This window comes from Duganella sp. GW822-FHT06D06 (genome assembly GCF_058799615.1).
On record NZ_JBXALQ010000013.1, the window covers coordinates 112675 to 170345 of the forward strand.

Here is a 57671-nt window from a genome sequence, read left to right on the forward strand (position 1 = left end):
GCAGCGAGCTGATGGTGCACATCGATGTCGACAGCCCGCGCGTCAGCCGCACCGAGGGCGAGCAAGTATTCATGCCGCATGGCGGCAACAGCGAGTTCCTGGAGCAGGCCAGCTCGATGCTGCTGGCCATCCACCAGGGACTGCAACAGACGCCGGCCTTGCTGGCCGCGCTGCTGCAACACGAGCTGCTGGAAAGCTTCGTGCTCGACGTCGAACTGAACGACGGCTCGCAGAACCGCCTGGTCGGCTTCTACACCATCAACGAGGACCGGCTGTCGGCGCTGGGCGCGGAGGCCGTGGCCGCGCTGCACCAGGCCGGCCACCTGCACAGCATCTACATGGTGCTGGCCTCGCTGTCCAACTTCCGCATGCTGATCGACCGCAAGAACGCCGCCCATGCCTGAAGCCCTGCGCGAGATCAGCGGCCTGGGCGTCAACGACCTGGGCGACGACATCCTCAACGCCACCGAACCGCTGGTGCTGCGCGGCCTGGCCGCCAGCTGGCCGATGGTGCGCGCCACGCTGGCCGACGAGCGCGGCGGCGACGCCTACCTGCGCCGCCACTACCGCGACGCCACCGTGGGCGCCATGCTGGGGCCGCCGGAAGCGGGCGGCCGCTTCTTCTACAACGCCGACATGAGCGGCTTCAACTTCTACCCGGTGCACGCCAAGCTGACCGCCGTGCTGGACGAGATCGAGGCCAAGCGCCACCATGCCACGCCGGCCACCGTCTACGTCGGCTCGACCACGGTGGAGACCTGTTTGCCCGGCTTCCGCGAACAGAACGACATCGGCCTCGGCGGCCGCGACGCGCTGGCCAGCATCTGGATCGGCAACCGCACCCGCATCGCCGCCCACTACGACGTGCCGGACAACCTGGCCGTGGTGGCGGCCGGCCATCGCCGCTTCACGCTGTTCCCGCCGGCGCAGCTGAAAAATCTGTACATCGGCCCGCTGGACTTCACGCCGGCCGGCCAGGCCGTCAGCCTGGTGGACTTGCTGAATCCGGACTTCGACAAGTATCCGAAATTCGCCGAGGCGCTGGCGCATGCGCAGACCGCCGAGCTGGGACCGGGCGACGCCATCTTCATTCCCAGCATGTGGTGGCACCACATCGAGGCGCTGGACCCGTTCAACGTGCTGGTCAACTACTGGTGGCGCCAGTCGCCCGACTACATGGACACGCCGACCAGCGCGCTGATGCTGGCCTTCCTCACCATGCGCGACCTGCCGGCGGCGCAGCGCAAGGCCTGGCAGGAGATCTTCCGCCACTACATCTTCGAAGCCGACGACAGCACGGCCGCCCATATTCCCGAGCACGCCCGCCATGTGCTGGCGCCGCTCAACGACGAGGCCGCGCGCGTGCTGCGCGCCCAGACACTTAAAAAAATGAACCGCTAAGGAGACCACGATGAACCCTACCACCCGAGATCCCAACAAGCGCCGGCCGGTGCAGCGCGTCGTCATCGTCGGCGGCGGCACCGCCGGCTGGATGGCGGCGGCCGGCATCGCCAAGGTGCTGGGCAAGCGGCTCGACATCAAGCTGATCGAGTCCGACGAAATCGGCACGGTGGGCGTCGGCGAGGCCACGATTCCGACGCTAATGAATTTCCACAATCTGCTGGAAATCAACGAGCAGGAATTCATGGCCGAGACCCAGGCCACCTTCAAGCTGGGCATCAGCTTCGAAGGCTGGCGCAACGTCAAGCAAGACTACATCCACTCCTTCGGCATGACCGGCACCGACCACTGGACCGCCGGCTTCCAGCACTTCTGGCACAAGGGCGTCGAGCGCGGCCTGGCCGGCGACTACGGCGACTACTGCCTGGAGCTGAAGGCCTCGCTGGAGAACCGCTTCGCCCACCTGCCGGACAACGGCATGAACTACGCCTACCACCTGGACGCCAGCCGCTACGCCAAATACCTGCGGCGTCTGAGCGAACCGCGCGGCGTGCAGCGCATCGAAGGCAAGATCGTGCGCTACACCAAGCATGAGGACAACGGCGACGTGCGCTCGGTGGTACTGGAGTCGGGCCAGGAAATCGAAGGCGATCTGTTCATCGACTGCACCGGCTTCCGCGGCCTGCTGATCGGCGACGCCATGCAGGAGCCGATGGAAGACTGGTCGCAATGGCTGTTCTGCGACCGCGCCATCGCCGTGCAGACCGAGTCGGTGGGCGACGCCGTGCCGCTGACGCGCTCGATGGCGCACCAAGCCGGCTGGCAGTGGCGCATCCCGCTGCAACACCGGGTCGGCAACGGCATCGTGTATTCGAGCCGCCACCTGGACGAGGATCTGGCGATGCGGCAGCTGATGGCCAACGTCGAAGGCAAGGCGCTGATCGCGCCGCGCGTGATCAAGTTCAAGCCTTGCCAGCGCAAGCACACGTGGAAGGGCAATGTGGTGGCGATCGGCCTGGCCAGCGGCTTCCTGGAGCCGATCGAATCGACCAGCATCCACCTGATCCAGCGCGCCGTGGTGCGGCTGATGCAGACCTTCCCCACCGACGGCATCAGCCAGGCCGACATCGACGAATACAACCACCAGTGCAACAGCGAGATCGAGCACATCCGCGATTTCATCATCCTGCACTACCACGTCAACCACCGCACCGATTCGCCGTTCTGGATCGAAGCGCGCGAGATGAGCATCCCCGCCGCGCTGCAGCACCGCATCGACCTGTTCCGCGAAACGGGGCGCGTGTTCCGCGTGCCGAACGAGCTGTTCGCGGAGAACTCGTGGATCCAGGTGATGCTGGGCCAGGGCATCATGCCGCGCTCGCACCACCAGACCGCCGACCTGATGGGCGACGCCGAACTCCAGCACTTCCTCGGCGGCATCAAGTCGCGAGTGGACCGCATCGTGGTGCAGCTGCCGACCCACCAGGCCTATGTGGAACGCTACTGCGGCCGCGCGGAATCGGCCAGGGCCGCCTGATCGTCAGGCCGCCACTATCGACGCCACCTTCGGGTGGCGTTTTTTTTTGGTTCTTCACGGATTTCCGGGAGTATGTTTCGCGGCACGGCGCTTTCTGCGACGAGCGGTTTTTCCTGAGCCGGTCTTGCGTTGGGCGCCTTGGCCTTGGCCCTGCGTCGGCGCCGGTGCTCCGGGCGGGCAAATGCCGGTTGGACTTGGCACGGATAGGCGCGCTGCTACCGGGCAGGCGCAGCTACACGGCTTTCCAGGCATTGCGATTGCCGCTGCCGTGCAGATTGGCAAAGCATGATGGCGAGACCGCGTGCCCTTCGTATTTGATTTCCGCTCCGATCACCGTGGCGAAATAAGGCTGGCCGCCGAAGCTGGCCCGCAGCCTTGTGCCCTCTGGAAGAAAGACCTGCTTCCATTGGTATCCCGCCTCGGACGCCACGGCGGGCTGCTGCGGGGCTGGCGGCTTGGGACTGATGTAGTTGCGGATTGCCGCGATGATGTGGGGCTCATGGGCCAAGGAATTCGACCAGAAATTGCCGGTGAATTCGCCCAGTTCGACGAGCACGTCGTCGGGTACGCGAATCGGGAATTGAAGGCCATAGCTAGGCATGGTGGGGGCTCCCAAAAATCGGTTTTTACTAAGCGCTGCTAACCACTACTGACCAGTACTACAGCGCGCTATCACTTACTAAAAATGCTGGGCCGAATGCTAAACGCCGCTAATTTTTCGGCCTGTATTCGTTAGACGCGGTTAGCAGGTTTTAGTTCAGTAAATAGCGCGGACTCGCACGAATTATTAGAGGTTAGCGCGGGGTAGTCGTGGTTATCGCGTTTTAGTAAAAGCCGAAAAAATAGACCCCGTCCTGAGCATGCCGGCAGCGCCGGCAGGAAGAGGTTCCCCCCCCGGTCATCTGCGGTGAGCCTTTTTTCGCCTGTCCACGCTCAACAACACTCCGCTGAATATTTATCATTTCCACATTTTTTAGGTAGTAATATTACAAACCCATCCAGTCCGCAGATGATTGGAGGCAAAAACCTATAAAACACGGAGACCAGCATGAAACTGCACTGTAGTTTAGTTTCACATCTGAAATTTATCACGGCCACGGGCGTGTTCGCCCTGCTGGCCGCCTGCGGTGGCAGCGACAGCGCCAGCACCGCCGCCCCGAGCGCCAAACTGATGGGCGGCAAGATGCTGGCGGGCGTGGTGGCGGCGCCGCCGGCCCCGGCCAACATCCGCATGCACTTCCACCGCGCCGCCGGCGACGCCAGCCAGTGGGGGGTGTACTCGTGGGACGGCCCGGTCAACCCAAGCCCCGGCTGGATCAGCGGCCGCTTCATGATGACCCAGAGCGACGACTTCGGCGGCTACGTCGACATCCCCGTCAACACCGCCAAGTCGGCGATCTGGTTCCTGGTCACCGACGGCAGCGGCAACAAGAACTGCGGCAACGACCAGTCGGCCAACTTCAGCCCCGACATCGCCAGCAACGGCCAGGAAGTCTGGATGCTGGAAGGCGATTGCAGCGTCTACAGCGCGCCGCCGGCCATCAGCTATGGCAACCTCAACAACGCCAGTGCCCACTGGCTGTCGGCCTCGACCTTGGCGTGGCCGGGCGCGGCCGCCGGCGGCAACTACCGGCTGTACTATGCGGCCAACGGCGGCCTGGGCTCCAGCAGCGCGGGCGTCACCGGCGCCGACGGCAGCATCGCGCTGAGCACCGGCGCCTTGCCGGCGGCCTTGCAGCAAAAGTATCCGCACCTGGCCGGCGCCACCGCGCTGACCATGGCGGACGCCGACGCGGCCGGCATCGCGGCCAAGGCCAGCGGCCAGTTCGCCGTCGCCCAGCTGGACGCCAACGGCAAGCTGGTGCAAGTGACCTCGCTGCAGATGAGCGGCATGCTCGACAGCGTGTTCGCGCCGGCCGCCGCCAGCGCCACCCTGGGCCTGAGCTACGACCGCAACGGCGTGCCGACCTTCCGCGTGTGGGCGCCGACCGCCAAGTCGGTCAGCCTCAGGCTGTACCCGGACGCCACCAGCGCCAGCACGCAGACCCGCGCCATGAGCCGCGACGCCGCCAGCGGCGTATGGAGCTACAGCGCGCCGGACGCCAGCTGGGTCAACCGCTACTACTACACCTACCAGGTGCAGGTGCTGTCGCGCTGGGCCGGCAACACGCTGGTCGACAACAGCGTGACCGATCCGTATTCCTTCAGCCTGAACGCCAATAGCCAGCGCAGCTTCGTCGCCAACCTGGACAGCGCCGCGCTCAAGCCGGACGGCTGGGACCACCACCAGGTGCCGCGCCTCGACAGCCCGACCGACATCGCCCTGTACGAGCTGCACATCCGCGACTTCAGCGCCAGCGACGCCAGCGTGCCGGCCGCGCACCGCGGCAAATACCTGGCCTTCGCCGACCAGGATTCGGACGGCATGCGCCACCTGCGCCTGATGCAGAAATCCGGCCTGACCCACATCCATCTGCTGCCGTCGTTCGACTACGCCAGCGTCAACGAAGCCGGCTGCAGCACGCCGGCCATCCCCAACGCGGCCGCCGATTCGACCGCGCAGCAGGCGGCGGTGGAAGCCACGCGCGGCGGCGACTGCTTCAACTGGGGCTACGATCCGGTGCACTACACCGCGCCGGAAGGCAGCTACTCCAGCAACGCCAACGACGGCGCGGTGCGCGTGCGCGAGTTCCGCGCCATGGTGCAGGGCCTGCACCAGCAAGGCCTGCGGGTGACGATGGACGTGGTCTACAACCACACCAGCGCTTCGCAGCAGGGCCCGCTGTCGGTGCTGGACAAGATCGTGCCGGCCTACTACTACCGCCTCAACGCCGGCGGCGGCATCACCAACGACAGTTGCTGCGCCGACACCGCGTCCGAGAACGCCATGATGGCCAAGCTGATGATCGATTCGGTCAGCACCTGGGCGCGCGACTACCGGGTCGACAGCTTCCGCTTCGACATCATGGGCTTCACGCCGCTGGCGGTGATGCGGCAGCTGCAAACGGCCGTCAACCGCGCGGCCGGGCGCGACATCTACCTGTACGGCGAAGCCTGGAACTTCGGCACGGTCGGCAACGACGCCCGCTTCGTGCAGGCGCGCCAGGCCAATATGTTCGGCAGCGGGATCGGCTCGTTCAACGACCGCATCCGCGACAGCGTGCGCGGCGGCGGCTGCTGCGACAGCGGCGCCAGCCTGATCAGCCAGCAAGGTTTCATCAACGGCGTCTACTACGATCCGAACGCGCAGTCGACGCAGACCAAGGACGACTTGCTGCGCCTGGGCGATCTGGTCAAGGTGGGCCTGTCCGGCACGCTGCGCGACTACAGCTTCGTCGACCGCAGCGGCACGCTGCGCAAGAATTCGCAGATCGATTACTTCGGCCAGCAGGCCGGCTTTGCCGCCAATCCGGCCGAGACCATCAACTACGTCGAGGCGCACGACAACCAGACCCTGTACGACCTGAACGCCTACAAGCTGCCGTTCGCCACCAGCATGGCCGACCGCGTCAAGGTGCAGACCCTGGGCGCGGCCATCAATATTCTGGCGCAGGGCGTGCCCTTGCTGCACGCCGGCCAGGAAATGCTGCGCTCGAAGTCGATGGACCGCGACAGCTACGACGCCGGCGACTGGTTCAACAAGCTCGACTACAGCTACCAGTCGAACAACTTCGGCGTCGGCCTGCCGATGGCGGGCGTCAACCAGGACAACTGGCCGCTGATGTCGCCGCTGCTGGCCAACCCGCTGCTCAAGGCCGGCAACCTCGCCATCGTCGGCGCGCGCGACGCCGTCAACGACTTGCTGGCGATCCGCCAGGACAGCAGCCTGTTCCGGCTGCGCACGGCGCAGGACGTGTCGGAGCGGCTGCGCTTCCATAACACCGGGCCGCAGCAGGTGCCGGGGCTGATCGTCATGAGCATCGACGGCCAGCATCCGCGCCGCTACGACGGCGCCCGCTATAAGCTGGTGGTGGTGCTGTTCAACGTCGACAAGGTGGGCAAGACCATCGCCGTGCCGGAGCTGGCGGGCCGCAAGCTGAGCGTGCACCGCATCCAGCTGGACGCCGGCGGCGGCCGCAACGCGCGGGTGGGCAACTACGTCAGCGCCGGCGGCAAGTTCAGCGTCGCCGCGCGCACGGCCGTGGTGTTCGTCGAGGAGGCCAGCAGCAACTAAGCCGCGCGGCGCGTGGGTTTTGGTGAGTTTCCCGAGCAACAGAAATGTTAGAATGGAAACCTTAACTTTTCCCACGCGCCGCGCTTCGCCCCATGTCCGACACCGACGACGATTACAGCGGCACCCCATCCACCACCGGCACGCTCGCCGTCGGCGGCAGCACCCTCGGCAGGTTTGAACGCCAGTGGGACCTGGATTGGTTCAAGGTCCACCTGGATGCCGGCACCACCTATGTGTTCGCGATGACGTCGCCGGCCGGCACCTACGCCGATTTAAGCACGTCGATACTGACCCTCTTCGACGCCAACAAGACCGCGGTGGTACCGTGGAGCTTGGGGGGCAACGACAGCGGCCCGGCGATCCAGTACCGGCCGGTCGCCGATGGCGACTATTTCCTGTCGGCGCAATACTCTCTGTATCCCGGATCGGATTACACCGGTGTCCACTACGCGGTCTCCGCGGCGATCCAGCCGGCGGACGCCTTGTCGGCCGATATCCACACCACCGGCGTGTTAGCCCCGACCGACACCGTGACCGGCCGCTTCGACGTCGCCGGCGATGTGGACTGGTACAAATTCCATGCCGAAGCAGGCCAGCATTACTTTTTTGGCTTTCCGAAGAGCGCCGTCGTGCCGACAGTCTTCGAGATTTACGACGTCAACGGCAAGGCGTTGACAGAAGACCACTACCCATTGGAACCCACCACCAGCGGCGATTATTTTATCGCCGTCGGCGGCAACGTCGTGGGCGATTACTCGCTGCGGGCGTACAACCAGGTGGACGACTACTCCGCCAACAACAGCAGCGCCGGCATGCTGTTGGCCGGCGGCCAGGCGACGGGCAAGCTGAACTACGCTTACGACCAGGACCGCTTCAACATCCGTTTGACCGCCGGCCAGGCCTACACGTTGGACTTGTCGGGCGATGCGCGCGATTACGACATCCTGACCTTTACGGTCCTGGACGAGCAAGGCAAGACGGTGGCCACGTCGACCTCGTCGTATGGCAACCAGAGCGCCCCGAGCGCGACCTTCAAGGCCAGCACCAGCGCCACCTATGCGGTGATCGTCACGGCCGACAACACTGCGCAGATCGGACACGGCCCGTACACCATCAAGGCATCCAACCCGATCGCGGACGACTTGGGCGACGCCGTGAGCGGCGCCACGCAGCTGACGCTGGGCACCGCCATCGCCGGCACGATCAACTTCACGGGCGATGTCGACGTCGTCAAAGTCGCGTTGCAGGCCGGCACCACCTACCTGCTGGCATTGAACGCGATACAGGGCCGCTACGCCAGTTCGCTGGCGATCACCGGCGAGGACGGCCAGGTCGTCAAAACCCAGAACGATGCCAAGGGCAACACCAGCTTCACGCCGGCCGCCACGGGCGACTACTACCTCACCGTCTCCGGCGAGCAAGGCAACATCTACACGCTGATCGCCAGCACCCCGGCCGACGATTTCGGCGCCAACGCCGCCGCCGCCGGCAAGCTCGCCGTGGGCGGCAGCGCCGGCGGCAACTTGGAACACAGCGGCGACCGCGACTGGTTCGCGATCACGATGGAGGCCGGCGCGACCTACGAAATGTCGCTGAAGAAGGCCGAGGGCTCGCCTTTGTTTAACAACTTCTTCTACTACACCGCATTGAATGTCGTCGATGCGCAAGGCCATGTGCTGACGGGGCTGGAGACCAACCGCAGCGCCACGGGTCCGCAACTGTCGTATCGCGCAGCCGCCAGCGGCACCTACTACATCGAAGTAGCGGCTCACGAACAAGCCGGCGGCTATGTCGTGAGCGCCGCGTTGGGCACGCCTGACGACGCCGGCAACCAGGCGGCCACCGCGACCCGGCTCGACCTGGGCAGCGCCTTCAGCGGCAAGCTGGAAGTCCCCAGCGACAAGGACGTCTTCAAGGTCGCCGTGGTCGCGGGCCAGTACTACGGATTCCAGCTGGAGCGTGCGCCGGGCGGCCATCTGCCTGCCTTGCAGGGCAGGGATGCGCAGTGGGAAGCGCTCCAGGTAAATAACCTGCGCCTCGACTACAGCAACAGCACCTACCAGCTGTACTTCGCAAAAACCACCGGCGACATTTACCTGACCGTCAGCGAGGCCCCGGAATATGGCGCCAACGGCTACCGGCTGACCGCCACCGCCCTCGGCAAGGATGACTACAGCAACTCCAGCTACCTCGCCGGCAGCCTGGCTGTCGGCGCGCAGGCAAACGGCGCGCTCAACTATGCCGACGACGTCGATACGATCAAGGTGACGCTGCAGCAGGGCGAGTCCTACCAGTTCGCGTTGCAGAGCAGCGCCAGCCAGGGCTTGAATGCAAAATACGACTATGGCGTGACGCTGCACAACGCCCAAGGTTCGGAAGTCGCCCGGTCCGGCGGCCCGTTTGGCTGGACCTTCGGCTACAAGGCCGCCGCCAGCGGCGACTACTACCTGTCCGTGCAAGCCAAAGTCACCGACCTCAACGCCACCGGCGGCTACACGCTGGCGGCCAGCAAGATGGACGCCGCGCCGCTACTGGCGGCGCCGCCCGACACCGGCGCGGCCGCCGGCATCCACCACTTCCTGGCGCTCGACTTCAAGCAGCCTATCCAGGTAGCCAATGCCAATGGCATCACGCTCAAGGACGCCGCCGGCAACAGCGTCGGCTTCGGCTACAACCTGGATTACCGGACTGTAGGCACCCACCTGGACTTCGCCGCAGTGCGGCACCTGACTGCGGGCGCCAGCTACACGCTGGACATCGCCGCCGACGCCATCCGCGACATGGCCGGCAATCATTTTGCGGGCCTGCACACCAGCTTCACCACCGTCGCGGCGGCAAGCGCCGGCAGCGCCGGCAACGACCTCCTGCTCGGCCGGTCCAACGGCGCCGCCATCCACGGCGGCGCCGGCATCGATGCGGTGCTGTATGGCGAGCGCAAGTCCATGTACGACATCGTTCAGCGCGACGGTCACACCGAGATCAACCATTGGCGCGACGGCGGCAAAGACGTGCTCGACGGCGTCGAACGGGTGCACTTCCAGGACAGCAGCATCGCGCTCGACATCGACGGCGTCGGCGGCCAGGCCTACCGCCTGTACCAGGCCGCCTTCAACCGCGCGCCGGACCAGGGCGGCCTGGGCTACTGGATCAACGTCATGGACCAGGGCCTGAGCCTGAGGTCGGCCGCCGGCTTCTTTGCCAGCAGCGCCGAGTTCCAGACACTGTACGGCAGCAACCTCAGCGACGACGCCTATGTCACCCAGCTCTACAGCAACGTGCTGCACCGGGCGCCGGACGAAGGCGGCAAGGCGTACTGGCTGCAGGTGCTGCACGACGGCCTGACCCGCGGCGACGCCCTGGCGTTTTTCAGCGACGGCCAGGAAAACCAGGCCGCGCTGATCGGCCAGATCCGCAACGGCTTCGAATACATTCCGGCCGCCGGATAGCGGCAACCAAGCCGGACGGCGCGTGGGTTTTGGTGAGTTTCCGTAGCAACAAAAATGTTAAAATGGAAACCTTAACCTTTCCCACGCGCCGCGCCTCGCCTCATGTCCAACACCGATGATTACAGCAGCACCCCATCCACCACAGGTACGCTCACCGTCGGCGGCAGCGCACTGGGCATGTTTGAAAACGAGTTGGACTTAGATTGGTTCAGGATCCACCTGGATGCAGGAACCAACTATGTGTTCGCGATGACGCCGGCGCCCGGCAGCAACGCCAAACTGAACTATGCAATATTGGCTCTGAAAGATGCCAAGGGCAACACCTTGACAGGTTGGCACTATGGCAGCGACAGCAGCGGCCCGGCCTTCCAATACAAGCCGGCCGTCGGCGGCGATTATTTCTTGTCGGCGGAGTACTACCCGGCCGGCGCCAACTTCGCGGGCATCCGCTATTCAGTCTCCGCAGCAGTCCCGCAACCGGACGCTTTATCGGCGGACATCCACACCACCGGCGTACTGGCCGCGGGCGTCACCATGACCGGACGCTTCGACGTCGCCGGCGATGTCGACTGGTACAAGTTCCACGCGGAGGCAGGCCAGCACTACACCTTCTCCTCCCCGGACAGCTCCGTCCTGTCTGGCATGTTCGGAATCTACGACGCCAACGGCAAGCAGTTATATGACAACAAGCACCCGTTAGAACCCGCTGCCAGCGGCGATTATTTTATCGCCGTCGGCAGCAACGTCGCGGGCGACTATGCGCTGCTGGTGGTCAACCAGGTGGACGACTACTCCAAGGACAACAGCAGCGCCGGCATCCTGTTGCCTGGCGGCCAGATGACGGGCAAGCTGGATTACATTTCCGACACGGACTGTTTCAACCTCCGCGTGAGCGCCGGGCAGGCCTACACGCTGGAATTGTCGGGCGATGCGCGCGATAGCGACATCCTGAGCTTTGCCGTCTTCGACGAGCAAAGCCGGACGATGTCCTATTCGGCGTTGCCGGCCAACGGCGCCGGCGCCCACAGCGTGACCGTCAAGGCGGACACCAGCGGCACCTTTGCGGTCTTGGTCGCGTACTACGGCGCAAGTCACGCAGGATATGGTTCGTACACCCTCAAGGCATCCAAGCCGATCCCGGACGACTTTGGCGACACCACGGGCAGCGCCACGCCGATGACGCTGGGCACCGCCATCGGTGGCAAGATCAACTTCGAGCACGATGTCGACGTCTTCAAAGTCGCGTTGCAAGCCGGTACCAACTACCTGCTGACCTTGAACAACGCGCAGGCCGGCCACGCCAACTCGCTGAAGGTCAGCGACAAGTACGAGCAGGTCGTCAAGACCCACACCGATACGAAGGCCAACACCAGCTTCACGGCGAGCGCCACGGGCGACTACTACATCAGCGTCGCCGGCGATCAAGGCAGCACCTACACGTTGAGCGCCACCGCGCCGGCCGACGATGTCGGCGCCACCGCCGCCGCCGCCGGCAAGCTCGCCGTCGGCGGCAGCGTCGGCGGCATGCTGGAACACGGCGGCGACCGCGACTGGTTCGCGATCACCCTGGCGGCCGGCGCGACCTACGCCATGTCGCTGAAACCGGCCGCGGGGTCGGCATTGTTTAACAGCGGCTACACCACCACATTGAATGTGGTCGATGCACAAGGCCAGCTGCAGGCGAGCAGCGCCAGCGGTTCGCCACTATCGTATCGCGCCGCCGCCAGCGGCACCTACTACATCGAAGTGGCGGCCGGCCAGCAAACCGGCGGCTATGTCGTCAGCGCCGCGCTGAGCGCGTCCGACGATGTCAGCGACCAGCCGGCCGGCGCGACCCGGCTCGATTCGGGCATCGCCTTCAGCGGCAAGCTGGAAGTTCCCATCGACCAGGACGTCTTCAAGGTCGCGGTGGTCGCGGGCCAGTACTACGGATTCCTGCTGGAGCATGCGCCCGGCGGCAAGCTGCCCGATTTGCGGGGCACGGATGGGCAACACGGTCAACTCAGTGTCCGTACCCCCCACCTCAACGACAGCGACAACACCTATCAGCTCTACGTCGCCGACGTCACCGGCGACATTTACCTGGCCGTCAGCGCGCGCCCGGACGATGGCGCCAACAGTTACAAGCTGACCGCCACGTCGCTGGGCAGCGACGACTATGTGCATTACGGCGACAACGCCAGCAGCCTGGCGATCGGCGCCCAGGTGAGCGGCGTGCTCAATTATGCCGGTGACGACGATACGCTCAAGGTGACGCTGCAGCAAGGCGAGTCCTACCAGTTCGAGTTGCAGAGCAGCGCCAGCCACGGCCTGAATCCGAAATACGCCTATGCCGCGTCGCTGTACGACGCCCAAAGTGTGACCGTCGCCCATTCCAGCGCCACGTATGGCGGCGCGTTCGGCTACAAGGCCGCCCGCAGCGGCGACTATTACCTGTCGGTGCACGCCTACTTCACCGACCTCAACGCCACCGGCGGCTACACGCTGGCGGCCAGCAAGCTGGGCGCCGCGCCGCAACTGGCGGCGCCGCCCGACACCGCTGTGGCCGCCGGCATCTTCCACTTCCTGGCGCTGGACTTTACCGAGCAGATCAAGATAGCCAACGCCGGCGGCATCGTGCTACGGGACAGTGCCGGCCAGGAAGTCGCCTTCGACTCCTACGCGAACGCGACGCCCGCCGGCACCCACCTGGACCTGAGCACGCAGTGGCACCTCCGCCCCGGCGCCACCTACACGCTGGACATCGCAGCCGGCGCGCTCCGCGACCTTGCCGGCAATCATTTTGCGGGCCTGCACACCAGCTTCACCACCGTCGCGGCGGCAAGCGCCGGCACCGACGGCAACGACCTCCTGATCGGCCAGTCCAACGGCGCCGCGATCCACGGCGGCGCCGGCATCGATGCGGTGGTGTATGACGACTCCGGGTCGCTATACGACATCGTTCAGCGCGACGGCCACGCCGAGATCACCCGTTACGGCGCCAGCGCCGACATCCTCGACGGCGTCGAGCGCTTGTATTTCCACGACACGAGCATCGCGCTCGACATCGACGGCGTCGGCGGCCAGGCCTACCGCCTGTACCAGGCCGCCTTCAACCGCGCGCCGGACCAGGGCGGCCTGGGCTATTGGATCAACGTCATGGACCAGGGCCTGAGCCTGAGGTCGGCCGCCGGCTTCTTTGCCAGCAGCGCCGAGTTCCAGACACTGTACGGCAGCAACCTCAGCGACGACGCCTATGTCACCCAGCTCTACAGCAACGTGCTGCACCGGGCGCCGGACCAAGGCGGCAAGGCGTACTGGCTGCAGGTGCTGCACGACGGCCTGACCCGCGGCGACGCCCTGGCGTTCTTCAGCGACGGCCAGGAAAACCAGGCCGCGCTGATCGGCCAGATCCGCAACGGCTTCGACTACATTCCGGCCGCCGGCTAGCGGCAATTGTCGTATAGTCTGGATGCGGCAAGCAAACGCTGTCCATACCTTCACTCAACTTTCGGGGAAATGAAAATGAAAAAACTGTTCGTTGCCAGCCTGATCCTGTCCCTGTGCGGCGCCGTCAGCGCCGCCGAGCCGACCGCCCAGCAAAGCAAGATGAAAACCTGCAACGCCGATGCGACCGGCAAAAAAGGCGACGACCGCAAAGCCTTCATGAAGCAATGCCTGAGCGCGGACGCCGCCGCCCCGGCGCCGAAAATGACGCAGCAGGACAAGATGAAGAAATGCAACGCCGACGCCACCGGCAAAAAAGGCGACGAGCGCAAGGCCTTCATGAAGGAATGCCTGACCAGCAAATAAGCCGCCCGACGGCGTGGCAAGCTTCAATGGCGCGGCCCCGGCCCGCCATTGAACGTATCCATAATGCAACACATCCCCGGATTTTGACCGTTTATCGCAAAGTTGTCGGCAGCGGCGGCCAGCTTAAGTAAAATTCACTTTGTTTAAATTGACAACCCACCGAGGAAATCCATGCGCCGTACCGCTGCCGCCGTCCTGATCCCTGCCCTGTTCGCCCTGAGCGCCGCCGCCTCGGCCGCCGAATCGACCCGCCAGCTGGCGTCCTTCGTCGCCATCAACGCCAAGGGCGCCTTCGCCATGACGGTGGAGGTGGGCAAGACCCAGTCGGTGGTGGTCAGCGGCGACGAGCAGTTCGTCGGCTCGCTCCGGACCGAGGTGGTCGGCAACGAACTGCTGATCACCATGGCGGACAAGACCTTCAAGTCCGGCAAGACCAATCCGCGCATCACCATCACCGTGCCGGCGCTGAGCCGGGTCAAGGTGGAAGGCGCGGGCGAAACCATCCTCAACAAGGTCAACACCGACCGCCTCGACATCGGCTACCTGGGCGCCGGCCACCTGGTGGCCAACGGCAAGGTCAAGTACCTGCGGGTCAACGCCAAGGGGGTCGGCGAGGTCGATACCAAGTCGCTAGTGGCCGAACGGGTCGACGTCAATTTCGAGGGCGTGGGCCACGTCAGCGTGCATGCCACCGAGCTGCTCAACGCGGTCGCCAAGGGCATGGGCGAACTGGACTACTACGGCCACCCGAAGACCGTCAACAAGTCGGTGGCCGGCATCGGCAGCGTCAACGCCAGGGACTGATTCGACCGACTAACTTGCCCAGCTGACACGCCGGGCGATTGCGGGTACTATCAAAACACCAAGACCCGCAACGCACCTCGGAGGCTCACACGTGGCTGTGCCGAACGACATCGCGCACTGGCGCGCGCAAATCTTTGCGAAGCTGCTGCTGGTCGTCTTCCTGCTGGGCACGGCCACGGCCATCCCCAGCATCCTGCTGGCGGCCAGCGAAGGCATGTGGTCGATTGTCGTCATCGACATCGTCGCGCTGCTGTGGCTGGCCGGCATCTGGCGCCTGCGCCGCCTGTCCTACACCCTGCGCGTGGTCAACTTCCTGCTGGTCGCCTTCGTGGTCGGCATCGGCCTGCTGCTCAAGGTCGGGCCGGTCAGCCAGATCTACCTGATGGCCATCCCGGTGCTGGCGGCGCTGCTGCTGGGCCTGCGGCCGGCGCTGTGGACCCTGGGCGTGGCCGGGCTGGCGGTGATGGTGGTCGGCTTCGAGCAGAACTCCCAGCTGCGCATCGAGGGCCTGCCGGACTACGGCTTCCTCAAGGCCGCCATCATCACGCTCAACTTCATGTTCATGACGGCGGTGCTGACCCTGTCGTGCGCCGTGCTGCTGCAACACCTGGCGCGCTCCTTCGACGAACTGCAACAGCACCAGCACGAACTGTCGGCGCTGAACGCCGAGCTGCGCCTGACCTCGGCCGCGGTGTCGCGCCTGAACGACATGGTGCTGATCGCCCAGGTCGAGCCGGACGGCGCCGGCGGCGAGGCGGGCCAGCGCATCATCTTCGTCAACGAAGCGTTCGAGCGCCGCACCGGCTACCGGCGCGGCGAAGTGCTGGGCCGCAGCCTGCGCCTGCTGCAAGGGCCGGACACCGAGGCGGCGGTGCTGGAGCATATCGAGCGCGCCATGGCGCGCAGCGAGGCGGTGCGCGCCGAACTGCTGAACTACACCAAGGACGGCGAAGCCTACTGGGTCGAGACCGAGCTGGTGCCGTTCGCCGACGAGGGCGGCGTCAACACGCACTGGGTGGCGGTCGAGCGCGACATCACCGAGCGCAAGAAATCGCAGGACGACATCCACCGCCTGGCCTTCTTCGACGTGCTGACCGGCCTGCCCAACCGGCGCCTGCTGATGGACCGCATCGACAAGCTGCTGGCCAGCTCCGAGCGCGGCGCCACCTACAGCGCCGTGATGTTCATCGACCTCGACCGCTTCAAGACCATCAACGACGCGCGCGGCCACGCCATCGGCGACGCCCTGCTGCGCAACGCCGCCGCCCGCCTGTCGCAGCTGATGCGCAAGGCCGACACGGTGGCCCGCATCGGCGGCGACGAATTCGTGGTGCTGCTGGGCCACCTGGCGCACGAGCTGCACGGCGCCACCCACGCCGCCTCCACCGTGGCGGAAAAGATCCGCGCCGCCATCGGCCAGGATTTCGAGATCGAGGGCCAGACCTACAACTCCACCGCCAGCATCGGCGTGACCATGCTGCCGCGGGGCGGCCAGAGCGCGCAGGACTTGCTGCGCGAAGCCGACACCGCGATGTACCGCGCCAAGGCCGAGGGCCGCAACGGCATCGCCTTCTACGAGACAGCGATGCAGGCCGAGCTCGAGCGGCGCCTGAGCATGGAGCGCGACCTGGCCGCCGCGCTGGCGGCCGGCCAGTTGCAGATGCACGTGCAGGCCCAGGTCGACCGCGGCGGCCGCGCGGTCGGCGGCGAGCTGCTGATGCGCTGGCCGCTGGCCGACGGCCAGATGGTGCCGCCGGCGGTGTTCATCCCGGTGGCCGAGGAATCGGGACTGATCGTCGAACTGGGTACGTGGGCACTGCGCCAGGCCTGCGAAGCGGTGCTGCAACTCGAGCGCGCCGGACTGGCCATGCCGCTGTCGGTCAACGTCAGCCCGACCCAGTTCCGCCAGGCCGACTTCGTCGAGGTGGTGCGGCGCACCCTGGCCGACAGCGGCGCCCCGGCCGCCATGCTGGTGCTGGAGGTGACCGAGGGCCTGTTGATCGACAAGATGGACCAGACCATAGAGCGCATGCACCAGCTGGCGGCGCTGGGGCTGCGCTTCTCGATCGACGATTTCGGCACCGGCTATTCCAGCCTGGCCTACCTGAAGAAAATGCCGCTGTATGAACTGAAGATAGACCGCAGCTTCATCATGGACACGCCGGAAGACGCCAACAGCCGCGCGCTGGTGCAGTCCATCCTGGCGATGGCCGGCCATCTGGGGTTGCGGGTGGTGGCCGAGGGCGTGGAGACCCAGGCCCAGGCCGATTTCCTGGTGGCCCACGCCTGCGACTGCATGCAGGGCTACCTGTACGCGCGGCCGATGCCATTGGCGGCGCTGATCGAACGCTTGCAGGGTAAAACGGCGGAGGCGGCCGCATAGGCCGCCGCTTCAAGGTGAATCAAGGACGCAACGATGCATATCATTTATATCATTATTATCTTATTGGCGGCGCTGGCCGCCGCGCTGTTGCTGTTCGAACGGGTGGCGCCGCTGGCGGCGGCCCGTCTCGGCATGGCGCTGGAGCGCCGGCGCGCGGGCCTGCGGCGGCGCGACGGCGCCCTGCCCGGCTTCAGCATGCCCTACCTGGAGGGCGGCAGCGGCGAGGTACTGGTGCTGGTGCACGGCTTCGCCGGCGACAAGGACAATTTCACCCGCATCGCCCGCTTCCTGACGCCGCGCTACCGCGTGCTGATCCCCGACCTGCCCGGCTTCGGCGAGGCCGGCCGCGCGCCGCAGGCCGGCTACGCCATCGCCGACCAGGTCGAGCGGCTGCGCGTCTTCCTCGAGCGCCATGCGCCGGGGCGTATCCATTTGGGGGGCAATTCGATGGGCGGCTATATCGCCGCGCAGTTCGCGGCCTGCCATCCCGAGCGGGTGGCCAGCGTGTGGCTGCTCGATGCGGCGGGCACGGCGGCGGCGCAGAGTTCGGTCGTGCTCGATGTCTACCGCGCCAGCGGCGCCATGCCGCTGCTGGTGCCGACGCAGCGCGACTTCGCGCAGTTGCTGGCGTATTCCGCGCACCGCAGATTCTTCCTGCCGTATTCGGTGCGCACGGCACTGGCGCGGCGCGCGGTGGCCGACTTCGCGCTGCACACGGAGATCATGCGCCAGGTGGTGGCGTCGCCGCTGCTGGAGCAGCAGTACCACGGGCTGCGCACGCCGGCCTTGATCGTCTGGGGAGCGCAGGACCGCATCCTGCATCCGTCCGGCGCGGCCACGCTGGCCGCGCTGTTCGGCGAACACCGCGTGATCCTGATGGCCGGCATCGGCCACCTGCCGATGCTGGAGGCGCCGCGCCGCAGCGCCGGCGATTACGTCGAGTTCCGCCGCCAACTGGCGCTGGCGGCGCACAATGACGACGGCGACGGCGACGGCGGCCGCGAACCGGCGACCGCCGACGCCGTGCTTACTGCATCACGCTGACGCGCTTGCCGCTGATGCTGCGCTGCGTCGGGTTGCCGTACACGGTGACGTGGCCGGAACCGGTGGCGTCGGCCACCAGCGACTGGCTGACGCCGGCCGAGATGCTGCCGGAGCCGTAGGACACCAGTTCCGCGCTCTGGCTGGTCAAGCCGGCCAGGTCGGCGCTGCCCGAACCGTACACGCGCACGTTCATGCTGCGCACGCTGCCGCTGGCGTTGACGCCGCCCGAGCCCTTGATGTCCAGGTTCAGCGAGTCGCCGTTCAGGCGGCCCAGGTCCAGGCGGCCGGAGCTGTTCAGGCTGGCGACGGTGGCGCCGCTCTGCAGGCCGGAGGCGCTGATGCTGCCCGAACCAGTGACGCGCACCTCGAGGCGGCTGACGCTGCCCGACAACTGGATCTGGCGCGAACCCTTCTGGCTCAGGCTCAGCGGGCCGCCGTTCAAGCCGGTCACCGTCAGGCGCCCGGAACCGTTGGCGTCGATCTGGCGCAGCTGCGGCGTGGTGTAGATCACGCGCAGCGGGTGGGCGCTCTGGATGTTGCCCTCGACCCAGACGCGCAGCACGCCGCCGCTGGAGTCGGTGCGCAGCATCGGCAGCAGGTTGCTGTCGCCTTCCACCTGCAGCGAGGTGGCGTCGCCGACCCGTACTTCGACCTGCATCGGGCCGTTGATGTCGATGCCGTCGCTGCTGGCCGCGTCGCGGCGTTCGGTGGTCTGCTGGCCGTTGCCCTGCACCGCCGAGCTGCCGAAGGCGGAGCTGTAGCGCACGCCGCCGTTGCCATTACCATCGTCCGGGACGACGATGACGGCGCAGCCGGCGAGGGTGGCGAAGGCGGTGATGACGGCGATGGAGATGGCAGTACGCATGATGGGGTCGTCCCTGAAGTTATAGTGCCGCCACTGTAGCGCCAGCGCCGGGGCGCCGTCCGCGCCGTGCGACGAACGGCAGAAAACGGGGAACAGACGGCCCAAAACCGGTATTCAGATCCGGCGCCGGCGGGTGCTATCATGACGCCATCCACCAGCCCCGCCAGCAACGACCATGACCTCTCCCACCGCGCCAACCGACAGCCTGATCGCCCTGCGCGACCTGACCCGCCAATTCTCCGCCGAGCGCGATTGGCAGCAGTTCCACACGCCGAAGAACCTGGCGATGGCGCTGATGGTGGAGGCGGCCGAACTGGCCGAGCATTTCCAGTGGCTGCAGACCGGCGCCGACGCCGAGCTGGACGACGCCCGCCGCACCGGCATCCGCCACGAGCTGGCCGACGTGCTGCTGTACCTGGTGCAGCTGGCCGACAAGAGCGGCGTCGACCTGCACGCCGCCGCGCTGGAGAAGATGGCGCTCAACGCCGCCAAGTACCCGGCCGACCAGGTGCGCGGCGACGCCCGCAAGTACAACCAATACTGAGCGTCCTCACGTCGGCCGGCGCACCGCGCGCACCTTGCCGCTGCCGCCGCCGCCGGCGTAGAACAGCCCGGCGCCGTCCGACTCCAGGCCGCTGACGCCGACGCCGGCCGGCATCTCCAGCCGTTCCAGCACTTCGCCGCTGGCCGGATCGACGCGGCGGATGTCGCTCTCCTCGCCCTCCCAGGTCCCGTGCCACAACTCGCCGTCGACCCAGGTCACGCCGGTGACGAAGCGGTTGGAAGCGATGCTGCGCAGGACCTTGCCGGTGGCCGGGTCGACCTGGTGGATCTTGCGGTCGCGGTACTGGCCCACCCACAGGCTGCCCTCGGCCCAGGTCAGGCCGGAATCGTAGCCGTCGCCCGGCGCCGGGATCGAGGCCAGCACCTTGCCGCTGGCCGGGTCGAGCTTGTCGATGCGCCGTTCGGCGATCTGGTACAGATAGGTGCCGTCGAAGGCGGTGCCGGCGTCGGCGGCGACATCGAGCGTGCGGGTGGTGGCGCCGCTGGCCGGGTCGAAGGCGATCAGGTGGGCGCCGGTGGCGGCCCAGACGCGCTGGCCGTCGTGCGTGACGCCGTGGATGCGTTCGACGCCGTCGAAGGGGCCGTATTCGCGCACGATCTCGGCCGGGCGCGCCTTGGCTTGAAGCTGGGCTGTGTTGCTGTTCGCGTTCATTGCTGCCTCCTGGTGGTTGGTGCGCCGCGGATCGGCGCCGCAACAGAACTTTATGCCAACGGCAGCGCGGCGGGGAGTAACAAGATTGTCGTGAATTGTGCCATGGCGCCGGCCAGCGGCGGCGCCAGCCAGCGCCGCGTACGCGCCTGGCCGATCGGCCGCGCGCGGCCGGCCGCCTCCAGTTCGGCCAAGGCGCGCTGCACGGTGCGCTGGCTGGCGTCCAGCGCCAGCGCCAGCGCGGAGGTCGACCAGGCCGCACCGTCGGCCAGCAAGGCCAGCAGCGCGCCCTGCTCGCCGTCGATGGGCGGCGCCAGCACCGCCACCGCGCCGCCGCCCAGCGGCTTGAGGACGAAGCCGCAGGCTGTGGCCTCGATGCCCGCCTGGGCCTTGAGCAGCGCCCGCAGGCGGCCGATCTCGACCCGCAGGCGGGCGCGGTGGGTGTCGTCGGGGTCGCGGGTGTTGAAGGCGGCGGCGATCAGGGCTTCGCGGGCGATGTCGCCGGGCCAGGCTGCGGCCAGCGCGCGCGCCAGCGCGAACAGCACCGGCCGCCGCGCCAGCGGGCGCCATTCGGCGCCTGTGCCCACGCCCCGGCGGCAGGCGTCGACCACCAGCGTGTCGGAGGCCAGCAGCGCGGCCACTTCATCTAATCGCAGCGTCTGTTCGGCGCCGGCGGCCAGAAGGCGGGCGGCCGGCCGGCCGAACGCGCTGCGCGCCTCCGCCACCTCGGCCAGCAAGGCCGGGATGCCGGCGCGCGCGGCCGCCGTCTGGGCGCGCTCCAGCGCCGCGCGGGCCAGCGCGATGCGCAGCGAGCGCAGCGCCAGTTCCGCCGCCGCCAGTTCCGCCACCGCCTCCAATGCCGGCGGCAGGCCGCGCGGGTCCAACAGCGCCAGCGCCGCGCCGGCTTGCTCCAGGCGACCCAGCAACAGCAGGCGGCGCACCGCGATCAGGCGCGCATGCAGCGCGTTGGCGCGGTCGGCGTGGGCCTCCAGCGTGACCAGCGCCGCCGCCAGCGCGCGCGGCGAGCCGGCGAAATCGCGCACCGCCAGCGCCACCTCGGCCTCGGCGATCACGCAGCGGGCGCGCGACAATTCCTCATGGGAGCCGAAGCCGCGCGCGGCGCGCCGCAGCAGTTCGCGGGCGCGTCCGTGCTCGCCCAGTTGGGCCATGGCGATGCCGCGCAAGGCCAGGGCCGGCGGATCGTCGCGCAGGGCGACGCGTTTGAGGGCGCCGAGCGCATCACCGGCTGCGAGGGCGCGCGCGGAGGCGGCGATCAGGGAATCCATGGCGACAGCATACACCGGCGCGCCGCCGACTCTGCGGCGCGGCGCGAACGGTGCCGCAGCGGCGCTGGCGGCGCGGCGGCCCAGCGCTGCGGCGCCACCTTGGTATCGCGGCCTTAGTGGCCCAGCGCCTTGCGGATCTGCGCCGAGACGATGGTCCACGACGGCGAGGTGGCGGCCACCTCGTCGAAATGGCTGCCGCCCGGCAGCACGATCACCTCGGCCTGGTCGCCGGCCGCCTGGGCGCGGCGCGCGTAGTCGTGGCCGGCGCGCAGCGGCGAGATGGTGTCCAGCTCGCCGTGGATCAGCACCGTGCGCACGCCGCACGGCAGCAGCTCGGCCGGCGAGGTATCCGAAAAAATATCCGGCCGCGCCGCGCTGGCGACGCCGGCCAGCTGCACCACGTCGCGCTCGCAGCTGGTCTTGATCAATTGTTCCTCGTTGCGCAGATCGGCCAGGCCGCCCAGGCTGATGACGACCGGGACCGGCAACGGCTCGGCCACGTACAGCGGACTGCTGCGCGGCAAACGGGCGCGCGCGGCGGCCCACTGCGCCAGATGGCCGCCGGCCGAATGCCCGACCAGCACGATGCGCGCCAGGTCCAGCCGCCACTGCGGCGCCAGCGCGCGCAGATGATCGAGCGCCGTGGCGACGTCGTGATACATGCCGGGATAACCGCCGCCCTCCTCGTCGAAGCGGCGGTATTCGATATTCCAGACCGCGATGCCCTGCCGCTGCAGGTCGCCGGCCATATTGCGCATCTGCGAAATACCGGCATACTCCTTGCACCAGCAGCCGCCGTGGACGATCACCGCCACCGGGAACAAGCCATCGCCGGCCGGCTGGAACAGCTCCGCGAACTGCGACGGCGCCGCGCCGTAGGCCACATGCAGCGTCGGCGCGGGGCCGCTCAACGCCAGGTAATCCGGCAAGGTCATCGGCGCCGGCAAAGTCCCGTCCGTAGGTATCGACATACATGCGCTCCAAAAAAGAATAGCGCAATGCTACACGCAAAAACACCGGGGTCAAGTCTGACAATCGGACACAAACTCTGCCGTATCGGTCGCTACGGCAGAACTCGTGTCCGAATGTCAGACTTGACCCCCGGGGGTTAGAACTTGTAGTTGGCGCGGACGTAGTAGTAGCCGCCGTTGATGCCGAACGGCGAGAACGATGGCAGCACGTTCACCGCCGCGTTGTCGCCGGCCGCGCGCTGGTCGGCCAGCAGCAAGGGGTTCACGCCGTCCGGGTACTTGTTGAACAGGTTGTTGGCGCCGACCGCCACCGACCACGCTGGACTGAGCTTGTAGCCCACCTCCAGGTCGGTGATCGCCTTGGCCGAGATTTCGGTCAGGTGATACACCGAGCCGTCTTCGCTGCCGTACTCCGACGATTTGCCGTAGATCGCTTCGCGCAGGTTGATGGTCCAGGCGCCGATCTTCCACAACGCGCCCAGGTTGACGCGCACTTTCGGCGACGCGGTCTCCAGGTCGGAGATGGCGGTCTTGTCGAGCAGCGTTTGCGGCAGCAGCTGGGCCGGCGCCTGGTTGATCTTGGTGACTTCAACCTTGTTGTAGTTGGCCGCCACCGACCAGTCCACCTTGCCCGCCGTGCCGTAGCTCTGGTTCAGCGTGGCGACGAACTCCAGCCCCCGGCTGCGGGTGTCGACCGCGTTGGAGAAGATGTTGATGCCGGTCTGGCTGACGGTGCTGTCGAGCACATTGCCGTTGGCCTTGATCGCCGCCACAACCGCCGGCGAGTTGACCGATCCGCCCGAGCCGTACAAGGCGCCGGAACCGACGATGCGGTCGCGGATCTTGATCTGGTAGGCGTCCAGCGTGATGGCCAGGTTGGCGGCCGGATTCAGCACCAGCCCCAGGCTGAAGTTGGTCGAGCGTTCGGGCTTCAGGCCGTCCACGCCCACCAGCTTGGCGCCGGCCGAATTCGGCGCCAGCTGCACGAAGGCGGTGGTCGGGCCGACGTTGGTGGCCGAGTAATATTCCTCGGCCAGGGTCGGCGCGCGGAAGCCGTTGCTGAAGGTGCCGCGCACGCCCACCACCGGCGAGATGTCGTAGCGCGCCGTGAACTTGCCGACCTTGGCGTTGCCGAAGTCGGAGAAGTGTTCGTAGCGGGCCGCCAGGTCCAAGGTCAGGTCGGCAACCGGGTTGCCGGCCAGGTCGATGTAGGCCGCTTCGTTGGTGCGGCGGTGGCTGCCGGCGTCGGTCAGCGAGAAGCCCGGATAGGACTGCGAACCTTCCTTGTAGCGCGAGGCGGCGTCGCCCGCTTCGATCTCGTACTTGTCGATGCGGTGCTCCAGGCCGGCCGCCACGTTGAGCGGCTTGGCCCAGCCGACCGCGAACTCGCGGCTCGCTTCCAGCGACGTGGTCAGCTGGCTGGCGATGAAGGAACCGGCGCGGAACACGGTCGGCGTGCTGCCGGTGTCGTTGAACAGCGAGACGTTGCCCGAGTCGGCCACGCCGATCTTGCTGGTGTCCTTGCCGTAGGTGGAGCTCAGGTCCAGATTCCAGCCGGCCAGCACGCCCTTGACGCCGCCGGTCAGCGCGAAGTCGTCCTGCTTCATGGTTTCCTTCGGCGAGAAGCCGGTCGGATAGACCTTCGGCAGGCGGCTCGGCAGGCGGTAGTTCTCGTAGGCGCGCGCTTCCTTGTGGCCCCAGGTGGCGATGGCGTACAGCTGGCTGTCCGGCGCGAAGTCGTAGCCGAAGTTGGCCGCCAGGACGTTCAGGTGGTATTGCGCGTCGCCCGAGATGTGGTTGACGTGCGGGTAGCCGGCCTGCTGGAACATGCCCGGATAGGCCGCCATGTTGGCGGCGGTGATCACGCGCGGGTCGATGCCGCCACGGTCGCTGTAGCCGTGGTACTTGGATTCGGCGGTCAGGCTCAGGAAGGCGTCCTTGAACGGTTCGACGCCGATGTTGGCCGAGGCGTCGCCGGTGCGGCCGCCGCCGTCGGAGTAGCCGCCGCCGGTGGCGCTGGCGGTGCCGCCATGGTTGTTCGACTTGAGGATGATGTTGATCACGCCGGCGATGGCGTCGGAGCCGTATTGGGCGGCGGCGCCGTCCTGCAGCACTTCGATGTGGTCGATCGCCGATACCGGGATGTAGTTCAGGTCAGCCGCGGCGCCGCCCTGGTATGGTCCGCCCAGCACGGCGAGGTTGGCGGTGCCGTGGCGGCGTTTGCCGTTGATCAGCACCAGCGTGTTGTTCGGGCTCAGGCCGCGCAGGCGCGCCGACAGGGTCAGGTTGGCGGTGTCGCCGCCGAAGGCTTGCGCGGTGAACGACGGCAGGTTCTGCGCCAGCGCCTGGATCAGGTCCGGCTGGCCGGTGCGCTGCAGCGAGGCCGCGTCCAGCACCTGGATCGGCGAGGCGCTGTTCTCCACCTTGATGCCGCTGGAGCGGGTGCCGGTGACGATCACCGCGCTGACGGCGGCGTCGCCGGCGGCTGCCTCCGCCGCATCGGCGGCGCAGGCGGAACCCAGCGACAGGGTGGACAACACGGCGGCGACGCCGGTCTTGAGTATGGCCTTATGCATAGTGAATCCCCATTTGAAGAAAAGTAAAGTAAGACCTGCTGCGTATTATTTTTTTGCGGCGACGACTTCGATTTCCACCAGCCAGCCCGGATTGCTCAGGGCCGCCACCTGCACCACGGCGCGCGCCGGCAGCTTGGTCTGCGCGCCGCCGAAGTGCTGGGTGTAGGCTTCCATGAAACCCTTGGTGTCGGCCCTGCCGCCCTTGGCCGGATCGCCGACCAGGTAGACGGTCATCTTGACCACGTCCGTCATGTCGAGCTTCATGCTCTCCAGGACTTCCTTGATCTTCTTCAGCACCGATTCGGACTGGGTCCTGGTGTCGCCGAAGGCGGCCAACGAATCCGGCGCGGCGCCGGCGTCGGCGATGGCTGGCACCTGGCCGCTGACGAAGTGGATGGCGGCGGTGGCCGGCACCGTGACCGCCAGCGCGATCGGGAAGTCCGAGCCGGGGATCTTGTGGCGGACGATGTCGGCGGCGGCAGCCTTGGGGGCGGCGCTGGCGGCGGCCGGCAACAGCGCCAGTGCGGCCGGAATCAACAGGGAGACGAGTGCTTTGTTCATGCGTTCTTCTTTCAGTGTTTGTTGGACATCTGGCCGTTACTAAAATGGTCGACTTGCAGTACATCGCGCAGCGCCAGCACTTCCGGCCCGCTCAGCGGCGCGGCCTGGTTGCCCCAGTTGCTGCGCACGAAACTGAGAATGGCGGCGATCTGCTGGTCGTTCAGGCTCTCGCTGAAGTCCGGCATGCCGCCGCGCCCTTTCAGCAGCACCGTCGCGACGTCGGCGCCCTTCCCCTGTACGAACTTGTTACCCGCCAGCGCCGGAAAGGCGCCCGGTATGCCCTTGCCGCTGGCCTGGTGGCAGGCCGCGCAGTTCTTCATGAACAGCGCCTTGCCGTCCGCCGCCGCCGAGTCCTGCGCGCGCGACGGCGCCGTGGCGCCGGCCGCCAGCACGGCGATGATCGCCATCGCCGCCTTGATCAAAAGCTCCTTCATGCGCTGGCCCTCCCATGGATCCTGGCGATCTGCTGCCACGCCGATTCGATGGCGCCGGCCTGCCAGCCGGTCAGGTAGCTCAGGTGCTCGCCGGCCAGCAGCACGCGGCCCTCGCCCTCCACCAGGATCGGGTAGGCGGCGGCGCGGGTCTTGTCGGTCCACTCGGCCCAGCCGCCCAGGTTGTATTGCACGCGGTGCCAGGCGACCGAGAACGCGGACTCGAAGTTCTCCCTGTACTGCGGGAAGATCTTCTGCCCCGCCTCCAGCGCGAAGGCGGCGCGCTCCTTCGGCGACAGCGCGCTGGTCTCGATCGCCGCCGTCTGGTACTGGTAATAGCCGAGCAGCACGCCCTTCTTCTTTTGCCAGCCGTAGGACGGCATCGAGATGGTGTTGATGCCTTTGAGGTCGGTGAGCACATGGCCGCCGTACAGGTGCTCGTCCTCTTCCCAGAAGCGGCGCTTCATCTGCAGGCCGATCTTGCCGACCGGCGCGTAGGCCACCGTGGCGACGGCCTGCTTGAACTTGTCCGAGAAGTCGGTATCGATCTGGCGCAGCACCGACAGCGGCATCGCCACCAGGCAGTAGTCGGCGCCGATGCTGGCGCTTTTTCCGGTGCCGGTGTCCTTGTAGGTGACGGTGACGCCCTTGTCGTTCTGGCGGATGGTCTGCACTTCCGCGCGGTAGCGGATGTTCTTGCCGACGCGCTTTTCAAACGCCTTGGCGATGGCGTCCATGCCGCCCACCGGCTGGAACATGGTGTTCTGCATCGGGAAATCCTGCACCGCGCTGTAGACGTTGCCCAGCTTGGAGGCCAGCAGGTCCTTGAAGCCCAGTGGGTCGGACGGCGTGCCGGCTCCCGGCGCGACGCCGGCGCCGGGATTGACGGTGTAGCCACGGCCGCTGCGGCCCTTGTATTGCAGGTCGGCGCCGGCCAGCTGGCCTTCGTGCGCCAGGTAGTCCAGCAGCAGACGCTGGTCGTCGGCCGTCAGTTCGGCGTCCAGCTGCTTGCGCTTGACCGACTTGGCCAGCAGCTCGGAGACGTGGCCGCGCATGTCGGCCTTGATCTCGGCCACCCGCATGCGCTTGCCGGCGTAGGGGCCGGCGTTTTCCGAGTAGACGAAAGAGTGGTCGTTATCGTTGACCATGACTTCCAGCGGCACCTCGAACAGCCGCGTGTAGTGCAGCGTCGACTGGTGGTACAAGGGGATGCGCCACGGGCCGTGATTGATGTACTGGCCGTCGTCGAATTCGCAGGTCTGCTTTTCGCCGCCAAGCTCGGTCAGGCTGAAGCCCTTGCGCGCGGTCTGGCAGCGGCCGCCGGCGAAGGCGCGCGCTTCGAGGATCTGGCAGTGGTAGCCCAGTTTCCCCAGCTCGTAGGCGGCGGTCATGCCGGCCAGGCCGGCGCCCAGTATCAGCACCTTCTTGCCTTTGCCGCTGCCGCTCAGCGCCGGCGGCGCGGAGGCGGTCGAGCCTATGCCCATGCCCCAGGCGTTCATGGTGTTCAACAGCAGGCCGGTGCCGCCGACTGCCGCCGCCCGATAAAGGAAATCCCTCCGTGTCAATGCACTAAACGATTTAAACGATTTGACTGTTTTACTATTCATCGATTTCCTTTCGTGGCTTGCGTTTCCATAGTCCCTATCTAGCAATCGCCGTGCCACGAATCCAAGCAAAATAAACATGCTTCGCCGTTGAAGCGATCCTTATGGAATAAGGCGATTTGACATCTGCAGTAGCGTTTCCAGCGACAGACTTTATTTGCCGAATTTATGGCTGCGCCAGCGGAAAAACGGCGCGCCGCACCAGCGGGAGGCGTGCACCTAAATGGATGGAAGTGGTGTGCACGGCGCTGGACAGCGCCGTGTGCTATCGACTTGGGAAATCAGTTAGCGTAGCTGGCGACAACGTGCGTAGTGCTACGTAGGGGTGTCGCGGAGATGGCGGAAATGGAGTGCGGCAGGCAGGCGATTTCCGCCGCTGCGAGATGGCGCTGCGTGGTGCTGCTGTCGGCCATGTGGCAGGCGTGGAATTGCATGGGCGCGGCGGCGTCCAGCAAATAAATCATGTCCATGTCGGCCGGGTCGTAGGCGACCCGCACCTGCCATTGGCCACGCTGGCGCGCACGCTCGAACCAGCGCTCGTTGATGGCGCGTGCGCAGGTGTAGACGCTGTCGAACAGCACGATGCCGTCGGCGGTGACGGTGGCCTGGCCGGCCGGCATCAGGCTGCAACGCAGCAGCTGTTCGGGATAGGTCTTCAGGCTGCCGCCGCGCTGTGCCACGCCCCAATCCCACAGTGCGCGCGGCGTGGCATGGCCGTGGTTGGGCAGCTGGTGGCTGTTGTTGTGATACAGGATGGCGTCGATGACGATGCGAGTGAACTGGTCCAGATCGAGCACGCCGTCCAACCGGCAGGCCGCGCCGGCGTCGCCCGCCGCCAGCAGCAGGAAGCGCTTTTCCAGCACCGCCTTCCATTCGTCCGGACCGTCGCCGGCGTCGACGCAGCGCAGGTTGAAGTTGTTGAGCAGTGTCTCGCACTGGACACCGCCGCTCAGGGCGACGTTGGCGTGCAGGTTTTCCGGCAGGTGGCGGCAAGGCCACTGCCCGGCCTCGATGCTGCGGCCGTACCGCTGGCTGTAGCGCTGCTTGTCGGCGCCGCAGTGGGCCAACGCCAACATGGCGTGCTGCCAGCTGGGCGCGCCCAGGCCGACGTAGACGCCCACCACCATGCGGCTGAAGGTATCGACCGCCACGTACACCAGCGGCCGGCCTATGGCCTGCTGGCGGTCGGCGCGCGAGACCAGCTGCACTTCGGCGCGCACCACGTCCAGGTAGAAGCCGGCGCCGGGCCGGCCGGCCGGCGCTGCGGCGTCGAATGTCTGCCGCTGCGCGACGGCGCCGAAACCGGCAGCGCCGGTGGCCTGCGAGCCGCGCGCCATTGCGGCGGCGCTGCGGCGCGCCACTTCCGGCGGCCGGTCGTCGTCGTGATCGAGCCAGTAGTTGAACTGGCCGAAGGTCGGCAGCGCGACTGGCTGCGCGCCGGCCGTCGCCAACACCCGGCCGCTGCCGGCGTCGATGCGGCGCCCGCCGAAAAAGTCGGCCAGCATCTGCTGGTAGGCGCCCAGCCGCGAGAACTTGGCGTGGCCCGCCGCGTAGTGCGCGATGGCGACCCGGAACGCGCGGCGGATTTCCTCGTCGGCGTTCACGCCGGGACCGTCGTCGGCGCCGCTCTTGCGCGGCCGTCCGCGCTTGACGCCGGCCGAGGCCTGGCGCACCTTGCCGCGCCCGCCGGAGTTGCCGTAGTCGGGCAGCAGCGCGTTGGGCGTCTGGCCGCGCTGCCAGTAGCGGCGCAGATAGCGGTAGATGGTGGGATGGGAGACGCCGTGCGTGGCGATTGCCTGCGCGATCAACTGGCCGCGCAGGCGCGCTTCGTAGATGCCCGGCTCCAGCGCCACCAGCGCTTCGACGATCCGCCACGCGCGGGCGCGCAGTTGCAGGTGCTTGGGCGGCAGCAGCTCCTGGCTGACCACCATCAGGTAGGGATCGGCCGCCAGCACGCGCGCATGGCCGGCGCGGATGTCGGCGTGCAGCGCCGGCAGCGTCACCAGTTCGACGTCGGCCGACCGCGCCGCCACGTCGAACACGTAGGCGTGGCTTTGCTCGGGGGCGATCCACAGCACGCGGACGGTGCGCGGGGACGGGTGCGTGTAGTGCAGCAGGTCATTCCGCAACAGCATCGGCGCCTCGGGTGCGGGAGTGTAGAGACAATGCGGTCATTCCGTGCTCCTTGCTCAACGACTTGTCGGTTTATGCTCTCCTCAATGCAATAACCGGGCCAGAAGGCTGCCGGCGCCTCCGCCGCTATGAAAACGATGCCACTCGGCAGTCCGGGGCGCGTCGCGGCCGGCGTGGTTTTGGTGCGCAGCGCCGCCGGGCGCACCGCGCGTGTGCAGGCGGCCCATATGAAAACAGGGCCTTGCGGCCCTGTGGTGTATAGCGATTTATACCTTAACGATCAATACTTCTTCTTGAACCCGGCCTTGGCGCCAGGCGCCGGCTTTTTAGGCGGCGTGGCCTTGCCCGATTCCGGCGGCATGCGGTCGGCCTGGCTGATCTTCAGCTGCGCGCCGCCGACCCATACTTTGCCCAGGTGCTTGAACAGTTCCGGCGGCATCCCGTCCGGCAGCTCCAGCATGCTGTAGGTGTCGAAGATCTCGATGCGGCCGATATGCTTGGCTTCCAGGCCAGCCTCGTTGGCGATGGCGCCGACGATGTTGGACGGCGTGGCCGCATGGTTGCTGCCCACTTCGATGCGGAAAGCGCTCATCGGCACGGTGACCTTGCCCGGCTTTTCCTTTTTCTTCTTCGGCGCGGCTTCCTCTTCCACTTCAGCCGATTCCACGCGTGCCGCCTTGGCCAGCGGCGAAGCCGCCGGCGCGGACGGCGCGCGCGACGGTACCGGACGGGCCGCTACCGGCGCCGGTGCCGGCGCCGACGACGGCGCGCCCTCGCCGCCATCGCGGCTGATGCGCAGCTGCTGGCCGGCCACCTTGATGCCGGCCAGGTGATCGAGCACGTCGCCGGTCAGGTTGTCCGGCATATCGAGCACGCTGTAGTCGTCGTAAATCTCGATGCGGCCGATGTTCTTGGAGTCGATGCCGCCTTCGTTGGCGATCGCGCCGACGATATTGCCCGGCTTGACGCCGTGCTGGTAGCCCACTTCGATGCGGAAGGTCTGCATGCCAGGATCGGCGGCGCGCACGATGCGTTCCTTTTTAGGGAAACGCTCGCTGCGGTCCGGACGTTCGGCGCGGTCGCCGCGCTCGAAACGGTCGCCGCGGTCGCCACGGTCATTGCGGTCGTTGCGTTCGAAGCCCACTTGACGGCCCGGACGCTCGTCCCAGGTGGCGGCGGCCACTTGCTGCTTTTTGTCCAGCAGCAGCGGCACGTCGCCGCGCGCCATCTTGGCCAGCGCGGCGGCGATTTCGACCGCCGGGATATTCTGTTCGCGCTCGAAGTCCTCGATCAGCGACTGGAACTGTTCCAGCTCGCCCTGTGCCAGGGTTTCGCTGATCTGCGACTTGAACTTGGCGATGCGGACGTCGTTGACGGCCTGGATGGTCGGCAGCTCCAGCATGCTGATCGGCTGGCGGGTGGCGCGTTCGATCGATTTGAGCAGGTTCTTTTCACGCGGGGTGATGAACAGGATCGCCTCGCCGCTGCGGCCGGCGCGGCCGGTGCGGCCGATGCGGTGGGTGTAGCTTTCCGGATCGTGCGGCACGTCGTAGTTGACCACGTGGCTGATGCGCTCCACGTCCAGGCCGCGCGCGGCGACGTCGGTCGCCACCAGGATGTCGATCTTGCCGTCCTTGAGCTGCTGGATGGTGCGCTCGCGCTGCTGCTGCTGGACATCGCCGTTGATGGCGGCGGCGGAGAAGCCGCGCGCCTGCAGCTTGCTGGCCAGTTCCTCGGTACCGAGCTTGGTGCGCGAGAAGATGATCATGCCGTCGAAGTTCTCGGCTTCCAGGATGCGGGTCAGCGCGTCCAGCTTGTGCATGCCGGACACCAGCCAGTAACGCTGGCGAATATTTTCGGCGGTGCCGGTCTTGGCGGCGACCGTGATTTCCTTCGGATTGCGCAGGTAGGTGTTGGCGATGCGGCGGATGGCCGACGGCATGGTGGCCGAGAACAGCGCGGTCTGGCGGGTTTCCGGGGTCTCTTGCAGGATGCGTTCGACGTCGTCGATGAAGCCCATGCGCAGCATTTCATCGGCTTCGTCCAGCACCAGCGTTTTCAGCTTGGACAGGTCGAGCGAACCCTTGTCCAGGTGATCGATGACGCGGCCCGGCGTGCCGACGACGACGTGCACGCCGCGGCGCAGCGCCGACAGCTGCGGGCCGTAGCTTTGGCCGCCGTAGATCGGCAGCACGTGGAAGCCGGGGATGTGCGCGGCGTAGGTCTGGAAGGCTTCGGCGACCTGGATCGCCAGTTCGCGGGTCGGCGCCAGCACCAGCGCCTGCGGCGTGGTCTGTTTGATATCGATGCGCGACAGGATAGGCAACGCGAAGGCGGCGGTTTTACCCGTACCCGTCTGCGCCTGGCCCAGGACATCCTGGTTGTCCAGCAGCGACGGGATGGTCGCGGCCTGGATCGGCGAAGGGGATTCGTAGCCGACGTCTTTCAGCGCTTGAATAAGCGGTGCGCTGAGGTTCAGATCGGTGAAAAGGGTAATCGGGGAAGATGGGGTGTCAGACATGGCGTCACTCACAAGTATGTTCGAATCGCCTAATTGCGAAAGAAATTTGTGCGTAGTTTACTCTCTATCGACACTTTGAGCCGAAAAATGGGCAAAAACGCCCATTTACAGCCAAAAGCGCGACATTTCCAGCCCAAAAAAAGGGACAGGCCTGAGCCTGTCCCTTTTTCTTGCGCCGCCCAGGCCAAAGGTCCGGGGCGGCACGTCCTGCGCTAGCAGATGCGACTTACTTGCTGGCTGCTGGCGCCGATGCTGCTGGTGCCGGGGTCGAAGCAGCCGGTGCCGAAGCTGCCGGCGCGCTGGCGGCTTTGACTGTCTTGGCTTTCTTGTGATGCACTTTCTTGGCCGGTGCGCTGGCTGCTGGCGCCGACGCGGCTGGTGCCGGGGTCGATGCGGCGACGGTTGCGGAGGCCGAGGCGGCTGGAGCTTGAGCGAATGCGGCGCCTGCGAACAGGGTGGCGATCAGGGTAGCGATTACTTTTTTCATGATGTATTTCCTTTTAAATTGGTTTATATAGTTTAGTTAATTACTTGGCTGCTGCGACTTTGGTGTCGGCTTTGATTTCTGCTTTGGTTTCTACTTTCGCATCGGCGACTGGCGCTGCGACTTTGGATTCTTTTGCCTTGTGATGGCCTTTGGCTTTCGCGGTCTTCGCGTCAACTTTGGCGTCGGCCTTTACTTCCGGCTTGGCTTCGGTTTTGACTTCTGCGGTTTTCACTTCAACGCTTTTGACTTCAGTCTTCGCTTCGGTTTTTACCACGGCCGGCTTGGCGGCTGGCGCGGTGGCGGCGGCGACTGGCGCTTGTGCAAATGCTGCGGTAGCGAACAGGCCGGCGATCAGGGAAGCGATAATTTTGGTCATGATGAATTTCCTTTTTCTGGGTTTCGGCATCGGGACTATCCCGTGTCGCATGAGCAAAAAACGGCGCAGCGACCCGATCAGTTGACGCCCATTACAACCTCTTACCGACTCTTACACTCGCTTACAACTGACCGCGCGGCCGGCGCAGTTGAAATAAAAAATGCCGCCCAGTGTGAACTGGGCGGCATTCTGGCCGAAGCCATGCTGCGTGCTGCGATGACAGCGAATTACTTGCTGGCTGCTAGCGCCGATGCTGCTGGTGCCGGAGTCGAAGCCGCCGGTGCCGAAGCTGCCGGTGCGCTGGCGGCTTTGACTGTCTTGGACTTCTTGTGATGCACTTTCTTGGCCGGTGCGCTGGCTGCTGGCGCCGATGCGGCTGGAGCCGGGGTCGATGCGGCGACGGTTGCGGAGGCCGAAGCGGCTGGAGCTTGGGCGAATGCGGCGCCTGCGAACAGGGTGGCGATCAGGGTGGCGATTACTTTTTTCATGATGCGGTTCCTTTAAATTGGTTTATATAGTTTAGTTAATTACTTGGCTGCTGCGACTTTGGTGTCGGCTTTGATTTCTGCTTTGACGTCTACTTGCGCATCGGCGACAGGCGCTGCGACTTTGGATTCTTTTGCCTTGTGATGGCCTTTGGTTTTCGCGGTCTTCGCGTCAACTTTGGCGTCGGCTTTGGCTTCGGCCTTTACTTCCGGCTTGGCTTCGGTTTTGACTTCTGCGGTTTTCACTTCAACGCTTTTGACTTCAGTCTTCGCTTCGGTTTTTACCACGGCCGGCTTGGCGGCTGGCGCGGTGGCGGCGGCGACTGGCGCTTGTGCGAATGCTGCGGTAGCGAACAGGCCGGCGATCAGGGAAGCGATAATTTTGGTCATGATGTATTTCCTTTTTCTGGGTTTCGGCATCGGGACTATCCCGTGTCGCATGAGCAAAAAACGGCGCAGCGCCCCGATCAGTTGACGCCCATTACAACCTCTTACCGACTCTTACACTCGCTTACAACTCGCCGCCAACACCCTCAACGCGGCTTCCCGTCATCCTTCAGCGCCGCCGATGCCGTCCGAACTACCGGTGGTGATGGTGACTTTCATGGTTCTCCTTTATGCGGGCAAGTACAGTAAGATAGCCCGCTTCTGCACCGAATCACACATCACGGAGTAAATATGCGTCTTCCTGCCCTCGCAATCGCCGCCGGTCTCGGCCTGGCTTCCCTCCACGCCGCCGCCCAGCAGGCGCCGCTGGTGACGGAAGCGCCGCTGCGCGCCCACCTGTCCTTCCTGGCCGACGACCTGTTCGAGGGCCGCGGCACCGGCCAGCGCGGCGGCGACCTCGCGGTGCGCTACCTGGAAACCCAGGCCGCCATCATCGGCCTCAAGCCGCTGGCCGGCGGCGGCTACCGCATGCCGGTCAAGATCGAGGGCACCAAGCTGCTGGCCAACAGCGTGGTGCGATTCGACGCCAACGGCAAAAGCATCACGCCGCAAAACGGCAGCGAAATCGTGTTCGGCACCGCCGGCGGCAAGGCCGACGTCACCATCGACGCGCCGCTGGTGTTCGTCGGCTACGGCGCCATCGCGCCGGAAGAAAAATGGGACGACTACAAGGGCGTCGACATGAAGGGCAAGATCCTGGTCATGATGGTCAACGATCCGCAGCCCACCGCCGCCGAACCGAACCGCTTCGCCGGCAAGGCCTACACCTACTACGGCCGCTGGCTGTACAAGTACGAGGAAGCGGTGCGCCAGGGCGCGGCCGGGGTGCTGCTGATCCACACCACGCCGTCCGCCTCCTATCCATGGAGCGTGCCGGCCAACGGCTTCGGTCACGAGCGCTTCCACCTGGCCGGCGCCGGCAATCCGGTCGAGGGCTGGCTGCAGGAGGACACCGCGCGCGCGCTGTTCGCCGCCGCCGGCTTCGAGCTGGACGCGCTGCGGGCCCAGGCCGAGACCCGCGAGTTCCGTCCGGTCGACCTGAAGACCAGCGTGCACGCCGAAGTCCACAGCGCGATCCGCCAGATCGAGCAGTTCAACGTGGCCGGCATCGTGCCCGGCAGCGACGCCAGGCTGAAGGCGCAGGCGGTGGTCTATTCGGCCCACTGGGACCACCTGGGCATGGACGAAGGCGTGCGCCGCGACGACCGCGGCGACCATACCTGGAACGGCGCCATCGACAACGCCTCCGGCGCCGCCGCGCTGCTGGCGATGGCGGCCGAAGCGGTCAAGCATCCGGCCAGGCGCACCCAGGTCTTCCTGTGGCCGGCCGCCGAGGAGCAAGGCCTGCTGGGCAGCGCCGCCTACGTGCAGAACCCGGCCTGGCCGCTGGCGCAGACCACGGCCGACCTCAATCTGGACAGCATGAACTTCGTCGGCCTGACGCGCGACATCGGCGTCGCCGGCGCCGAGCGCAGCAGCCTGTACGAGGCGGCCGGCGCGGTGGCGCGCAAGATGGGGCTGAAGCTGGCGCCGGCCATCCCCGACCTGTCCGGCGCCTACTTCCGCGCCGACCACTTCAACTTCGCCAAGGCCGGCGTGCCGGCGTTTAACGTCGGCTCGGCGGTGTTCTCCGGCGACGGCCACTTCGAGTTCGTCAAGGATCCGGCGCCGTCGGCCGCGCGCCTGGTCGCCTTCAAGAAGGACTACCACCAGGTCAGCGACGAATACCACGCCGACTGGGATTTGTCGGGCATGGTGCAGCAGGCGCAGTTCACGCTCAACCTCGGCTACGCGGTCGGCAACGCGCCGGCCATGCAAAGCTGGAAGGCCGGCGACGCCTTCGGCAAGGTCAAGCGCTAGGGCTAAGGCTAAGGCGCGGGACGGCGCTGCGGCGCCGTCCAAAACAGGGTAGGATGGCCGCTCCCCCGAACCATCGCACAAGGAGCACCATGGAAACCAACAGCCACTGGATCGATATCGCCACCGCCGACGGCGGTTTCGGCGCCTATGTCGCGCTGCCGCGCGGCGGCAGCGGGCCGGGCATCGTGCTGCTGCAGGAGATCTTCGGCGTCAACCAGCACATCCGCAACGTCGCCGACCAGTACGCGGCCGACGGCTACGTGGTGATCGCGCCGGACCTGTTCTGGCGCCACGGCGCGCGCATCGAGCTGGGCTACGACGACGCCGGCTGGAAGCGCGCCGTCGAACTGATGAACGCCACCGACGCCGCGCTGGCGCAGTCCGACATCGCCGCCACCGTCAAGGCGCTGCGCGCGACCGCCGGCGTGGCGGACAAGATCGCCGCCATCGGCTACTGCTTCGGCGGCCGCCTGGCCTACCACACGGCCGCCAACGGCCTGGTGGACGCGGCGGTGTGCTACTACGGCGGCGGCATCCACAACGCTTTGGAGCGCGCCGGCCAGATCGCGGTGCCGATGCTGATGCACTTCGGCGGCGCCGACAGCCACATCCCGCCGGCCGCCGTGCAAAGCATCGCCGAGCGCTTCGAGGACAACGAGCAGGTCGAGATCCACATCTACCCGGGCGCCGAGCACGGCTTCAATTGCAACCACCGCTCGTCCTACCACCAGCGCGCCGCCGCCCAGGCGCACGGCAACACGCTGCTGTTCATCGGCGAGCAGCTGTAATGGCCCGCCTGACGCTGGTCTTCCCGGAAGACCAATACTATTTTTCCACCCAGCTGACGGTGCGGGTGACCGACATCAACGGCGCCAACCACCTGGGCAACGACTCGATGATCTCGATGATCTCCGAGGCGCGCGCCCGCTTCCTGTACGACTTCGGCGTGCAGGAAACCGGCAGCGACGGCGTCGGCATCATCGTCACCGACCTGGCCACCACCTACCGGGCCGAAGCCCACGCGCGCGACCAGCTGCTGTTCGAGATCGGCGTGATGGACTTCAACGCCTACGGCGGCGACATCACCTTCCGCATCAGCCGCCCCAAGGACGGCAAGCTGGTGGCGATGGCCAAGTCCGGCTTCGTCTTCTTCAACTACAAGACCGGCCAGGTGACGCCGATGGCGCCGGAGTTCCTGGCCAAGTTCCCCAAGGTTAACCGCCTCGACTGAGGCCCGGCCTCGGCTCAGCGCTTGGCCACCTTCGGCACGATGACCTTGTTGAACCAGTCGTCCAGCATCTGCTTTTCATAGCGCAGCGTGTCGCCGTCGTTGTAGCGGCTGATGCCCTGCATGTAGTTCATGTTCGACAGCTGCTCGTCGCCGCTGCGCAGCGTCTTGCCGTCCTGCTCCAGCGTGTAGCGCAGGTGCACCCGCGGCCAGTCGGCGCCGCCGTTCAGCACGCGGATATCCTCGCCGCCGCTGCGGCGCGGCCACATGCGGCCCGCCAGGTCGATATCGAGCACTTCGATCTTCAGGTTCTGGCCGGCCGGCAGCTTCTTGTCCAGGGTGGCGAAATAATCGCTGAAATCCTTCAGCACGCGTTCGCGGTCGACGGCGTTGCGCGGCACGTCGGCGAAATCGTCCGGCTTGACGTAGCTGACGCTGACGTCGGCCCAGGCGGCGCTGGCCAGCAGCGCCAGGGCGGCCGCCAGCAGGGTACGGGTAAGTCCTCGCATTTGCTGCTCCTTCACGGTTGATGCATCCAATATAGCCCGTTTCGCCGGCGCCGGCCCGCGTTGAATTGCTTTGTTACCGAACTTACTTTACCCGACGTTTTGCCCCATGTCACGCCCCTGTCATATCAAATCACTACTATTGCGCCCGTCGAGGTGAAGCCACCGCCTCGCATGATGCCGCGCCCGGCGCCGCACATGGAATGGCCACTATTACAACAGGATTTTTCCCATGACCGAGTCACTCGATCTGTCCCGCCGCAGCATCCTCAAATTCTTGTCCAGCGCGCCGCTGCTGCCGCTGGCCGGCGGCAGCGCCACCGCCGCCCTGCTGGCCGCCTGCGGTGGCGGCGACACCGCCGCCGCCGCGCCGCAGCTGCTGTCCGTGACCTTCACCGGCATGGCGGCGCCATCGCTGAGCGACGCCGCCGCCATGGCCACCACCACCGTCGGTTCGACGCTGAACATGACCTACTCCGACGGCAAGACCCAGCCCTACTCGCTGGCCTACCAGACCTTCTTCATCACCGGCGCCAAAGTGTCCAACGGCAGCGGCGGCACCGTGCTGGCCGGCGGCTACTTCGACATCAACAACCAGCCCATCGTCGACAAGACCGACGCCGGCGGCCGCCAGTTCTTCTCCGACTGCCCGGACGGCACCTCGCTGCTCAAGCTGGCCGCGCCAACCGTGGCCGGCGTCAAGGGCAACACCGTGTTCGCCGTGGTGCAGTTCGAATACGCCACCCGCAACGTCAAGGGCGACTCGATGTACGGCATGCTGCCGTCGCCGATCGCCGTGCTGACCCTGGACCAGGACAAGACCACCGGCGCGCTGACCCTGGTGAAGTACCACAACGTCAACACCAGCCCGGTCAACGGCCTGTGGATCACCTGCGGCGCCAGCCGCTCGCCGTGGAACACCCACCTGTCGAGCGAAGAGTACGAGCCGGACGCGACCGTCATCGACAAGAACACCCAGTTCGCCGCCTTCAGCACCAATCTGTACGGCGACGCCGCCAAGGCCAACCCCTACCACTACGGCCACATGCCGGAGATCACCGTCAACCCGGACGGCACCGGCAGCATCAAGAAGCACTACTGCATGGGCCGCATCTCGCACGAGCTGGTGCAGGTGATGCCGGACGAGCGCACCGCGCTGATGGGCGACGACGCCACCAACGGCGGCCTGTTCATGTTCGTCGCCGACAAGGCGCAGGACCTGTCGAGCGGCACCCTGTACGTCGCCAAGTGGACCCAGAAAACCGCCGACAACGGCGGCTCGGCGACGCTGTCGTGGATCAAGCTGGGCAGCGCCACCAGCGCCGAGATCAAGGCCCTGGCCGACACCCTGAAGGCGGCCGACATCGTCAGCGTCAAGACCACCGATCCGGCCGACGCCAGCTACACCAAGATCCCGTTCAGCGGCAAGAGCAACTGGGTCAAGTTCGTGCCGGGCAAGGAAAAGGCCGCGGCCTTCCTGGAAACCCACCGCTACGCCGCGTTCAAGGGCGGCAGCCTGGGCTTCACCAAGATGGAAGGCACGACCGTCAACGCCAAGGACAAGATCGCCTACTCGGCCATGGCCTACATCAGCGGCGCCATGAAGGACGGCTCCGGCGGCATCTCGATCAAGGGCCCCAACGCCGGCGTCGTCTACGCGCTGAACCTGAAGGCCGGCCAGGTGGACGACAGCGGCGCCGCCATCAACAGCGAATGGGTGCCGGTCGACATGGCCGCCGTGCCGGCGCTGGTGGGCGAAGACCTGGCCAAGGCCGACGCGCTGGGCAACCTGGCCAATCCGGACAAGATCGCCAATCCGGACAACATCAAGTTCTCGGAAAAGCTGCGCACCTTGTTCATCGGCGAAGACAGCGGCCTGCACGTCAACAACTTCCTGTGGGCCTACAACGTCGACACCAAGGCGCTGACGCGCTTGCTGTCGACCCCGGCCGGCGCCGAGTCGACCGGCCTGCACGCGGTCGATGACATGAACGGCTTCGCCTACATCATGAGCAACTTCCAGCATCCGGGCGACTGGGACTCGACGCTGCACGCCAAAGTGCAGACCACGCTGGACCCGCTGATCCGCGCCAACTACCGCGACCGCTTCGGCGCCGCCGTCGGCTACCTGACCGGCCTGCCGACCCTGAGCTAAGCCGCCCCACCCAGTTACCCCAGCTGTCCCGGCCCGCAACGAGCGTCACGCTCCTTGCGGGCTTTTTTCATCCCCTCAACTACAAAGATCCCAAGCTGAGCTAAACTCTGGCAATCCCCCAAGAGCTAGACAAGCAATGCGCTTTGAACAAGACAAAGTGAATCAGATTTTCCAACTGAGGAAACTGATGCGCAATTGGTCCGGCTTTCGTCCGAAAGAAAATCATCGGGGTTTGATCATGGGTACAGCATCGTTGGCTGACACGGCGGGCATCTTCATCGTCGGCATGACACTCCAGATTGAACTACGCGTCGCTACCGTGGTCGGCGATTGTTTGATGACATTCTCCATTTTTCAACGAATGGGTTCTCATCGACAGCGGATTTATCAATAGAAGTCTGCCCGCGCGATAAGCTCAGCCACAACGGAGATCCCGCCATCTATGGCCCGCATGAACACCTGCCAAACGAGGAAGTTTACGCGGTCTCAGAGACAAGCGTAGACTGCGATAACTGGCAGGCTAGTTTTTCTTGGTTTTTATCGAGAACCAATATTGAATCTTTCGTTTTGGAGCAACCATGTTGACCTGCGAATGGGCACAGACGCTCACTAGATATGACTGCAAAACCGTGCGCGGAATTACCGGAAGTAACGGCCTGAGAATCGGAACGCCGTTTAGCCTCCCCGATGGCGCAGCAATTAATATCTATCTCATGGAGGCCGGCGAAAAACACATCCTGATCAGCGACAACGGCGACACCTTGGCACATCTGTCATCGCTGGGAATCGACCTTGCACATCATTCCAGGATGCGGGCATTGCGCGATGTGGTCAGTGGACATGGAATCACGCTCAGTGAAAATGGTGACTTTACTATGCTCGCCTTACAACAAAAGGCAGCATGGAGTTTTGCAAAAAGCATCACAGGATTATTGGCAGTGGCCCAGTGGGCGCGTGAACAACTAAAAGGCCATCCCGAAGTACATGATCTGGTGGCAGAAGCGGAACCCTATATCGTCGCTCGCAGCCCGGGGATTCTACTGCGTCGACACGTGCATGTGCGCGGTGCCTCCATGACCGATCATATATTCGACTTCCAGCAGGGTACGGAACTCATCGACATCATTTCTCCGAGCCCTCAAGCAACTGGAGGTGTCATGAGGAAGGTGGGCGATGTCGTGAACGGCCCTTTCGCCGATCAAGTATCGACACTCATTATTGTTGACGACCGCATTGACCCGCACAAAGCTCAAAGTGAGATGGCGATACTGTCATCCATTGTACGTACCCAGCCTTTTTCTGGCCTGATGATTCCCCTTCATTAACTCACGCTCATAATTCTCCAGACACCGTCTGGAGAATTCCTCCGTCCAACAGCCCAGCATCGCTTTGTTGCACACCCCGATAAAATAATTCTCACAGAGATAGCAATATTGCCAAAAACGAAGTATTGTTTCGGCTGCACATAGGCGTTACAGAAGACTAACGCTGCGCCGTCGCGGTCAACCGCGCCGTACAATCAGAGCGCCCGGAACGCCTCGGGAGTGTTGTGCAAAGCAACAGGAATTTTTGTTGCCTGTTGTTAAGAGCAGTGGGTAAGACTACAATCGAAAAAACTCTTTTAGCAGTGCCATTTAGCGGAACTCGCCCCTATGTCTTTTTTGTCTTCTGCCTCGCCTAAGCTAGCGCCTTGGAAAGTCCTGTTGGTCGACGACGAACCGGACATCCATGACATCACAAAACTGACGCTGAGCCGCTTCCGTCTCGACGGCCGCGCGCTGAGTTTCGTGCACGCCTACAGCGGCGCCGAAGCCAAGCAAGTGCTGGCGCGCGAAACCGACATCGCCCTGGTGTTCCTCGACGTGGTGATGGAAAAGGAAGACAGCGGCCTGGAAGTGGCGCGCTGGATGCGCGAAGACCTCGACAACCAGTTCACCCGCATCGTGCTGCGCACCGGCCAGCCCGGCCAGGCCCCCGAAGAGCGCGTGATCGTCAACTACGACATCAACGACTACAAGGAAAAGACCGAGCTCGACCGGACCAAGCTGTTCACCACCACCTTCGCCGCGCTGCGCGCCTACCGCGACATCATGAAGGTCGAGGAAGCCCGCCGCCAGCAGCTCAACTACCGCGAAGGCCTGGAGCGCGTGATCGCCGCCTCGGCCCACATCTTCCAGCAGCGCAACCTGAAAGACTTCGCCAACGGCCTGCTGCAGCAAGTGGTGGCGCTGCTGCGCCTGGAACACAGCATGCTGCTGCGCCTGCGCGGCGCCACCGCCATCAGCGGCGAGAACGACTACGAAATCCTGGCCCAGATCGGCGACGAGGACGGCAGCCTGCTGAGCCCCGACGTGCTGGCCCAGCTCGACGCCGCCAAGAGCAACAAGATCTCGCGCGTCGAAGGCGACACCTACATCGGCTACTTCCCCAACAACAGCGGCAAGGCGTCGCTGCTGGTGCTCAAGGGCGTCGAGGAAATCTCCGAGATCGACACCAAGCTGCTGGAAGTGTTCTGCTCCGGCGTCGCCATCGCCTTCGACAACATCCTGTTGACCCAGGAAATCACCGACACCCAGGCCGAGCTGATCCTGCGCCTGGGCGACGTGGTCGAGTCGCGCTCCAACGAGGCGGGCAACCACGTGCGCCGCATGTCGGAAGTGTGCTACCTGCTGGCCCAGGCTTCCGGCATGCCGGAAGACGAAACGGCCGTGCTGCGCCACGCCGCGCCGATGCACGACATCGGCAAGATCGCCACGCCGGACGCGGTGCTGCTCAAGCCGGGCAAGCTCGACGCGGCCGAGTGGGAAATCATGAAACAGCATCCGACCGTCGGCCTGTCCATCCTCGACGGCTCGCAGCGCCCGATCCTGAAGGCGGCCGCCGTGATCGCCCACCAGCACCACGAAAAATTCGACGGCAGCGGCTATCCGCAGGGCCTGATGGGCCACGACATCCACCTGTACGCGCGCATCGTCGCCGTGGCCGACGTGTTCGACGCGCTGATGCACAAGCGCTGCTACAAGGACGCCTGGCCGATCGACAAGGTGGTCGCGCACCTGCGCGAAGTGGCCGGCCATCACCTCGACCCGGTCTACGTCGACCTGCTGTGCCAGAACATCGACAAGGCGGTCGCCATCAACGAGCGCTTCCCGGACTAGTGGACCGTAACATAAGCATATACGCAATAGGTTGTTGTTAAACTTAATTCCTTGCCATTAAGATCGTGGTCCGGTCCAGACCACGCAAGGAAGCCACGATGCACCAGCCCGCCCGTCCGCACGCCCTCCCCCATTTGCCTTTGCGCCGCAGCGTGCTCGCCTGCGCGCTGCTGCTGGCCGCCTTGCCCGAGGGGCAGGCGCAGCAAGCCGGCGACGCCGCCATCGACCAGGTCACCGTGGTCGGCTCGCGCGCGCGCAACCGCACCGTGCACGACAGCGCCGTGCCGATCGACCGCTTCGGCCAGCGCGAGGTGGAGCACGCGCTGTCCGGCGGCGAACTGGGCGCGGCCTTGCAGAACCTGGCGCCGTCGATCAACTTCCCGCGCATCGAATCGAGCGGCGCCGCGGACTCGGTGCGCGGCATCCAGCTGCGCGGCCTGGCGCCGGACCAGGTGCTGGTGCTGATCAACGGCAAGCGCCGCCACACCAGCGCCGTGCTCGACACCGAGAGCAGCTTCGCCGGCACCGTGCCGGTCGACGTCAACGCCATCCCGCCCGGCGCCATCGACCACATTGAAATCCTGCGCGACGGCGCCGGCGCCCAGTACGGCAGCGACGCCGTGGCCGGCGTCATCAACATCGTGCTGAAGAACGCCCGCAGCGGCGGCTCGGCCGCGCTCGGCTATGGCGCCAACCACACCGACTTCAAGCCCACCAACGAGCGCAAGACCGACGGCCAGACCAGGACCGCCAGCGCCGACTACGGCGTACCGCTGGGCGACGCCGGCTTCCTGCGCTTCGGCTTCGACCGCCGCAGCCGCGCGCCGACCCAGCGCGCCGGCTTCAGCGACGCCGGCTGGACTTCGTGGAACGCCACCCCGGCCGACCTGGCGCTGGACGGCAAGGTGGTGTTCAAATCCGGCGACTCGCAGCAGAACAACAACTACCTGTTCTACAACGCGCTGCTGCCGCTGGCGAACGGGGTCGACGCCTATTCCTTCGCCACCGTCAACCAGCGCAAGTCCGACGGCAGCGCCTACTTCCGCTACCCGGGCGACCCGTCCAACGTACCGGCGCTGTACCCGGCCGGCTACCGGCCGGTGACCAGGGGCGACATGCGCGACACCAGCCTGGTGGCCGGCGCGCGCTTCGCCGGCGCCGGCTGGAACTGGGACCTGAGCGCCCGCCATGGCGGCAACCTGTTCCGCTACGACCTCGACCATTCGGCCAACGCCTCGCTGGGCGCGCAGAGCCCGACCAGCTTCCACCTGGCCGGCTTCGACTTCCGCCAGAACGCCTTGAACGCCGACCTGACGCGCGAGCTCGACCTGGGCCTGGGCGGCCCCGTCAACCTGGCGCTGGGCGCCGAGGCCATGCACGAGACCTACCGCAGCTCGCCGGGCGACGCCGCCTCCTACGCGGCCGGTCCCATCGCCGACGCGCCGCCGGGCGCGCAGGCCGGCCCCGGCTTGCGGCCGCAGGACGCCTTCGACGGCGGCCGGGCTATACGCTCGGTGTACGCCGACGTCGAAAGCGATGTCACCAGCCGCCTGCTGCTGGGCGCGGCCGCCCGCTACTCGGACTACAGCGATTTCGGCAGCGCCAGCACCGGCAAGCTGTCCGCGCGCTACAAGCTGAGCGAGTCCTTCCTGCTGCGCGGCTCCCTGTCCAACAGCTTCCGCGCGCCGGCGCTGGTGCAGACCGGCTTCCGCTTCTCCACGCTCAACTTCAACAGCGACGGCAGCGGCCTGCAGACCGCCTCGCTGCTGCCGGCCAGCGACCCGCTGGCGCGCAGCTTCGGCGCCGAGGCGCTGAAGCCGGAGAAATCGACCAACCTGTCGCTCGGCCTGGCATGGCGGCCGCAGCGCAACACCAGCGTCACCCTGGACGCCTACCGCATCAAGCTCCGCGACCGCATCACCCGCACCAGCGACCTGCAAAGCGACGCCGCCACCGCCTATCTGGCCGGCATCGGCCGCGGCGACATCCAGTCGGTGGCCTACCTGGCCAACCTGCTCGACACCAGCACCACCGGCCTGGACGCGGTGCTGAACCACGACCTGACTTTCGCCGGCGGCAAGCTGGACCTGAACGCCGCGCTCAACCTGAACCGGACCCGCCTCGACCGCGTGCGACAGAGCTCGGCCGCGCTGGCCACCATCGATCCGTCGCTGAGCTTGCTGACCGACACCAGCCTGTACCGCGTCCGCCACGCCTCGCCGACCAGCAAGCTGGTGCTGAGCGCCGACTGGCAGGCCGCGCGCTGGAGCCTGCTGGCGCGCGCCACCCGCTTCGGCGCGCTGAAGGATTTCTCGTACGACCAGGACGCGCCCATCGACGACGGCGTGCATGCGCAATCGTTCGGCGCGGTGTGGTCGGTCGACCTGGAGGCGCAGTTCAAGTTGAATCAACAACTGACGCTGGCGGTCGGCGGCGACAACCTGCTCGACCGCTACCCGGAGCGGGTGCGCCAGACCAACAACGCCACCTACGGCGGCGCGCTGCCGTACAACTTCATCAACCCGATCGGCGTCAACGGCGCATATTTCTACGGCCGCCTGCGCTACACTTTTTAACTTGAGGACTCCATGAAGCCGACCCGCATCTCCACCCTGTTCGCCGCCGCCTGCCTCAGCACCCTGATGGCCGTGCAAGCCCATGCAAGCAATGCCTTGGTGCTGCTGACCGACTTCGGCACCTCGGACGGCGCCGTCTCCGCCATGCACGGCGTGGCCTTCGGCGTCGACCCGAAACTGAACGTCTCCGACCTGACCCACAACATCCCCGACTACGACATCTGGCTGGGCGCCTACCGCCTGTACCAGACCGCCAACTACTGGCCGCAAGGCAGCGTGTTCGTCGCCGTGGTCGATCCGGGCGTGGGCACCGCCCGCAAGTCGGTGGTGTTGAAGACCAAGGAGGGCCGCTATTTCGTCGGCCCCGACAACGGCCTGTTCACCTTGATCGCCGAGCGCGACGGCGTGGCCGGGCTGCGCGAGATCGACGAGAAGGTCAACCGCCTGGCCGGCTCCGGCGAGTCCTACACCTTCCACGGCCGCGACGTCTACGCCTACGTCGGCGCGCGGCTGGCCTCGGGCGCGATCGGCTTCGAGCAGGTCGGCCCGCTGCTGCCGAGCGAGGCGGTGGTGAAGATCCCTTACCAGAAGGCGGTGCGCCAGGGCAAGGTGGTGCGCGGCATCATCCCTGTGCTGGACATCAAGTACGGCAACGTCTGGACCAATATCCCGAAAGCGCTGTTCGACGAACTGGGCATCGCCGTGCACGACCGCGTGCAGGTGCGCATCCTGCACAAGGGCAAGCAGGTGGACCAGGTGGTGGCGCCGTTCGAGCACAGCTTCGGCGGCGTCGCCCGGGGCAAGCCGCTGGTGTATTTGAACAGCCTGCTGGATGTGGCGCTCGCCGTCAGCCAGGGCAACTACGCCAAACAGCACCACATCGATTCCGGCGTCGACTGGGAAATCGAGATCAGCAAGGCCGCGAAGTAAGCGGCCCCGCCCCCCTTACTTGCGCTTGATCTTGGGGAAGCGCAGCTTGTAGTGCAGGCCCATGCCGGGCGCGCTCACCACCTTGACGGTGCCGCCCAGCGCGCCGGTCACCAGGTTGTACAGGATGTGCGCGCCCAGGCCGCTGCCGCCCGAGCCGCGCTTGGTGGTGAAGAAGGGATCGAACAGCTGCGCCAAGGTGCTGTTGTCCATGCCGGCGCCGTCGTCGCTGTAGTCGAACTCGACGAAATCGCCGTCGACCTTGCCGCTGATCTTGATCTTGCCGGACTGCCCCTCCTCGAAGCCGTGCACCAGCGAGTTGACCACCATATTGGTGACGATCTGCGACACCGCGCCGGGGAAGCTGGCCATGTTGATGTGCTCGTCGCAATCGATCTCGACGGCGATCGGCTTGCCCTTCAGCTTGGGCTGCAGCGACAGCAGCACCTCGTCCAGGTATTTGCGCAGGTTGAAGCTGCGGATATCGTCGGACGACTGGTCCACCGCCACCTGCTTGAAGCTGCGCACCAGCGCCGCCGCCCGCTGGGTGTTGGTGGTCATGATGCGCAGCGATTGCGAAATGATGTCGAAGAACTGGTTCAAGCCGTCCTCGTCCAGCGTGCCGGCCGCCATGTCCTCGCGCGTCAGCTTGAGCTCTTCCACCAGGTGGCTGGTGGCCGTCACGCAGATGCCCAGCGGCGTGTTGATCTCGTGCGCCACGCCGGCCACCAGCCGGCCCAGCGAAGCCAGCTTCTCCTGGCGCACCAGTTCGCCCTGCGCGTCCTTGAGCGAGGTCAGCGCGTTCTCCAGCGCCGCGTTCTGCTCCTCCAGCGCCTCCTTGGCGCGGCGGATCTCGCGGTCGGCCTGCATGCGCGCGATCGCCACCGCCACGTGGCTGGCCATGAAGGCCAGGATGTCGAGGTCGGCCTGGGTGTAGACCACCGTATCGTCGTAGCTCTGCACGATGATCACGCCGTAGGCGACGTCGCCCAGCAGCATCGGCGCGCCCATCCAGCTGGCGATGTCGGTATTGCCCAGCGGGTGCTCCATCTCGCCGCTGGCCACCAGCGCGCTGAAGCCGGCGCGGTCGAGCAGCATCGCCTGCTTGCGCTGCAGGATGTACGAGGACATGCCGACGCCGTAGTCGAAGCGCTTGACCGGCGCCTGCTCGTCCTTCTGGTCGACGAAGTACGGGATGCTGATTTCCTTGGTGTCCGGGTGGTACAGCGCCATCAGGAAATTCTGCGCCGGCACCAGCTCGCTGATGATCTGGTGCAGCCGCAGGTTCAGGCGGCTGCCGCCGGTGGCCGTGGCCGACAGGTTGGCCAGCTCGTACAGCGCGCGCTGGATGTTCTCGGCGCGGCGCCGCTCGGCCACCTCGTGCGCCAGCAGCGCGGTGCGCTCCTGCACCGCGCGTTCCAGCCGGTCCATGCTCTGCAAGCCTTGCAGCGCGCTCGACACATGGTTGGCGATCAGCGCGAACAGCGCCTGGTCTTCCTCGCTGAAAGTGTGTTCCCTGTCGTAGCTCTGGATCACGATGGCGCCCAGCGACTGGTGGTTCTGGTCCAGCAGCGGACAACCCATCCAGTGCTCGGCGATGGTGCCGATGCCGAAGCCGGCGTTCGCTTCGCGCCGCGACTGGTGCTCGGCCGCCGTCATCACCATCCGTTCGCGGGTGTTGATCACGGTCGCCGTCGGCGACTCGCCCTCGACCAGCTCGAACAGCGCGTCGCGGCTGGGCGGATCGTCCACCTCGTCGACGAAATACACGAAGCGCACCTGGTTGACCGGACCGTCGCGGTCGCTCAACGCCACGAAGAAGTTGGCGGCGTACATGATGCGGGCCAGCGCCGCATGCACGGCCTGCAGGAACTCGCTGATATCGGTGCAGCTGCTCGACTTCTGCCCGATTTCGAGCAGCATGGTTTGCACGGCTTCCAGGCGGGTGAGACGACTTTCCATCGATTTTCCTATGGTGAGGTAATGCGCATAGGAAATACTAGCAGGTCCGGCCCGCCCCGGCCACAGAAACCAAAACAGCCAGGGCGTCGCCGACGGCCTGGCTGTTCATCAGTGCGGCAAAGGCTTAAGCCTGCTTGCGCTGGCGGCGGCTCACCACCGCGCCGATCAGGCCCAGGCCGCCCAGCAGCAGGGCGTAGGTTTCCGGTTCCGGCACGGCCGACACGGTGACGCCGGACGAATACACGCCCGACGAGTTGGACATGGCGCTGCCGCTGATCAGCACGTAGTAGCTGCCGGCGCCCAGGATGGCCGAATCGAGCTGCCACTGGTCGGTGGCGCCGGTCGACAGCTGGGTGCCGCCCAGCAGCAGGCCGCCGGCGTTGTACAAGGCCAGGCCGCTGATGTCCAGGCCGTTCTTGGCGTTGCCGGTATGCGAGTAAACGTCGGCCGAAATGGTCGAGGCGCCGGTCAGGGTGAAGGTGTACTTGTCGGTAAAGGTATTGCCTTTATTGCCGCCGGTCACAAAGTGGCCGCCGAAGTCCGCACCGCCGCTCAGATCGAGCGGGGTGTCGGGATTGCTGATATCCGCCGCAAACGCCCCTTGCGACAGGAAGGCAGCGCCGGTCATCACGATGGCGCCCGCCAGGGCTTTGACTTTAATCATATCGAACTCCTAAAAAATGGGAGTCCAAAATGTAGCAGTCACATCATTTCCAACCGGCCGCGCACGATAGAATGTTACATCCTCTTACACGTTTATTTAACGAAATCTTAATTCCAGTAAAGAACAGGTGCCGCAGGAAACTACGGCTTGCGGTAGCCGTTTTCCATCCAGGCCGAGGCGCTGGCCACGCTCAGCTTGAAGGTCGGCGCCACCCGCACCCGCGCCAGCTCCTCGCCATACGGGTCGAACGCGCTCAGCGTGGCGTACGGGTCGTCCTCGTCGGGCACGATGTCGAGGCAGACCTTGACCTGGCCGTCCGCGCCGTTGACGAAGACGTTCTTGTGCAGCTGGGCATGCAGCTGCTGCTCGTGGCGGCGGATCACCTCGTTGGCGGTCTTGACCAGGGTGTTGAAGGCGTTGACGTCCAGCGGCTTGGGGTTCTTCTTGTCGCGGCCCATGGTCCACGGCCCCACCAGCGCCGGTTCCGGCTCGCCGTCCTTGATCATCGCCACCGCCCAGCCCTCGTCGTCATCGTTCTTGATGACGCGCGCGGTCCAGCCGTTCCCCTGCCATACGCGCGCCTCCTGGATCGGGGCGTCGTCGTCCTGCTGCTGTTCGGTATCGGGGTAGTCTGCGCTCATGCGGATGGCTCGTGGAGAAAGTTGGATGGGGGTGAAATGATAAGCGGCCAGCCCCGTAACAACAATAGCAAGTCGACCATCTTGCGCAAACTCGCCGGGCGCGGCCGGCTGTTTGTTTTTCGCACCAAACTGTCACATGCGCGCTGCCGCCGATTTAACTTTCTAGTCAGCAACTTGCTAGTCACTACGGGGCTAAGGCCGGTATTTTCCGCCCCGGACGGCTGCACCGATGTCACAAAGCGGTGTAAAAATTAACATAAACTGAGGAAACACTCTAAATTTACCAGTGCATTGCCAAGGAAATATTATTATTATCAATTTTGAATCACCAGTTTCCAGTAATTAATAAAAGCTCAAGCCCGGTGCAATCGTTCACCGGGCTCAAATAAGGAACGTTAAATGTCCAAGCTCAAAACCCTGCTGGCCCTCGGCCTGGCCGGCGCGGCGCTCAGCGCCAGCGCCGCCGTCACCTATAGCGCCACCGCCGGCCTCACCTCCGGCGTCGGCGGCGTCACCACCAACACCTTCGACGACGGCCTGCTGCCGGTCGGCTTCGCCACCTACGATCAACTCGGCGCGCTGATCCCGTCGCCGGGCAATCCCGGCTACGCGGCGCAGCCGCCGGGCGACCCCACCGCCTTCTTCTCGGTCGGCGTGAGCAACGGTCAGCCGTCGTCGTCCAGCGTGACCTTCGGCGGCATGGGCGTCAGCTATTTTGGTTACTACATGGGTTCGCCGGACAACTACAACATCGTCACCATGTACAGCGGCAATACGATGGTGTTGCAGATCAACGGCGACGACATGGCGACCGCCGCCAGCCTGATGGCCGACGGCAATCAGCAAGTCGGCTTCTACATGAACTTCTTTACCAACAGCGGCACCACGATCACCCAAGTCACATTCTCGGCCAACCAGAACGCCTTTGAATCGGACAACCATTCCTACATCGCGGCGGTTCCCGAACCCCGCACCTACGTGATGTTATTGACCGGCATCGGACTGCTGGGTTTTGCCAGCCGCCGGCGCCAAGATGCAGCCAACCCGCGTTTTTACTAACTTAGGTACGAAAAAATGAAAAATACACTTCCAAAACTCGCCGCCGCAGCGCTGCTGAGCATCTCCAGTCTGGCGTCGGCCGCAGCGGCCCCGCTGGCCACCTGCGCTGCGACCGATATCACCTTCGACCTGCCCGGCGTGGCGGTGACGGCCTGCTATGGCTACGTCGGAGGCAACCTGATCAACAACTCGCCGGCGGACATGCTCACGGTCAGCGGCATCCTGGCGGCGAACTTCTCGCTGCCGGGCCAGACCGGTGCGGCGATCGAGCACATCAACGTCAGCGCCGATCCCCTGACCAACGTCACGACCTACGACTTTGCGCAAATGCTGACCGGCGACGTCATCGTCGGCCTGCACTTCGGCAATGGTAGCGGCGGACCGGGCAACGGCACGGCGTTCTACGCGTTCAATGCCGGCAGCGGCGTGGACAAGTTCTACACCACGCTCCAGGCCAGCTCCAACGCCGGCCTGTACTCGGTCACAGCGGTGCCGGAACCGGAAACCTACGCCATGCTGCTGGCCGGCCTGGGCCTGGTGGGCGTCATCGCCCGCCGCCGCAAGGCACGGGCGTAATCACCCCGCCCAGCACCAAAGCCCGCGGCTAGCGGGCTTTTTTTACGTCTGGCGGTTGGCGCTCAGTCGACGGCGCTCAGCACGAGATGCACGGCCGCGGCGGCGGCATGATGGGTGGCCGCAAAGGCGTGACGCGCGGATCGATGGCCGGATCCGGCATGTGATAACTGAACGGCGTAATGATGATAGGCGGTATCGTCGGCGGCGCCGATGGCGGGCCTTTCGGTCCCCCGCCGGAAAGCTGCTGGACGCTACGTTGGCGCCGAGTCCGCTTGCACATCGAGGATATCGATTGACCCTCGCTGAATTCTAACCAAGCCATGTTCTAGCCCTCCCTGCAATAGGTAGATTATCAGTATAGGCGGGCATAACTTTAAATCAAGGAACTTTCCCCGTTCATCGCGCCGGACCAGCATTCCATCCCGCCAATTTGCCGGTCTGTCGCAATCCGCTGGCCGTTGCCGGGCGCGCTAGCTATAGTTCAACCATGCCAAACGGCACAAGAACTACGGAACCACCCAACCACCGAGGTCAGCCATGAAAATCACCGCTAAAAAATTGGTATTCGCCGCCTTTATCGTCCTGCTGGCCGCCTCCGCATGGCAGTCGGTCTTCGGTGACGGCATGCACGTCAACATCGACGGCGACGAGATCGACGGCCCCATCGGCTTCCTGCTCGGCACCCTGTTCGCCGGCGGCGGCCTGCTGATCGCCGCCGTGGCCATCACCTGCGCGGCCGTGTTCGTCGGCGTGCTGTTCGCCGGCCTCGGCATCCTGATGATCAGCGGCATGGTGCTGCTGGCGGTGGTGGTGGCGGCGGCGGTCTCGCCCCTGTTGCTGCCGCTGCTGATCCCGTTCGGCATCTACCTGATCTTCCGCTCGCGCTCCCGCAAACAGCAACAGCACGCCACGCTCGAACACGCAGTCTAAGCAGTACGCACCGTTTCAATCGGAAGCGGCCGGGACCTGAACTCCCGGCCGATCCGCCTCCGCCGTCATCCCCGGTTCCGCCAGCTCCACCCGGTTACGCCCGCCGCGCTTGGCGCAGTACAAGGCCTGGTCGGCGCGCCGCAAGGCCACATCGCCGCCGCTGTCGGCCGCGCTCAACGCGGCGATGCCGATACTCACCGTCACCGTCACCGTCAAGCGCGACTCGTCGTCCAGCGGCATGCGCGCCTCGGCCACCCGCAGGCGCAGGCGCTCGGCGTACACCGCCGCCGCGTCCAGCCCGGTGCCGGGCAGCAGCACCGCGAATTCCTCGCCGCCGATGCGGCCCAGCATGTCGACCTTGCGCTGGCCGTCGCGCAACAGCGCGCCCAGCTGGCGCAGCACGGCGTCGCCGGCCGCGTGGCCATGCTCGTCGTTGATGTGCTTGAAATGGTCGACATCGAGCAGCAGCACCGCGGCGCAGGCGCCGATCTCGCGGTGCAGGCGGGCGTGCTCGTCCTCCAGGCGGCGCATGAACGCGCGCCGGTTCGGCAGGCCGGTGAGGAAATCGGTGGTGGCCAGCAGGCGCAGCTCGTCGTTCATGCGGCGCCGCTCGGTCACGTCCAGGGTCGAGACGATGACGAAATCGAGGCTGTGCGCGTGGCCCGGCATCACCAGCAGGGTCAGCTCGTTGAGCCGGGCCGTGCCGTCGAGCCGCGTGTAGCTGCCTTCGCAGGCGAAGAAGTGCTGGCCCTGCGCCAGCGCGGTCAGCGCCAGCGCGAAGCTGGGCATGGCGGCCAGGTCGAAGTTCTGCGCCAGGCTCAGCTGCGAGAGATCCTTGCGCCCGGGCGCCGCCCCCACCTGCGCCAGCGCGGCGGCGTTGACGTCGACGATGCGCACCAGCGACGCCAGGCGCCGCAGCTGGCTGGCGTTGGCCTGCAGGTAGCGGCCCAGGTCGTCGACCCCGGACAACTCCAGCTCGGCCAGCGCGGCGTGCACGCCCGACCAGTCCTGCTCCCACAGCGCCACCGGCGCGTGGTCGTACAGGCTGCGGAAGCGGGCCTCGCCGGCGCGCAGCGCCACCGCCGCCTGCGCCTGCTCGATGGCGATGCCGGCCAGCCGCGCGGCCTGCTCGATCAGCGCGATGTTGGCCAGGCTGGGCAGGCGGGCCTCGCGGTGGTAGACGGCGAAGGTGCCCAGCACGTTGCCGCCGGCGCCGTAGATCGGATCGGACCAGCACGAGCCCAGCCGCGCCTGCAAGGCCAGGTCGCGGTACTCGACCCAGGCCGGCGCCTGGCGGATGTCCTCGACGATCACCCGGCTGCGCGTCAGCACCGCCTGGGCGCAGGCGCCCGGCGCGCCGTGGATCGAGCGCCCGTGCACGGCGGCGTTGAAAAAGGCCGGCAGGCTGGGGGCGGCGCCCACCAGCAAGTGCTCGCCGGCCTCGTCGAGCAGCAGGATGCTGCACAACATTTCCTCGTTGCCCGCCTCGACGCCCTGCACCACGCTCTCGAGGATGGCTGGCAGCGGCGCGCCGGTGGCCAGCAGCTCGAGCACGTGGCGCCGGGTCCGCTCGCGCTGCTCGCCCTGGATGCGCTCGGTGATGTCGCGGAACGACCGCAAGCGCGCCGGCTCGCTGCCCAGTTGCATGCCGCGCGTGTGCTGCTCGAACACCCGGCCATCCTTCAGCAGCAGCAGCTCAAGCTGGCTGGCCCGTTGCTGGCCCGGCAGCGCCAATTGCTGCGGCCCCGGCTCCAGCAGCAGCGCCTGGCCGGGATGGAGCATCTGCTGCGCCATGTGCGCCATCAGCGCGGCGCCGTCGGCCTGCCAGTCCAGGTGCTCGGGCAGGTTCCACAGCTCGCGGAAGCGGCGGTTGGCGTTGAGCACCCCGCCTTTCAGGTTGTCGACCAGGATGCCGTCGATGGTCGAATCGAGGATGTTGCGCAACATGGCCTGGCTGCGCTGCGCGCCCTCGGCCAGCACCAGCAGCGCGGCCTGGCCCTGTTGCAGCTCGCCGCTCAGGCGTTCGGCGCGGGCCTGGGCGTCGCGGGCCCGCACGCGGCCGCGCGCCAGCAGCCAGGTCAGCCCGGCCAGCAGCGCGCTCAACAATACGCCGCCGACCGCGACCCGCTGCGCCTGCTCGCGTTCCGGCGCCGCGCTGGCCCGGGCGGCGATGTCCAGCGTCCAGCGGTGGCCGCCGACGCTGATCTGCTGCAGGCTGCCGCGCCGGCCGGCGCCCGGACGGCTGTCGTACATCAGCGCCGCCGGCGCGATGGCGTCGCCGTCGTAGATTTTCACGTCCAGCGCGCCGGCGCGCGGTCCGCCCAGCCCCGCCATCAGGTCGCCGACGCGGAACGGCGCGTAGACCCAGCCGTCGATGGCGGCGCGCCGCTGCACCACCGTCGCGGCCGGCCGCCAGCGGCGAAACACCGGCAGCACCAACAGAAAGCCCGACTGGGCCGGCCCGACCTCCTCCTGCACCAGCCGGATCTTGCCGCTGACGGCGGGCAGGCCGGAGTCGCGCGCCTGCTCCAGCGCGCCGCGCCGCACCGGCTCGGACGCGGCGTCGTAGCCGAAGGCGCGCCGGTTGTTGTCGTCGAACGGTTCCAGGTAGACCACCGGCGCGTACCAGGCGCGCGCGCCGTCCGGCCGCAGGCGGTAGTCGGGATGGCCGCCCAGCCGGATCGCGCGCTGGTGGGCGTCGCGCTGCGCCGGCGTCACCAGCGCCATGTAGCCGACGCCGTGGATGCCGGGGAAATGCAGATTGAGCTTTTGCCCGGCCAGGTAGCTGCGGAACTCGTCGCGGTCGACCTCGGCGGAGCTGGCGAACAGGCCCTGCACGCCGTACAGCACCTGCACATAGGTTTGCATGCGCCGGTCGAGATTGTTGACCAGTTCGCGCACGCGGCTGTCGAAATCGGCCTGCGCCTGCTGCTCGGCATGCTGGCGCGCGCCCAGCCACAGCACGCCGGTCGCGCCCAGGCATCCCGCCAGCACCAGCAGCGGCAGCACGCCCGGCGAGAGCAGGTGCTGCAGCAGCCGGCGCAGCCTGGCCTGGGCGGCGGGGGTCATCTACCCCTCGGTGCCCGCGAACTGGCGGTAGCCGCGCGCGCGCAGCGCGCACGCCGGGCAGGTGCCGCAGCCATAACCCCAAGCGTGCAGCGCGCCGCGCTCGCCCAGGTAGCAGGTGTGGGTGCCGTCGCGGATCAGGTCCACCAGCGCCTGGCCGCCCAGTTCCTGCGCCAGCTCCCAGGTCTGGCGCTTGTCGCGCCACATCAGCGGGGTTTCCAGCTTCAGGCGGGTGTCCATGCCCAGGTTGAGCGCCACCTGCAGCGCCTTCATGGTGTCGTCGCGGCAGTCCGGGTAGCCGGAGAAGTCGGTCTCGCACATGCCGCCCACCAGCACCGTCAGGCCGCGGCGGTAGGCCACGGTGGCGGCCACCGTCATGAACAGCAGGTTGCGGCCGGGGACAAAGGTGTTGGGCAGGCCGTTGGCCTGGGTTTCGATGGCGATATCGTGCGTCATCGCGGTCTGCGAAATCTCGGAGATCAGCGACAGGTCGATCATGTGGTCTTCGCCCAGCTTGGCGTTCCACTCGGGCGAGTGGGCGCGCAGGCGTTCGATCACGGTCGGACGCACGGTCAGCTCGATGGCGTGGCGCTGGCCGTAGTCGAAGCCTATGGTTTCCACGCGCGCGTAGTGCTTCAGCGCCCAGGCCAGGCAGGTGGTGGAATCTTGGCCACCGCTAAACAGGACCAGGGCGGTATCGGTAGGCAGCATTACTTTGTTCTTTCAAGGGCTTGCAAGGCGTTGCAACGTTATAAGTACGCCATCTTTTAGGGCAATCCGGTAACATGGCAACCAGCGTACACCCAGATGGAGTCTCATGTTACCGGCATCGCCAGCAAAAATATTGGCAGGATCACGAATTTTGGCACAAGTTGTGACAAAAGTATCCGGCCGCCTCGCCATAGCGGGCATGTCGGCCGGCGTCCTGGCCATCGTCGCGCCGTCCGCCGCCGCGCAAGGCCTGAAATACGACGTCCACATCGACGCCCCCGGCCCGCTGCAGGAACTGCTGGAGCAAAACCTTGACCTGGTGCGTTTTCGCGGCAACCCGCGCATGGACCGCGAACAGCTGGTGCGGCTGGTGCGCGCCGCGCCGGCCCAGGTCAAGACGCTGGTGGCCACCGACGGCTACTACTCGCCGCTGGTGAGCGCCCGCCTCGACCGCGACGGCGACCCGCCCAGGGTCGAGCTCAGCGTGCAGCCGGGCGAGCCGGTGCGGGTCGGCGAAATCGACCTGGTGCTGCAAGGCTTCGCGCCCGTGCCCGGCCTGGCCGCCGACCAGCAGTTCGACACCGCCGCGCTGAAGGCCGGCTGGACGCTGAAAAAAGGTCAGGTGTTCCGCCAGACCGACTGGGAACAGGCCAAGCGCGGCCTGCTGCGCCAGGTGGTGCAGACACGCTACCCGCGCGCGCAGCTGGCCGACAGCCAGGCCACCGTGGACCCGGACAACCACCTGGCCGCGCTGCGGGTGGTGCTCGACAGCGGCCCGGAGCTGCGCTTCGGCGAATTGCGCATCGAAGGCCTGAAGCGCTACCCGTCCGCCATCATCCGCAACCTGAACCAGATCCATCCCGGCGACTACTACAGCGAAGCCGCGCTGCAGTCCTACCAATCGCGCCTGCAGGACACCGGCTACTTCAGCAGTGTGGAAGTGAGCGCCGACATGGGCGCGGTCCTCAACGAGCAGCTGGAAGCGGGCGCCGCCACCCCGGCGCAGAACGCCGACGCGGCGATGGCGCCGCTGCCGCTGCTGGTGCGCGTGAGCGAGAACAAGCGCCGCAACGTCAGCGCCGGCCTGGGTTTCAGCACCAACACCGGCAACCGCG

45 protein-coding genes (2 of these 45 only partly in view) are annotated in these 57671 nt (G+C 66.2%); 24 read left to right on the forward strand and 21 right to left on the reverse strand.

The window, feature by feature from the left end:
- The 3 genes in view from AC1RMD_RS22160 to AC1RMD_RS22170 are tightly spaced (at most 10 nt apart) and all read left to right on the forward strand, a layout consistent with a single transcriptional unit that may run on beyond the window.
- On the forward strand, window positions 1-404 hold the 3' portion of the coding sequence (locus AC1RMD_RS22160) for a SapC family protein (protein ID WP_492929437.1). Its footprint begins 307 nt before the window's first position; only the last 404 of its 711 coding nucleotides appear in the window; its start codon lies beyond the left edge, outside the window; its stop codon occupies window positions 402-404.
- Complete coding sequence (locus AC1RMD_RS22165; protein WP_492929439.1) at window positions 397-1401, forward strand: cupin-like domain-containing protein; 1005 nt, start codon at window positions 397-399, stop codon at window positions 1399-1401. The genes AC1RMD_RS22160 and AC1RMD_RS22165 overlap by 8 nt, the downstream gene beginning before the upstream one ends.
- 10 nt (window positions 1402-1411) lie before the next feature.
- Complete coding sequence (locus tag AC1RMD_RS22170; RefSeq protein ID WP_492929441.1) at window positions 1412-2938, forward strand: tryptophan halogenase family protein; 1527 nt, start codon at window positions 1412-1414, stop codon at window positions 2936-2938.
- A gap of 232 nt (window positions 2939-3170) precedes the next feature.
- Here the strand turns inward: AC1RMD_RS22170 and AC1RMD_RS22175 are convergent, their stop codons facing one another.
- Window positions 3171-3539: a hypothetical protein gene (locus AC1RMD_RS22175; RefSeq protein WP_492929443.1), complete on the reverse strand. Its 369-nt coding sequence runs from the start codon at window positions 3537-3539 to the stop codon at window positions 3171-3173.
- A 447-nt stretch (window positions 3540-3986) separates the two neighbouring features.
- On the opposite strand from AC1RMD_RS22175, the gene AC1RMD_RS22180 reads away from it, so the two are divergent.
- The 7 genes from AC1RMD_RS22180 to AC1RMD_RS22210 all read left to right on the forward strand — a co-directional run bounded on the left by AC1RMD_RS22180 (window position 3987) and on the right by AC1RMD_RS22210 (window position 18581).
- Window positions 3987-7112, forward strand: coding sequence for an alpha-1,6-glucosidase domain-containing protein (locus tag AC1RMD_RS22180; RefSeq protein WP_492929445.1), 3126 nt, complete (start codon window positions 3987-3989; stop codon window positions 7110-7112).
- Between the two features lie 92 nt (window positions 7113-7204).
- Window positions 7205-10558: a DUF4214 domain-containing protein gene (locus tag AC1RMD_RS22185; protein ID WP_492929447.1), complete on the forward strand. Its 3354-nt coding sequence runs from the start codon at window positions 7205-7207 to the stop codon at window positions 10556-10558.
- A 102-nt stretch (window positions 10559-10660) separates the two neighbouring features.
- Window positions 10661-13987: a DUF4214 domain-containing protein gene (locus AC1RMD_RS22190; RefSeq protein WP_492929449.1), complete on the forward strand. Its 3327-nt coding sequence runs from the start codon at window positions 10661-10663 to the stop codon at window positions 13985-13987.
- A 69-nt stretch (window positions 13988-14056) separates the two neighbouring features.
- A complete protein-coding gene (locus AC1RMD_RS22195; protein WP_492929451.1) occupies window positions 14057-14350 on the forward strand; it encodes a PsiF family protein in 294 nt (97 codons plus the stop codon).
- Between the two features lie 171 nt (window positions 14351-14521).
- On the forward strand, window positions 14522-15154 hold the full coding sequence (locus AC1RMD_RS22200) for a GIN domain-containing protein (RefSeq protein WP_492929453.1): 633 nt from the start codon (window positions 14522-14524) through the stop codon (window positions 15152-15154).
- 91 nt (window positions 15155-15245) lie between these two features.
- Complete coding sequence (locus tag AC1RMD_RS22205; RefSeq protein ID WP_492929455.1) at window positions 15246-17537, forward strand: putative bifunctional diguanylate cyclase/phosphodiesterase; 2292 nt, start codon at window positions 15246-15248, stop codon at window positions 17535-17537.
- Window positions 17538-17570: 33 nt separating this feature from the next.
- A complete protein-coding gene (locus tag AC1RMD_RS22210) occupies window positions 17571-18581 on the forward strand; it encodes an alpha/beta fold hydrolase (RefSeq protein WP_492929457.1) in 1011 nt (336 codons plus the stop codon).
- Here AC1RMD_RS22210 and AC1RMD_RS22215 read toward each other — a convergent pair.
- A complete protein-coding gene (locus tag AC1RMD_RS22215; protein WP_492929459.1) occupies window positions 18565-19446 on the reverse strand; it encodes a head GIN domain-containing protein in 882 nt (293 codons plus the stop codon). The genes AC1RMD_RS22210 and AC1RMD_RS22215 overlap by 17 nt on opposite strands.
- A 175-nt stretch (window positions 19447-19621) precedes the next feature.
- On the opposite strand from AC1RMD_RS22215, the gene AC1RMD_RS22220 reads away from it, so the two are divergent.
- Entirely contained in the window at window positions 19622-19990 is a 369-nt protein-coding gene (locus AC1RMD_RS22220) for a nucleotide pyrophosphohydrolase (protein WP_492929461.1), read from the forward strand.
- Window positions 19991-19996: 6 nt separating this feature from the next.
- On the opposite strand, the gene AC1RMD_RS22225 is transcribed toward AC1RMD_RS22220, so the two are convergent.
- From AC1RMD_RS22225 to AC1RMD_RS22285, 13 genes are all read right to left on the reverse strand, one after another.
- Window positions 19997-20662: a Vgb family protein gene (locus AC1RMD_RS22225; RefSeq protein ID WP_492929463.1), complete on the reverse strand. Its 666-nt coding sequence runs from the start codon at window positions 20660-20662 to the stop codon at window positions 19997-19999.
- A 50-nt stretch (window positions 20663-20712) separates the two neighbouring features.
- On the reverse strand, window positions 20713-21945 hold the full coding sequence (locus AC1RMD_RS22230; RefSeq protein ID WP_492929465.1) for a helix-turn-helix domain-containing protein: 1233 nt from the start codon (window positions 21943-21945) through the stop codon (window positions 20713-20715).
- Window positions 21946-22058: 113 nt separating this feature from the next.
- Window positions 22059-22916, reverse strand: coding sequence for an alpha/beta hydrolase (locus AC1RMD_RS22235; protein ID WP_492929467.1), 858 nt, complete (start codon window positions 22914-22916; stop codon window positions 22059-22061).
- Window positions 22917-23053: 137 nt separating this feature from the next.
- Window positions 23054-25492, reverse strand: coding sequence for a TonB-dependent receptor plug domain-containing protein (locus tag AC1RMD_RS22240; RefSeq protein WP_492929469.1), 2439 nt, complete (start codon window positions 25490-25492; stop codon window positions 23054-23056).
- 45 nt (window positions 25493-25537) lie between these two features.
- Complete coding sequence (locus tag AC1RMD_RS22245) at window positions 25538-26053, reverse strand: RidA family protein (protein WP_492929471.1); 516 nt, start codon at window positions 26051-26053, stop codon at window positions 25538-25540.
- Window positions 26054-26064: 11 nt separating this feature from the next.
- Window positions 26065-26487, reverse strand: coding sequence for a c-type cytochrome (locus AC1RMD_RS22250; RefSeq protein ID WP_492929473.1), 423 nt, complete (start codon window positions 26485-26487; stop codon window positions 26065-26067).
- Complete coding sequence (locus AC1RMD_RS22255; RefSeq protein WP_492929475.1) at window positions 26484-28091, reverse strand: flavin monoamine oxidase family protein; 1608 nt, start codon at window positions 28089-28091, stop codon at window positions 26484-26486. The genes AC1RMD_RS22250 and AC1RMD_RS22255 overlap by 4 nt, the downstream gene beginning before the upstream one ends.
- Window positions 28092-28369: 278 nt before the next feature.
- A complete protein-coding gene (locus AC1RMD_RS22260) occupies window positions 28370-30223 on the reverse strand; it encodes a TnsB C-terminal domain-containing protein (RefSeq protein ID WP_492929477.1) in 1854 nt (617 codons plus the stop codon).
- Between the two features lie 278 nt (window positions 30224-30501).
- A complete protein-coding gene (locus AC1RMD_RS22265) occupies window positions 30502-32742 on the reverse strand; it encodes a DEAD/DEAH box helicase (RefSeq protein ID WP_492929479.1) in 2241 nt (746 codons plus the stop codon).
- A 226-nt stretch (window positions 32743-32968) separates the two neighbouring features.
- Entirely contained in the window at window positions 32969-33229 is a 261-nt protein-coding gene (locus tag AC1RMD_RS22270) for a hypothetical protein (RefSeq protein ID WP_492929481.1), read from the reverse strand.
- Between the two features lie 40 nt (window positions 33230-33269).
- Window positions 33270-33605, reverse strand: a complete 336-nt coding sequence (locus AC1RMD_RS22275) for a hypothetical protein (RefSeq protein ID WP_492929483.1) — start codon at window positions 33603-33605, stop codon at window positions 33270-33272.
- Between the two features lie 227 nt (window positions 33606-33832).
- Complete coding sequence (locus AC1RMD_RS22280) at window positions 33833-34093, reverse strand: hypothetical protein (protein ID WP_492929484.1); 261 nt, start codon at window positions 34091-34093, stop codon at window positions 33833-33835.
- A gap of 39 nt (window positions 34094-34132) precedes the next feature.
- The gene (locus tag AC1RMD_RS22285) at window positions 34133-34480 is read right to left on the reverse strand and encodes a hypothetical protein (RefSeq protein ID WP_492929486.1); all 348 of its coding nucleotides are present in this window, start codon (window positions 34478-34480) and stop codon (window positions 34133-34135) included.
- A 288-nt stretch (window positions 34481-34768) separates the two neighbouring features.
- On the opposite strand from AC1RMD_RS22285, the gene AC1RMD_RS22290 reads away from it, so the two are divergent.
- The 3 genes from AC1RMD_RS22290 (at window position 34769) to AC1RMD_RS22300 (ending at window position 37628) form a co-directional block, all read left to right on the forward strand.
- Window positions 34769-36397 carry a M28 family peptidase gene (locus AC1RMD_RS22290; RefSeq protein WP_492929488.1) on the forward strand — a complete coding sequence of 543 codons (1629 nt, stop codon included), beginning with the start codon at window positions 34769-34771 and terminating at the stop codon, window positions 36395-36397.
- Window positions 36398-36486: 89 nt separating this feature from the next.
- A complete protein-coding gene (locus tag AC1RMD_RS22295) occupies window positions 36487-37185 on the forward strand; it encodes a dienelactone hydrolase family protein (protein WP_492929490.1) in 699 nt (232 codons plus the stop codon).
- Complete coding sequence (locus tag AC1RMD_RS22300; protein WP_492929492.1) at window positions 37185-37628, forward strand: thioesterase family protein; 444 nt, start codon at window positions 37185-37187, stop codon at window positions 37626-37628. The genes AC1RMD_RS22295 and AC1RMD_RS22300 overlap by 1 nt, the downstream gene beginning before the upstream one ends.
- Before the next feature lie 14 nt (window positions 37629-37642).
- Here AC1RMD_RS22300 and AC1RMD_RS22305 read toward each other — a convergent pair whose 3' ends face one another.
- A complete protein-coding gene (locus AC1RMD_RS22305) occupies window positions 37643-38134 on the reverse strand; it encodes a DUF3016 domain-containing protein (RefSeq protein ID WP_492929494.1) in 492 nt (163 codons plus the stop codon).
- 229 nt (window positions 38135-38363) lie between these two features.
- Here AC1RMD_RS22305 and AC1RMD_RS22310 point away from each other — a divergent pair, with 229 nt between their 5' ends.
- The 6 genes from AC1RMD_RS22310 to AC1RMD_RS22335 all read left to right on the forward strand — a co-directional run bounded on the left by AC1RMD_RS22310 (window position 38364) and on the right by AC1RMD_RS22335 (window position 46950).
- Window positions 38364-40286 (forward strand): PhoX family protein, encoded by a 1923-nt coding sequence (locus AC1RMD_RS22310; RefSeq protein WP_492929496.1) that lies wholly within the window; start codon window positions 38364-38366, stop codon window positions 40284-40286.
- Between the two features lie 136 nt (window positions 40287-40422).
- On the forward strand, window positions 40423-40680 hold the full coding sequence (locus AC1RMD_RS22315) for a hypothetical protein (protein WP_492929498.1): 258 nt from the start codon (window positions 40423-40425) through the stop codon (window positions 40678-40680).
- A 184-nt stretch (window positions 40681-40864) separates the two neighbouring features.
- Complete coding sequence (locus tag AC1RMD_RS22320; protein ID WP_492929500.1) at window positions 40865-41611, forward strand: DUF1828 domain-containing protein; 747 nt, start codon at window positions 40865-40867, stop codon at window positions 41609-41611.
- A gap of 327 nt (window positions 41612-41938) precedes the next feature.
- Window positions 41939-43444: a DUF3369 domain-containing protein gene (locus AC1RMD_RS22325; protein ID WP_492929502.1), complete on the forward strand. Its 1506-nt coding sequence runs from the start codon at window positions 41939-41941 to the stop codon at window positions 43442-43444.
- Window positions 43445-43542: 98 nt separating this feature from the next.
- Window positions 43543-46020 (forward strand): TonB-dependent receptor plug domain-containing protein, encoded by a 2478-nt coding sequence (locus AC1RMD_RS22330; RefSeq protein ID WP_492929504.1) that lies wholly within the window; start codon window positions 43543-43545, stop codon window positions 46018-46020.
- A 12-nt stretch (window positions 46021-46032) separates the two neighbouring features.
- A complete protein-coding gene (locus AC1RMD_RS22335) occupies window positions 46033-46950 on the forward strand; it encodes an SAM hydrolase/SAM-dependent halogenase family protein (protein ID WP_492929506.1) in 918 nt (305 codons plus the stop codon).
- A 15-nt stretch (window positions 46951-46965) separates the two neighbouring features.
- Here the strand turns inward: AC1RMD_RS22335 and AC1RMD_RS22340 are convergent, their stop codons facing one another.
- The 3 genes from AC1RMD_RS22340 to AC1RMD_RS22350 form a co-directional block, all read right to left on the reverse strand.
- Window positions 46966-48909: a GAF domain-containing sensor histidine kinase gene (locus tag AC1RMD_RS22340; RefSeq protein ID WP_492929508.1), complete on the reverse strand. Its 1944-nt coding sequence runs from the start codon at window positions 48907-48909 to the stop codon at window positions 46966-46968.
- 124 nt (window positions 48910-49033) lie between these two features.
- Window positions 49034-49573, reverse strand: coding sequence for an FxDxF family PEP-CTERM protein (locus tag AC1RMD_RS22345; RefSeq protein WP_492929510.1), 540 nt, complete (start codon window positions 49571-49573; stop codon window positions 49034-49036).
- A gap of 140 nt (window positions 49574-49713) precedes the next feature.
- Entirely contained in the window at window positions 49714-50214 is a 501-nt protein-coding gene (locus AC1RMD_RS22350) for a hypothetical protein (RefSeq protein WP_492929512.1), read from the reverse strand.
- A gap of 399 nt (window positions 50215-50613) precedes the next feature.
- On the opposite strand from AC1RMD_RS22350, the gene AC1RMD_RS22355 reads away from it, so the two are divergent.
- The 3 genes from AC1RMD_RS22355 (at window position 50614) to AC1RMD_RS22365 (ending at window position 52779) form a co-directional block, all read left to right on the forward strand.
- Window positions 50614-51273, forward strand: a complete 660-nt coding sequence (locus tag AC1RMD_RS22355) for an Npun_F0296 family exosortase-dependent surface protein (RefSeq protein WP_492929514.1) — start codon at window positions 50614-50616, stop codon at window positions 51271-51273.
- A 15-nt stretch (window positions 51274-51288) separates the two neighbouring features.
- Window positions 51289-51849, forward strand: a complete 561-nt coding sequence (locus AC1RMD_RS22360; RefSeq protein WP_492929516.1) for a PEP-CTERM sorting domain-containing protein — start codon at window positions 51289-51291, stop codon at window positions 51847-51849.
- Window positions 51850-52386: 537 nt separating this feature from the next.
- The gene (locus AC1RMD_RS22365; RefSeq protein ID WP_492929518.1) at window positions 52387-52779 is read left to right on the forward strand and encodes a hypothetical protein; all 393 of its coding nucleotides are present in this window, start codon (window positions 52387-52389) and stop codon (window positions 52777-52779) included.
- A 15-nt stretch (window positions 52780-52794) separates the two neighbouring features.
- On the opposite strand, the gene AC1RMD_RS22370 is transcribed toward AC1RMD_RS22365, so the two are convergent.
- Together AC1RMD_RS22370 and queC are read right to left on the reverse strand one after the other, a co-directional pair.
- Window positions 52795-55848 (reverse strand): sensor domain-containing diguanylate cyclase, encoded by a 3054-nt coding sequence (locus AC1RMD_RS22370; protein WP_492929520.1) that lies wholly within the window; start codon window positions 55846-55848, stop codon window positions 52795-52797.
- Window positions 55849-56556 carry a 7-cyano-7-deazaguanine synthase QueC gene (gene queC / locus AC1RMD_RS22375; RefSeq protein ID WP_492929522.1) on the reverse strand — a complete coding sequence of 236 codons (708 nt, stop codon included), beginning with the start codon at window positions 56554-56556 and terminating at the stop codon, window positions 55849-55851.
- Between the two features lie 199 nt (window positions 56557-56755).
- On the opposite strand from queC, the gene AC1RMD_RS22380 reads away from it, so the two are divergent.
- Window positions 56756-57671 carry the 5' portion of an autotransporter assembly complex protein TamA gene (locus tag AC1RMD_RS22380; RefSeq protein WP_492929558.1) on the forward strand. It continues 866 nt past the right edge of the window, so the window shows 916 of its 1782 coding nt (coding positions 1-916); the start codon lies at window positions 56756-56758; the stop codon falls past the right edge of the window.

What these genes read in the sequence shown, in the direction of transcription:
- AC1RMD_RS22225 (WP_492929463.1), bottom strand. Translation starts at nt 20,662, where the DNA reads ATGAACGCGAACAGCAACACAGCCCAGCTTCAAGCCAAGGCGCGCCCG.
- AC1RMD_RS22170 (WP_492929441.1), top strand. Translation starts at nt 1,412, where the DNA reads ATGAACCCTACCACCCGAGATCCCAACAAGCGCCGGCCGGTGCAGCGC.
- AC1RMD_RS22280 (WP_492929484.1), bottom strand. Translation starts at nt 34,093, where the DNA reads ATGAAAAAAGTAATCGCCACCCTGATCGCCACCCTGTTCGCAGGCGCC.
- AC1RMD_RS22190 (WP_492929449.1), top strand. Translation starts at nt 10,661, where the DNA reads ATGTCCAACACCGATGATTACAGCAGCACCCCATCCACCACAGGTACG.
- AC1RMD_RS22220 (WP_492929461.1), top strand. Translation starts at nt 19,622, where the DNA reads ATGACCTCTCCCACCGCGCCAACCGACAGCCTGATCGCCCTGCGCGAC.
- AC1RMD_RS22325 (WP_492929502.1), top strand. Translation starts at nt 41,939, where the DNA reads ATGTCTTTTTTGTCTTCTGCCTCGCCTAAGCTAGCGCCTTGGAAAGTC.
- AC1RMD_RS22300 (WP_492929492.1), top strand. Translation starts at nt 37,185, where the DNA reads ATGGCCCGCCTGACGCTGGTCTTCCCGGAAGACCAATACTATTTTTCC.
- AC1RMD_RS22260 (WP_492929477.1), bottom strand. Translation starts at nt 30,223, where the DNA reads ATGCTGTTGCGGAATGACCTGCTGCACTACACGCACCCGTCCCCGCGC.
- AC1RMD_RS22295 (WP_492929490.1), top strand. Translation starts at nt 36,487, where the DNA reads ATGGAAACCAACAGCCACTGGATCGATATCGCCACCGCCGACGGCGGT.
- AC1RMD_RS22240 (WP_492929469.1), bottom strand. Translation starts at nt 25,492, where the DNA reads ATGCATAAGGCCATACTCAAGACCGGCGTCGCCGCCGTGTTGTCCACC.
- AC1RMD_RS22350 (WP_492929512.1), bottom strand. Translation starts at nt 50,214, where the DNA reads ATGAGCGCAGACTACCCCGATACCGAACAGCAGCAGGACGACGACGCC.
- AC1RMD_RS22210 (WP_492929457.1), top strand. Translation starts at nt 17,571, where the DNA reads ATGCATATCATTTATATCATTATTATCTTATTGGCGGCGCTGGCCGCC.
- AC1RMD_RS22235 (WP_492929467.1), bottom strand. Translation starts at nt 22,916, where the DNA reads ATGTCGATACCTACGGACGGGACTTTGCCGGCGCCGATGACCTTGCCG.
- AC1RMD_RS22355 (WP_492929514.1), top strand. Translation starts at nt 50,614, where the DNA reads ATGTCCAAGCTCAAAACCCTGCTGGCCCTCGGCCTGGCCGGCGCGGCG.
- AC1RMD_RS22250 (WP_492929473.1), bottom strand. Translation starts at nt 26,487, where the DNA reads ATGAAGGAGCTTTTGATCAAGGCGGCGATGGCGATCATCGCCGTGCTG.
- AC1RMD_RS22310 (WP_492929496.1), top strand. Translation starts at nt 38,364, where the DNA reads ATGACCGAGTCACTCGATCTGTCCCGCCGCAGCATCCTCAAATTCTTG.
- AC1RMD_RS22255 (WP_492929475.1), bottom strand. Translation starts at nt 28,091, where the DNA reads ATGAATAGTAAAACAGTCAAATCGTTTAAATCGTTTAGTGCATTGACA.
- AC1RMD_RS22370 (WP_492929520.1), bottom strand. Translation starts at nt 55,848, where the DNA reads ATGACCCCCGCCGCCCAGGCCAGGCTGCGCCGGCTGCTGCAGCACCTG.
- AC1RMD_RS22215 (WP_492929459.1), bottom strand. Translation starts at nt 19,446, where the DNA reads ATGCGTACTGCCATCTCCATCGCCGTCATCACCGCCTTCGCCACCCTC.
- AC1RMD_RS22270 (WP_492929481.1), bottom strand. Translation starts at nt 33,229, where the DNA reads ATGAAAAAAGTAATCGCTACCCTGATCGCCACCCTGTTCGCAGGCGCC.
- AC1RMD_RS22290 (WP_492929488.1), top strand. Translation starts at nt 34,769, where the DNA reads ATGCGTCTTCCTGCCCTCGCAATCGCCGCCGGTCTCGGCCTGGCTTCC.
- AC1RMD_RS22275 (WP_492929483.1), bottom strand. Translation starts at nt 33,605, where the DNA reads ATGACCAAAATTATCGCTTCCCTGATCGCCGGCCTGTTCGCTACCGCA.
- AC1RMD_RS22320 (WP_492929500.1), top strand. Translation starts at nt 40,865, where the DNA reads ATGTTGACCTGCGAATGGGCACAGACGCTCACTAGATATGACTGCAAA.
- AC1RMD_RS22175 (WP_492929443.1), bottom strand. Translation starts at nt 3,539, where the DNA reads ATGCCTAGCTATGGCCTTCAATTCCCGATTCGCGTACCCGACGACGTG.
- AC1RMD_RS22265 (WP_492929479.1), bottom strand. Translation starts at nt 32,742, where the DNA reads ATGTCTGACACCCCATCTTCCCCGATTACCCTTTTCACCGATCTGAAC.
- AC1RMD_RS22165 (WP_492929439.1), top strand. Translation starts at nt 397, where the DNA reads ATGCCTGAAGCCCTGCGCGAGATCAGCGGCCTGGGCGTCAACGACCTG.
- AC1RMD_RS22305 (WP_492929494.1), bottom strand. Translation starts at nt 38,134, where the DNA reads ATGCGAGGACTTACCCGTACCCTGCTGGCGGCCGCCCTGGCGCTGCTG.
- AC1RMD_RS22185 (WP_492929447.1), top strand. Translation starts at nt 7,205, where the DNA reads ATGTCCGACACCGACGACGATTACAGCGGCACCCCATCCACCACCGGC.
- AC1RMD_RS22200 (WP_492929453.1), top strand. Translation starts at nt 14,522, where the DNA reads ATGCGCCGTACCGCTGCCGCCGTCCTGATCCCTGCCCTGTTCGCCCTG.
- AC1RMD_RS22315 (WP_492929498.1), top strand. Translation starts at nt 40,423, where the DNA reads ATGCGCTTTGAACAAGACAAAGTGAATCAGATTTTCCAACTGAGGAAA.
- queC (WP_492929522.1), bottom strand. Translation starts at nt 56,556, where the DNA reads ATGCTGCCTACCGATACCGCCCTGGTCCTGTTTAGCGGTGGCCAAGAT.
- AC1RMD_RS22330 (WP_492929504.1), top strand. Translation starts at nt 43,543, where the DNA reads ATGCACCAGCCCGCCCGTCCGCACGCCCTCCCCCATTTGCCTTTGCGC.
- AC1RMD_RS22360 (WP_492929516.1), top strand. Translation starts at nt 51,289, where the DNA reads ATGAAAAATACACTTCCAAAACTCGCCGCCGCAGCGCTGCTGAGCATC.
- AC1RMD_RS22195 (WP_492929451.1), top strand. Translation starts at nt 14,057, where the DNA reads ATGAAAATGAAAAAACTGTTCGTTGCCAGCCTGATCCTGTCCCTGTGC.
- AC1RMD_RS22335 (WP_492929506.1), top strand. Translation starts at nt 46,033, where the DNA reads ATGAAGCCGACCCGCATCTCCACCCTGTTCGCCGCCGCCTGCCTCAGC.
- AC1RMD_RS22365 (WP_492929518.1), top strand. Translation starts at nt 52,387, where the DNA reads ATGAAAATCACCGCTAAAAAATTGGTATTCGCCGCCTTTATCGTCCTG.
- AC1RMD_RS22340 (WP_492929508.1), bottom strand. Translation starts at nt 48,909, where the DNA reads ATGGAAAGTCGTCTCACCCGCCTGGAAGCCGTGCAAACCATGCTGCTC.
- AC1RMD_RS22285 (WP_492929486.1), bottom strand. Translation starts at nt 34,480, where the DNA reads ATGACCAAAATTATCGCTTCCCTGATCGCCGGCCTGTTCGCTACCGCA.
- AC1RMD_RS22180 (WP_492929445.1), top strand. Translation starts at nt 3,987, where the DNA reads ATGAAACTGCACTGTAGTTTAGTTTCACATCTGAAATTTATCACGGCC.
- AC1RMD_RS22245 (WP_492929471.1), bottom strand. Translation starts at nt 26,053, where the DNA reads ATGAACAAAGCACTCGTCTCCCTGTTGATTCCGGCCGCACTGGCGCTG.
- AC1RMD_RS22345 (WP_492929510.1), bottom strand. Translation starts at nt 49,573, where the DNA reads ATGATTAAAGTCAAAGCCCTGGCGGGCGCCATCGTGATGACCGGCGCT.
- AC1RMD_RS22230 (WP_492929465.1), bottom strand. Translation starts at nt 21,945, where the DNA reads ATGGATTCCCTGATCGCCGCCTCCGCGCGCGCCCTCGCAGCCGGTGAT.